Source organism: Brevibacillus reuszeri (genome assembly GCF_002897295.1).
Lineage (GTDB): Bacteria > Bacillota > Bacilli > Brevibacillales > Brevibacillaceae > Brevibacillus > Brevibacillus reuszeri_A.
Genome location: NZ_BEXF01000004.1, coordinates 346,030 through 401,522, shown reverse-complemented (window position 1 = coordinate 401,522; position 55,493 = coordinate 346,030). Strand labels below are relative to the sequence as shown.

Annotated in this window: 59 protein-coding genes and 1 riboswitch (1 of these 60 running past the window's edge); of the genes, 14 read left to right on the top strand and 45 right to left on the bottom strand. The window is 47.0% G+C overall.

The window, feature by feature from the left end; translation table 11 throughout:
* Window positions 1-164: 164 nt before the first annotated feature.
* The 4 genes from cysK to C3B52_RS09560 all read right to left on the bottom strand — a co-directional run bounded on the left by cysK (window position 165) and on the right by C3B52_RS09560 (window position 2,838).
* Window positions 165-1,082 carry a cysteine synthase A gene (cysK, locus tag C3B52_RS09570; protein WP_103105841.1) on the bottom strand — a complete coding sequence of 306 codons (918 nt, stop codon included), beginning with the start codon at window positions 1,080-1,082 and terminating at the stop codon, window positions 165-167.
* 171 nt (window positions 1,083-1,253) lie between these two features.
* Window positions 1,254-2,309, bottom strand: a complete 1,056-nt coding sequence (locus C3B52_RS09565; RefSeq protein ID WP_103105840.1) for a hypothetical protein — start codon at window positions 2,307-2,309, stop codon at window positions 1,254-1,256.
* 162 nt (window positions 2,310-2,471) lie between these two features.
* Window positions 2,472-2,633 (bottom strand): DUF4085 family protein, encoded by a 162-nt coding sequence (locus tag C3B52_RS38165; protein WP_164684733.1) that lies wholly within the window; start codon window positions 2,631-2,633, stop codon window positions 2,472-2,474.
* On the bottom strand, window positions 2,578-2,838 hold the full coding sequence (locus C3B52_RS09560; RefSeq protein WP_164684732.1) for a DUF4085 family protein: 261 nt from the start codon (window positions 2,836-2,838) through the stop codon (window positions 2,578-2,580). The genes C3B52_RS38165 and C3B52_RS09560 overlap by 56 nt, the downstream gene beginning before the upstream one ends.
* Before the next feature lie 174 nt (window positions 2,839-3,012).
* Between C3B52_RS09560 and C3B52_RS09555 the strand changes: the two genes are divergently transcribed.
* Entirely contained in the window at window positions 3,013-3,441 is a 429-nt protein-coding gene (locus C3B52_RS09555; protein ID WP_164684731.1) for a PH domain-containing protein, read from the top strand.
* A 67-nt stretch (window positions 3,442-3,508) separates the two neighbouring features.
* Here C3B52_RS09555 and C3B52_RS09550 read toward each other — a convergent pair whose 3' ends face one another.
* Window positions 3,509-3,943 carry an SRPBCC family protein gene (locus tag C3B52_RS09550; RefSeq protein WP_103105838.1) on the bottom strand — a complete coding sequence of 145 codons (435 nt, stop codon included), beginning with the start codon at window positions 3,941-3,943 and terminating at the stop codon, window positions 3,509-3,511.
* 129 nt (window positions 3,944-4,072) lie between these two features.
* Between C3B52_RS09550 and C3B52_RS09545 the strand changes: the two genes are divergently transcribed.
* Window positions 4,073-4,762 (top strand): S-layer homology domain-containing protein, encoded by a 690-nt coding sequence (locus C3B52_RS09545; protein WP_103105837.1) that lies wholly within the window; start codon window positions 4,073-4,075, stop codon window positions 4,760-4,762.
* On the opposite strand, the gene C3B52_RS36355 is transcribed toward C3B52_RS09545, so the two are convergent.
* Window positions 4,743-4,883, bottom strand: coding sequence for a hypothetical protein (locus C3B52_RS36355; RefSeq protein WP_164684730.1), 141 nt, complete (start codon window positions 4,881-4,883; stop codon window positions 4,743-4,745). The two genes, C3B52_RS09545 and C3B52_RS36355, sit on opposite strands and share 20 nt — an antisense overlap.
* A gap of 219 nt (window positions 4,884-5,102) precedes the next feature.
* Between C3B52_RS36355 and C3B52_RS36350 the strand changes: the two genes are divergently transcribed.
* On the top strand, window positions 5,103-5,261 hold the full coding sequence (locus tag C3B52_RS36350; protein WP_164684729.1) for a hypothetical protein: 159 nt from the start codon (window positions 5,103-5,105) through the stop codon (window positions 5,259-5,261).
* Window positions 5,262-5,362: 101 nt separating this feature from the next.
* On the opposite strand, the gene C3B52_RS09540 is transcribed toward C3B52_RS36350, so the two are convergent.
* The 11 genes from C3B52_RS09540 to C3B52_RS09490 form a co-directional block, all read right to left on the bottom strand.
* Window positions 5,363-6,349 carry a DMT family transporter gene (locus C3B52_RS09540; RefSeq protein ID WP_103105836.1) on the bottom strand — a complete coding sequence of 329 codons (987 nt, stop codon included), beginning with the start codon at window positions 6,347-6,349 and terminating at the stop codon, window positions 5,363-5,365.
* Between the two features lie 69 nt (window positions 6,350-6,418).
* Window positions 6,419-7,420 (bottom strand): MBL fold metallo-hydrolase, encoded by a 1,002-nt coding sequence (locus C3B52_RS09535; protein ID WP_103105835.1) that lies wholly within the window; start codon window positions 7,418-7,420, stop codon window positions 6,419-6,421.
* A gap of 37 nt (window positions 7,421-7,457) precedes the next feature.
* A complete protein-coding gene (locus C3B52_RS09530; protein ID WP_103105834.1) occupies window positions 7,458-8,585 on the bottom strand; it encodes an FAD-dependent oxidoreductase in 1,128 nt (375 codons plus the stop codon).
* 50 nt (window positions 8,586-8,635) lie between these two features.
* Complete coding sequence (locus tag C3B52_RS09525; RefSeq protein WP_103105833.1) at window positions 8,636-9,202, bottom strand: NADPH-dependent FMN reductase; 567 nt, start codon at window positions 9,200-9,202, stop codon at window positions 8,636-8,638.
* Between the two features lie 43 nt (window positions 9,203-9,245).
* Window positions 9,246-10,421: a hypothetical protein gene (locus tag C3B52_RS09520; RefSeq protein WP_103105832.1), complete on the bottom strand. Its 1,176-nt coding sequence runs from the start codon at window positions 10,419-10,421 to the stop codon at window positions 9,246-9,248.
* Window positions 10,422-10,582: 161 nt separating this feature from the next.
* Window positions 10,583-12,043 (bottom strand): amidohydrolase family protein, encoded by a 1,461-nt coding sequence (locus C3B52_RS09515; RefSeq protein ID WP_103105831.1) that lies wholly within the window; start codon window positions 12,041-12,043, stop codon window positions 10,583-10,585.
* Between the two features lie 57 nt (window positions 12,044-12,100).
* Window positions 12,101-12,925, bottom strand: coding sequence for an alpha/beta fold hydrolase (locus C3B52_RS09510; protein WP_201264863.1), 825 nt, complete (start codon window positions 12,923-12,925; stop codon window positions 12,101-12,103).
* A complete protein-coding gene (locus C3B52_RS09505; RefSeq protein WP_235615650.1) occupies window positions 12,882-13,769 on the bottom strand; it encodes an alpha/beta hydrolase family protein in 888 nt (295 codons plus the stop codon). Before C3B52_RS09505 ends, C3B52_RS09510 begins: the two co-directional genes overlap by 44 nt.
* A 182-nt stretch (window positions 13,770-13,951) precedes the next feature.
* On the bottom strand, window positions 13,952-14,491 hold the full coding sequence (locus tag C3B52_RS09500; protein WP_373419716.1) for a 3-hydroxyanthranilate 3,4-dioxygenase: 540 nt from the start codon (window positions 14,489-14,491) through the stop codon (window positions 13,952-13,954).
* 216 nt (window positions 14,492-14,707) lie between these two features.
* Complete coding sequence (locus C3B52_RS09495; protein ID WP_103105828.1) at window positions 14,708-15,058, bottom strand: DUF2294 domain-containing protein; 351 nt, start codon at window positions 15,056-15,058, stop codon at window positions 14,708-14,710.
* Between the two features lie 72 nt (window positions 15,059-15,130).
* Entirely contained in the window at window positions 15,131-15,676 is a 546-nt protein-coding gene (locus C3B52_RS09490; RefSeq protein ID WP_103105827.1) for a GNAT family N-acetyltransferase, read from the bottom strand.
* 489 nt (window positions 15,677-16,165) lie between these two features.
* Between C3B52_RS09490 and C3B52_RS09485 the strand changes: the two genes are divergently transcribed.
* The 8 genes from C3B52_RS09485 to C3B52_RS09450 all read left to right on the top strand — a co-directional run bounded on the left by C3B52_RS09485 (window position 16,166) and on the right by C3B52_RS09450 (window position 22,959).
* Window positions 16,166-17,488, top strand: coding sequence for a phenylacetate--CoA ligase family protein (locus C3B52_RS09485; protein ID WP_235615649.1), 1,323 nt, complete (start codon window positions 16,166-16,168; stop codon window positions 17,486-17,488).
* 3 nt (window positions 17,489-17,491) lie between these two features.
* Window positions 17,492-18,334, top strand: coding sequence for a lipid II flippase family protein (locus tag C3B52_RS09480; protein ID WP_164684728.1), 843 nt, complete (start codon window positions 17,492-17,494; stop codon window positions 18,332-18,334).
* 258 nt (window positions 18,335-18,592) lie between these two features.
* Window positions 18,593-18,883, top strand: coding sequence for a hemoblobin-interacting domain-containing protein (locus C3B52_RS09475; protein WP_103105825.1), 291 nt, complete (start codon window positions 18,593-18,595; stop codon window positions 18,881-18,883).
* 189 nt (window positions 18,884-19,072) lie between these two features.
* Complete coding sequence (locus tag C3B52_RS09470) at window positions 19,073-19,489, top strand: VOC family protein (RefSeq protein ID WP_103105824.1); 417 nt, start codon at window positions 19,073-19,075, stop codon at window positions 19,487-19,489.
* 92 nt (window positions 19,490-19,581) lie between these two features.
* Window positions 19,582-20,244 (top strand): MBL fold metallo-hydrolase, encoded by a 663-nt coding sequence (locus C3B52_RS09465; RefSeq protein WP_103105823.1) that lies wholly within the window; start codon window positions 19,582-19,584, stop codon window positions 20,242-20,244.
* Window positions 20,245-20,448: 204 nt separating this feature from the next.
* Window positions 20,449-21,882 carry an amidohydrolase gene (locus C3B52_RS09460; RefSeq protein ID WP_103105822.1) on the top strand — a complete coding sequence of 478 codons (1,434 nt, stop codon included), beginning with the start codon at window positions 20,449-20,451 and terminating at the stop codon, window positions 21,880-21,882.
* Between the two features lie 243 nt (window positions 21,883-22,125).
* Window positions 22,126-22,494 (top strand): glyoxalase superfamily protein, encoded by a 369-nt coding sequence (locus C3B52_RS09455; protein ID WP_103105821.1) that lies wholly within the window; start codon window positions 22,126-22,128, stop codon window positions 22,492-22,494.
* 174 nt (window positions 22,495-22,668) lie between these two features.
* A complete protein-coding gene (locus C3B52_RS09450) occupies window positions 22,669-22,959 on the top strand; it encodes an NIPSNAP family protein (protein ID WP_235615648.1) in 291 nt (96 codons plus the stop codon).
* 110 nt (window positions 22,960-23,069) lie between these two features.
* On the opposite strand, the gene C3B52_RS09445 is transcribed toward C3B52_RS09450, so the two are convergent.
* The 7 genes from C3B52_RS09445 to C3B52_RS09415 form a co-directional block, all read right to left on the bottom strand.
* Entirely contained in the window at window positions 23,070-23,291 is a 222-nt protein-coding gene (locus C3B52_RS09445; protein WP_003387736.1) for a helix-turn-helix domain-containing protein, read from the bottom strand.
* Window positions 23,292-23,743: 452 nt separating this feature from the next.
* On the bottom strand, window positions 23,744-24,667 hold the full coding sequence (locus C3B52_RS09440; RefSeq protein WP_103105819.1) for an ABC transporter permease: 924 nt from the start codon (window positions 24,665-24,667) through the stop codon (window positions 23,744-23,746).
* A 34-nt stretch (window positions 24,668-24,701) separates the two neighbouring features.
* A complete protein-coding gene (locus C3B52_RS09435) occupies window positions 24,702-25,565 on the bottom strand; it encodes an ABC transporter permease subunit (protein WP_306418811.1) in 864 nt (287 codons plus the stop codon).
* Between the two features lie 190 nt (window positions 25,566-25,755).
* A complete protein-coding gene (locus C3B52_RS09430) occupies window positions 25,756-27,042 on the bottom strand; it encodes a M24 family metallopeptidase (RefSeq protein WP_103105818.1) in 1,287 nt (428 codons plus the stop codon).
* Window positions 27,043-27,065: 23 nt separating this feature from the next.
* On the bottom strand, window positions 27,066-27,524 hold the full coding sequence (locus C3B52_RS09425; protein WP_103105817.1) for a chemotaxis protein CheX: 459 nt from the start codon (window positions 27,522-27,524) through the stop codon (window positions 27,066-27,068).
* 44 nt (window positions 27,525-27,568) lie between these two features.
* Window positions 27,569-27,997 (bottom strand): hypothetical protein, encoded by a 429-nt coding sequence (locus tag C3B52_RS09420; protein ID WP_235615647.1) that lies wholly within the window; start codon window positions 27,995-27,997, stop codon window positions 27,569-27,571.
* Between the two features lie 74 nt (window positions 27,998-28,071).
* Entirely contained in the window at window positions 28,072-31,833 is a 3,762-nt protein-coding gene (locus tag C3B52_RS09415) for a S8 family serine peptidase (RefSeq protein WP_103105816.1), read from the bottom strand.
* Window positions 31,834-32,027: 194 nt separating this feature from the next.
* Here C3B52_RS09415 and C3B52_RS09410 point away from each other — a divergent pair, with 194 nt between their 5' ends.
* A complete protein-coding gene (locus tag C3B52_RS09410) occupies window positions 32,028-32,474 on the top strand; it encodes a MarR family winged helix-turn-helix transcriptional regulator (RefSeq protein ID WP_103105815.1) in 447 nt (148 codons plus the stop codon).
* 53 nt (window positions 32,475-32,527) lie between these two features.
* On the opposite strand, the gene sdhB is transcribed toward C3B52_RS09410, so the two are convergent.
* Genes sdhB through C3B52_RS09395 form a run of 3 tightly spaced genes read right to left on the bottom strand, consistent with a single transcriptional unit; the run spans window position 32,528 to window position 35,683 of the window.
* The gene (sdhB, locus tag C3B52_RS09405) at window positions 32,528-33,277 is read right to left on the bottom strand and encodes a succinate dehydrogenase iron-sulfur subunit (RefSeq protein WP_012685406.1); all 750 of its coding nucleotides are present in this window, start codon (window positions 33,275-33,277) and stop codon (window positions 32,528-32,530) included.
* A gap of 18 nt (window positions 33,278-33,295) precedes the next feature.
* Window positions 33,296-35,053: a succinate dehydrogenase flavoprotein subunit gene (gene sdhA, locus C3B52_RS09400; protein ID WP_103105814.1), complete on the bottom strand. Its 1,758-nt coding sequence runs from the start codon at window positions 35,051-35,053 to the stop codon at window positions 33,296-33,298.
* A gap of 18 nt (window positions 35,054-35,071) precedes the next feature.
* A complete protein-coding gene (locus C3B52_RS09395; protein ID WP_103105813.1) occupies window positions 35,072-35,683 on the bottom strand; it encodes a succinate dehydrogenase cytochrome b558 subunit in 612 nt (203 codons plus the stop codon).
* 404 nt (window positions 35,684-36,087) lie between these two features.
* Between C3B52_RS09395 and C3B52_RS09390 the strand changes: the two genes are divergently transcribed.
* Entirely contained in the window at window positions 36,088-36,540 is a 453-nt protein-coding gene (locus C3B52_RS09390) for a DUF2507 domain-containing protein (protein WP_103105812.1), read from the top strand.
* Between the two features lie 68 nt (window positions 36,541-36,608).
* On the opposite strand, the gene C3B52_RS09385 is transcribed toward C3B52_RS09390, so the two are convergent.
* The 18 genes from C3B52_RS09385 to C3B52_RS09300 all read right to left on the bottom strand — a co-directional run bounded on the left by C3B52_RS09385 (window position 36,609) and on the right by C3B52_RS09300 (window position 55,067).
* Window positions 36,609-37,847 carry an aspartate kinase gene (locus tag C3B52_RS09385; RefSeq protein WP_103105811.1) on the bottom strand — a complete coding sequence of 413 codons (1,239 nt, stop codon included), beginning with the start codon at window positions 37,845-37,847 and terminating at the stop codon, window positions 36,609-36,611.
* A 262-nt stretch (window positions 37,848-38,109) separates the two neighbouring features.
* A riboswitch (Lysine riboswitch) is annotated at window positions 38,110-38,297 on the bottom strand.
* Between the two features lie 86 nt (window positions 38,298-38,383).
* Window positions 38,384-40,165, bottom strand: a complete 1,782-nt coding sequence (gene uvrC / locus C3B52_RS09380; protein ID WP_103105810.1) for an excinuclease ABC subunit UvrC — start codon at window positions 40,163-40,165, stop codon at window positions 38,384-38,386.
* A 29-nt stretch (window positions 40,166-40,194) separates the two neighbouring features.
* On the bottom strand, window positions 40,195-40,443 hold the full coding sequence (locus C3B52_RS09375) for a DUF2164 domain-containing protein (RefSeq protein ID WP_103105861.1): 249 nt from the start codon (window positions 40,441-40,443) through the stop codon (window positions 40,195-40,197).
* 141 nt (window positions 40,444-40,584) lie between these two features.
* Window positions 40,585-41,298, bottom strand: a complete 714-nt coding sequence (locus tag C3B52_RS09370; RefSeq protein WP_103105809.1) for an ABC transporter ATP-binding protein — start codon at window positions 41,296-41,298, stop codon at window positions 40,585-40,587.
* 1 nt (window position 41,299) lies between these two features.
* Window positions 41,300-42,061 (bottom strand): ABC transporter ATP-binding protein, encoded by a 762-nt coding sequence (locus tag C3B52_RS09365; protein ID WP_103105808.1) that lies wholly within the window; start codon window positions 42,059-42,061, stop codon window positions 41,300-41,302.
* Window position 42,062: 1 nt separating this feature from the next.
* Window positions 42,063-43,034: a branched-chain amino acid ABC transporter permease gene (locus tag C3B52_RS09360; RefSeq protein WP_103105807.1), complete on the bottom strand. Its 972-nt coding sequence runs from the start codon at window positions 43,032-43,034 to the stop codon at window positions 42,063-42,065.
* Between the two features lie 4 nt (window positions 43,035-43,038).
* The gene (locus C3B52_RS09355) at window positions 43,039-43,905 is read right to left on the bottom strand and encodes a branched-chain amino acid ABC transporter permease (RefSeq protein ID WP_103105806.1); all 867 of its coding nucleotides are present in this window, start codon (window positions 43,903-43,905) and stop codon (window positions 43,039-43,041) included.
* 184 nt (window positions 43,906-44,089) lie between these two features.
* Window positions 44,090-45,274: an ABC transporter substrate-binding protein gene (locus C3B52_RS09350; protein WP_103105805.1), complete on the bottom strand. Its 1,185-nt coding sequence runs from the start codon at window positions 45,272-45,274 to the stop codon at window positions 44,090-44,092.
* A 271-nt stretch (window positions 45,275-45,545) separates the two neighbouring features.
* A complete protein-coding gene (trxA, locus tag C3B52_RS09345) occupies window positions 45,546-45,863 on the bottom strand; it encodes a thioredoxin (RefSeq protein WP_103105804.1) in 318 nt (105 codons plus the stop codon).
* 287 nt (window positions 45,864-46,150) lie between these two features.
* Window positions 46,151-46,321 (bottom strand): hypothetical protein, encoded by a 171-nt coding sequence (locus tag C3B52_RS37275; protein WP_235615646.1) that lies wholly within the window; start codon window positions 46,319-46,321, stop codon window positions 46,151-46,153.
* A gap of 118 nt (window positions 46,322-46,439) precedes the next feature.
* Window positions 46,440-47,399: an electron transfer flavoprotein subunit alpha/FixB family protein gene (locus C3B52_RS09335; protein ID WP_103105803.1), complete on the bottom strand. Its 960-nt coding sequence runs from the start codon at window positions 47,397-47,399 to the stop codon at window positions 46,440-46,442.
* A 20-nt stretch (window positions 47,400-47,419) separates the two neighbouring features.
* Window positions 47,420-48,187, bottom strand: coding sequence for an electron transfer flavoprotein subunit beta/FixA family protein (locus C3B52_RS09330; protein WP_103105802.1), 768 nt, complete (start codon window positions 48,185-48,187; stop codon window positions 47,420-47,422).
* 51 nt (window positions 48,188-48,238) lie between these two features.
* The gene (locus C3B52_RS09325) at window positions 48,239-49,012 is read right to left on the bottom strand and encodes an enoyl-CoA hydratase (protein WP_103105801.1); all 774 of its coding nucleotides are present in this window, start codon (window positions 49,010-49,012) and stop codon (window positions 48,239-48,241) included.
* 110 nt (window positions 49,013-49,122) lie between these two features.
* Window positions 49,123-49,713 (bottom strand): TetR/AcrR family transcriptional regulator, encoded by a 591-nt coding sequence (locus C3B52_RS09320; protein ID WP_103105800.1) that lies wholly within the window; start codon window positions 49,711-49,713, stop codon window positions 49,123-49,125.
* A 146-nt stretch (window positions 49,714-49,859) separates the two neighbouring features.
* A complete protein-coding gene (locus C3B52_RS09315) occupies window positions 49,860-51,563 on the bottom strand; it encodes a long-chain-fatty-acid--CoA ligase (RefSeq protein WP_103105799.1) in 1,704 nt (567 codons plus the stop codon).
* A gap of 176 nt (window positions 51,564-51,739) precedes the next feature.
* A complete protein-coding gene (locus C3B52_RS09310; RefSeq protein ID WP_103105798.1) occupies window positions 51,740-52,732 on the bottom strand; it encodes an LCP family protein in 993 nt (330 codons plus the stop codon).
* Window positions 52,733-52,901: 169 nt separating this feature from the next.
* A complete protein-coding gene (locus C3B52_RS09305; protein WP_103105797.1) occupies window positions 52,902-54,077 on the bottom strand; it encodes a thiolase family protein in 1,176 nt (391 codons plus the stop codon).
* Window positions 54,078-54,143: 66 nt separating this feature from the next.
* On the bottom strand, window positions 54,144-55,067 hold the full coding sequence (locus C3B52_RS09300) for a 50S ribosomal protein L11 methyltransferase (protein WP_103105796.1): 924 nt from the start codon (window positions 55,065-55,067) through the stop codon (window positions 54,144-54,146).
* Window positions 55,068-55,442: 375 nt separating this feature from the next.
* On the opposite strand from C3B52_RS09300, the gene csaB reads away from it, so the two are divergent.
* A protein-coding gene (gene csaB / locus C3B52_RS09295) for a polysaccharide pyruvyl transferase CsaB (RefSeq protein WP_103105795.1) crosses the window boundary here: on the top strand, window positions 55,443-55,493 show its 5' portion. The gene runs 1,053 nt beyond the window's last position; the window shows 51 of its 1,104 coding nt (coding positions 1-51); the start codon lies at window positions 55,443-55,445; its stop codon lies beyond the right edge, outside the window.

Below are 55,493 nucleotides of genomic sequence, written 5' to 3'. Positions count from 1 at the left end.
GAGGTTTGCCGCCAACTTCCTTCAGATTCCACCTCACGGTGGACACCCTTGTCTTAGGCTAATGGTTACTACTGCCTTCACCATTCGGGACTTTAACCCTAGAGATAACGCCCATGCTGGGCGCACATGGAAGAAAGGCAAGGGACATCTCCCCTGCCTTTTTCTTATGAAAACAGATTCATGCTAAGGTATCTCTCACCCGTATCTGGCGCGATGCAGACGACACGCTTGCCAGCACCTAACCGCTTCGCAATCGTGATCGCCGCAAAGACGGAAGCCCCTGAGGACGGTCCGACCAGTATCCCTTCCAACGCTCCCAGCTGTCTCATCGTTTGCAGGGCATCCTCATCTGCAATTTGCATGATTTCATCGTAGATGCCAGTATTGAGGATTTTTGGAATAAATCCCGGGCTCGTTCCGACCAGCTTGTGCGGTCCTGGCTTCCCCCCTGACAAAACCGGTGAGCCTTTTGGTTCGACTACGGCAATGTAGAGCTCAGGCAGCTTTTCGCGCAATGCCTCTCCTGTTCCCGTGATCGTTCCGCCGGTTCCAGCAGTAGCTACGAATGCATCCAGACGCCCGTTTGTTTGTGTATAGATTTCTTTTGCCGTCGTCACGCGGTGAATGTCCGGGTTTGCCTTATTTTCGAATTGCTTGGGAATAAAGCTGCGTGGAATCTCCTTTTGCAGCTCCTCGGCTTTGGCGATGGCTCCTGGCATACGCAATTCACTCGGAGTCAATACAACCTCGGCTCCATATGCTTTCAAAATATTAATTCGCTCTTTGGACATATTGTCAGGCATAACCAGAATCGCCCGATAGCCTTTGGCCGCGGCATTCATCGCCAGGCCGATACCCGTATTGCCACTCGTTGGCTCAATAATCGTATCCCCTGGCTGGATCAAGCCAGCTTGTTCGGCAGTCAAAATCAAATTGTAGGCTGCGCGATCCTTTACACTGCCAGATGGATTGAATTTTTCCAACTTTACGTAGACCTGAGCCGCTCCTTCAGGAACCATGCGATTCAATCGAACCATCGGTGTATTCCCGATCAACTCTGTTATATTTTGATATACGCTCATCGTCACCCTCCTGTAAAACATGCTCTAATGTCTTTATAGCCAGCGATTCCATAGTAATACAATAAGAATAATACAATTAATCCTTTCTGAAAACCCGTATATAAGGAAAAAGCCCACCTCCTCCATGTGCTTTTGGAAAAAGGTGAGCGCTTCTATTATCTCCTGATCTCGTTAAAAAGCATACTTGGTCTTCGTCTGGCTGATGACATTGACAGCATCCTGATACAGCTTGTTTGCTGACTGCTTCAACCCTGCCTGTTCTTTCTCGATAGTGGCTAGCTGCTGTTTCGCCTTTTGTATGGCTTCGGTTCCTGTTTTGATCGCTTGATTCACTGTTTCTTCACGCTTTTGCGCATCAGGGACCGTTGCTTTGATTTCCTCCCATACACTCTTGATGTCTTTTATATCGGTTTCCAAAACTGCGATTAAGTCATTCATGCTCTTCTTCTTTTCCTGAATCGTCGCATCCATCGTATTCATGCCATCAACCAGCACCTTCATACTGCTTGCTGTTCCTTGCATGACTTCAAATTCTGTTTTATGGATACTTGGCTGCTTCGCATACTGGCCTAGCTCATCCAAAAGGCCTTGCAATTCTGTCACTTGCTCCTGATTGAAGCTGGTTTCTTCTGAAAATTGGATTTCCGTCAAATACTGTGCCGTTTCGAGAAGGTCGGCAGCAAGCTTGGTCGTCCGTTCCACTTTCTTCGCAAAATCGACTCGTTCCTGTTCTTTGGCCCTGCGCTCTGCTACTTCTTTTTTCTTTTGCTCTGCTTCCTGCGTCACCTGTTCGGTTAAATCTTGTAGCTTCTTTTCATAGGTTGCCGCCTGACTCGCGAGAAGCTTGGTTTCAGTTGATTGAATATCCGCAATCGCTCCTTGGAAAACCAGCTCCTCGGCACTCACAGTCGCATGTAATTCCGCTCCACTGTCTGGCTGCGGCTTTAGAATCAGCTTTCCTCCGTCTATCGTCCCTGTATATTCCTGCGTATCGCTTTTAAGAGTGGGAATATCGTCTGTGTCTTTTTCTACTTTTGCTGCTGAAATTTCTACCTTCACATTTTTCTCATCTGGCGTTACCTTTGCATAAAGAAGCTGCGAGCTATCTTCATACAAATACCCTTCTGCCAATGACAACGGACTCAAATATCGGTAACCCGCGAATCCTAGTGCCACTACGACGATCAGTGCAATAATGATGATGGTGGCTTTGTTTTTTCCCCGCATAATGCTACTCCTTTACCTGCTTTTTGTATGACGATCGGCCTGCTTAAATTGCCAAAATGCCCCATAGATTCATCATACATGAAGGCTTGCGCCAAACCCTATGAGTCAAAAGACCAATTCATATGAAAGAACTTCCTCGTAGGAAGAAGTTCTCTTTCGCATTTATTTTACTGTTTCGATCTGAACATTTTCTGCAACGATCTTCCACTCGGTTAAAGGGCAATCAAACAAGACATGCAGCTCAAATCCACGATCAGTGGCGTAAATCTCATTGTAGAGCCAGTAGTTCTGGCGTAGGATACTCTGCTCGTATGGAATAATCATGAATATAGGGATGAAAGGTAGTGGGCAGGAACCCTAGTAGATCCGCTTTGCGCTCTTCTATCTCACTTTGAAAGTTCGCCTTGTAATCGATCCCCTCTGACTTGTAATACGTACTCTTTTCTTCCCAGTCTTCCCGAGTTTCAGGAAAGGTTAAAAATCCGTATACCTGCATTTCCTTATACCAATCTATCGTAAAATAGTTCACGGACTCGCTCCTTTGTTATTGATGGATAAATTTTACATGATAAGAGTAGCACAAGCTTGACTTATTTCAAAACATAGTAATTTCATACATATTTCTGGATGCGGTCATATAAGCATGGTATAATTTGGAATAGATTGACAATAGTTTATTTATAGTTAAAGGATGAGGTGTGACATGAAATTTGTTACCAGACGGGATTTATGGTTATCGATCACCATTTGGGTCTGCATCCTGTTCAGTGTTTTTTCTGGACTTTCCCCTTTTTTTATTAGCGGCATAGATGCTGTCGGTGGGACAATCGTTTTCATTATCTGCTTTGCCGTTGCTGGTTTGTTAGCCTGGATCTGGCTGGGAACAGTCTATTATGTAACGGAATCAGCTCTGCTTGTTTACAGTGGGCCACTCAAAAAAACCATTCCTCTGCAAAGCATCACAAGTGTCAAGCCAGTCACCTCTATCGTTGCAAGTGCAGCGACCTCCAGCAAACGACTTGAAATACTCTACAACAAGTATGATTTAATCTACATCTCTCCCCTCGAAGAAGACGCCTTTTTGGCAGAAGTTCAAAGTCGCTGCCCTAGGGCTACCGTTCAATCTCGTTAATTGCTTTTAAAACAAACAGCCCTGCGACACATAAGGGTCTGTTGCAGGGCTCCATGATCGTTTTCGTTTATTTGACTAAGCCTGCTCGCAGCTCTTTCACGCCAAATTCCAGATACGCCTTTAGGCAGGTCAATACAAACACCCAGCCTTCTTTATTATCAACCAGCTTGCTTACGAACTCAGGATCATCTTGTGAAAAGCCTTCTTCATTCACTTCGATTACGGTACGAGCCTCAGCCACTTCTTGCAGAGCAATGGTAACAACATGCTCTTCCCCAGGTCCTTCCCAGACAAACACGATTTTTTGGTTGCGCTCGACTTCCTTCACTTTGATGACAACGGTTGCATTGTATTCCTCATACCTGAGCGTAATCGTTTTGCCTGCTTCCCATCTATCTGAGCTGGACGAAAACCAAAAATTCCCGATTTTTGCAGGGTCAACAAAGGCTTCGAACACTTCATGAGCAGGTCGCCCGATCGAAAATTTCGTTAGAATGTTCATATATTCATTCATCCCTCTTTCTATGTTGTTTCCTGTCCGCGAAAAAAATCTTCTTGCTCCTATTGAAACATTCCAAAACATACCTCGTCAAACGGAGTGTAACACTAACAACTAGACGAGGTGATCGCTATGAAAATCAATCGCACTCTGCTTACTCTTTCTACATTTGCTGTCATGGCTCTATCTATTGCCCAACCAAGCTTTGCACAAACAACTCCGTTTACAGACCTGGCGAATGTAGCTGCCAAAGATAAAATTCTTGCCCTGCAACAAATGGGTACAATTCAAGGTGTAGAGGATTCTCATTTTATGCCAGACGCTACAGTGACAGCTGCGCAAGGGATTCAATTGATTGTAAAAGCCTTGGACCTGAACCTGGATACGATCCGCTTTATTAAAGAACCAAAAGCAACCGACTACTTTTCAAAAGCGGACAACAATGGCTGGTATGCAAATGCGCTCATCGTCGCAGCGAACAACGGCTTTGACTTGCCAGCTGACCTGGACCCTAATCAGGTTTGGACCAAAGAAGAGTTCATTCATCAGCTAATGCTCGTGATGGAGCGTCACGGTAATTTGCCAATGATCAAGATCGTTCCCGTCGAGTTTGGGGATGCTGATCAATTGACTGTTCAATACCAAGGCACGATTCAGCGCTCACTTGTCCTCGGGATCACCGCGCTGGATGCAGATAAATTGCTTCATCCGAAAGATGCCATCACACGCAAAGAAGCTGCCGAGATCATCTACAATGCAGTTGAATATTTGAAAGCACACCCAGGACCAAAAGGTGAGGAGCCTAATACAAAAGGTCAATGACGGGTGATTGCCCATCATTCCATGCGATGTCAATCGTCCGCGGGTGATGGGCTTTGTGTATAGGCTCGCCTATTTGGTCTCCATACACTTGCCGATAGTCCACAAGCAGTTGCTCAGGCAAACCCCATTACTTACATAACCGATAAGACGCCGCCTTTTTTCCTTTTTTCCAAAAACAGCTGTTGAAAACCAAGGATTCTCCAGAGAAAATTGCTCAAAGTCAAAATGAAGAAAAGAACCTGATTCAATACTACGTTACCCAGTCGACCGCCTCCAGCAAGTAAGAAGCATAAGGACGTCCATTCCTTCACACGCTACTAGTAAAAGGTGGTGGATATTTATGGACAAGAAGCAAACAGCTCCGAATGACGAGCCAACGGTTGCCCCTAGTATGTACGGTCATGACCCGCTTGAAGAAAAAGCGAGCGAACAGGAGATAGAAAAAGGTGATTACACCTCTGTTACAAGACTTTTTGTTGACCGGACTCCAGAGGATTGAGGAAAACTAGTACACAGCAATGCCCCCGCTTCACTCCTTAAGTGGCACGGGGGCAACGTTCTTCCGATTTCAAATTGCAGTTTCTCTCTTTGGAACTATCTCTATGACTTCGTGACAATTGGTGGATTTGAGGCTGGCAAATCTACTGCACTCTCTTCAGCTGCACCTGCCGCTGGCTCTGGTGAACGTTGCAAAATATATGCCGCACATAGAATGAGGACACCACCAACGATTTGAATGAAATACAGCTGCTGTGCCAAAAAAATTGCGGCAAGAACCGAACCGACAACTGGCTCAAAGATTTGCAGCATGGATGACCTCGTAGCCCCGATCATTCGAATCCCGGTCAAGAGCATCATGGTAGGGATCGCAGCCGCAATGACACCTGCAAACATCAGCAGCGGCCAATGAGAAGCATCCTGAAATGGCAGCAAGATAGCATCTTTGTCTCCGAACGAAAAGCCAATGATAGCAAAAGCGAGCGCACCTGCGATCAGAAAGATCGTAGTCGCATAAGATGCCGGCACACTGGAGTAACCGCTTCGCCCAACTAAAATATACACAGACATGCCTACTGCTGCCACCAGTGCCAGAACAATTCCGATCCAGTCAAACCGAACTGCCTCACCAGTCATTTGCCCCAAAATAGCCATCGTGCTGCCCCCTAAGGCAAGTAGCAGCGCGATGAATTTCGCTTTGGTCAATTTTTCACGACCGGTGATTGAACTGATCAAGGTGACGATTGCCGGATTGATGTAGAAGAGCAAATAGGCGAGTGCCACCGTCAAGTGAACGAATGCGTAAAAGATGGCGAGACTATACCTCATAAATGCCAGTGCGCCAATGCACAGGTTACGCAGCTGTGTTTTCGGAATCTGCGAAAACGGAACTCGGTCCTGAAGTGCAGGCCGCCCAACACCAAAGAGTAGAAGAATGATCATGGCTAATGCTCCAAAGGTTTCACGCCACGCAGCAAATGCGACAGGGCTCATACCAGATTCAAACGCTACATTGGTTAAAACACCAAGCGTAGAAAATAGTGCCGCCGCAGCCAGAACGATGATGATCCCTTTTAATTGATCGTTCATGAATAACCGCCCACCTTCACTGGATTTAAGCAGTTCACATTCTTATATTGCTTCAAAGCATTCTCCTCGCTACGGAATCCATGTATACTTCAGCTGCTTCGCTGTTACATTTTTGCCAATTTCAAATGTCATGAGGTCATTGCCAACGATCACATTTCCATCATAGACTGACTGCGTTCTGTAAAGGAGATTGGCCTCGGGCTCACTCAAGTCCCCAAGCAAAACGATATGAGTGTAAACGGCGAGCTTTGGCCTTGTCAGTTGAAATACTTTTCCCGCTTGCTCAGGTGTCGTATGAATCGATACAATTTTGTTGAAAGCTTTTATTTTTTTCAAATCCTCTGGCCTTGCAGCTATGACCTCGTGGATCAATAGGTCTACTCCTTTCCCATACTTGATGATATTTTCGTTGTACGACGTATCACCAGAGATAACGACCGAGCGTCCCTTGTAATTAATCCGGTACCCATATGCCGGGTCAATATCGTGATCCACGAGAAAAGCGATCACCTGGACTCCATTCTTTTCATAAACAACCCCGGGCTCAATATCATGACCAATCGTTTCAGCACCTGTCGGGACGATATAACCATTTTCGATCCGGGTATCAATATCGGGTTTGAAAGCCTTTTTCAAATCCTCCATCATCTGCTTCGTGCCAGTAGGTCCCCAAACTTCGAATTCTGTTGACCGATGACCTGTAGTCGTTAACGTGCCGGTGAGCCAAATATCCGGTATCCCGATCAAATGATCGGAGTGGAGATGCGTGATGAACAGCTTATTGATCTCCCCTGGCAAAACGTTGATCTGATTTAAACGCAGGGCTGCACCTCTTCCCGCGTCAAACAGCAGTTTTTCACTTCCTGCCTCAATCAAGGTAGACGTACCGAAACGCTCCATACTCAATAGCGGTGAACCCGTGCCAAGCAGGGTTACTTTCATATCCGCTTCCTTGTTTCCCTCTATTGCGGGATTATCATTGGCGTACATGATAGATGGTGACAAAGCTCCGGTCAGTGTCATGGCAAATGACAAGATAGCAGAATACACACCTAGCCTGACTTTTTTCATCTGCGATTCCCCTCCTGATCATGGTTGGCATGGATCATTACGCGTAGACGGCACCTGTAATATGCCTAGCTGCTGTACTCATCATCAAATCAACTTGCTCGGAGCCCAGTGTTTTGCGAATAACCTCGGAGCGTACGCCCAGTAATTCCTTTGGCCATTGTGCTGCGGCTGCGCCATATATTCTAGACCAAAGCTGAGTTTTTTCGACAGTCGGTCTCATGACAGTCTCCCAGCCTTTGAGTGCTGTAGCGATGTCGAACTTGTCCAGCTGCTTCGCTAATTCCAGCGCACTCGTAATACTTACCCCTGCCCCTTGCCCCAGATTAGGCTCCATTCCATGTGCAGCATCGCCAAGCAGCGCCACTCTACCTTTTGACCATGACTTCAGATAAATATAATAGAAATGACGGTCTAATCTTGTCTGTGTGATTCGGTTAATGACTGATTCCAAATGAGGAAATGAAGCAAGCCATGCGTCTTTATTCATCGGATCGGAAAGCCCCTCCTCGTCATCGGAGGAAGCCGTTAAATACACATACATATACTCCGCTGTAGAAGGGGAAATCCCTATCCGGCGATAGCCTGACCAATGCTCCATCGCCAGTCCTTTTCTGTCAGCTTCGATTCTTGGGATCATGGCTCTCAGCGCGCCGTTGTTCATCTTTTCAACGGTGTGCTCGATGTTTAGTGCATTTCGTACATTCGAGTAAACGCCGTCTGCTCCAATGACGAGATCGGCCTTTATCGTTTTTCCATTTTCCAAGCTGATGCTTCCGGATGGGTCCACACATACGGCCCGCGCACTCGTTTCAAGCTGTACCCCTGCCTTCTGTGCTGCTCGAACCAAAGCGCTGTGGACATCCTTGCGAGGAATAATGCAGAATCGATTCGCATTCGAAAACGGAGTAGAATGAATGAGCTCTTGGTTTTCATCGATCATATCTAACTGGGTAATGAATTCGACCTGCTTGCAAGCTTCTTCATATACACCGATTGCTTCTAGCACCCGCAGCCCATTTTCCCACGTATAAAGACCTGCCCCGATTTCTCTGAGCTCTGCGGATCTTTCTAAAATTTGTACGTCCCAGCCCCTCAGTGCCAGAGCTGTTCCCAGTGTTAATCCCGATAATCCTGCACCAGCGATGACAACCGTTTTCTTACTCACGCTGCTTACCCCCTGTCATTTTCTGCCGTTTGGTTATCTGCATACTTTTCCTATGAACGAACTATATCAGACGCGTTCTTTGCAGTTTTGAGCGCGAATTGCATCTGCACGACCTCTTTAGCCAAGCTCGTAATTCTTGTTAACACTTCTTGATCCTGGATTTCATTTTGCTGATTGAAATGGTCAGTATGGGCATAGACGTATCCAGGAGCCACATATGCCCGGAAATAACCCGCAATTGGCTTCAACTGATTTTCAACCACCAGAAAATGCTGATAGGTTCCCCCATTAGCAACAAACCCTATTACCTTATTGCGCAATGCCTGGGGATGGATGTGATCAAGCAAGTTTTTAAGCGCTCCCGTCATAGAGCCCTGGAAAATAGGAGTTCCAATCACATAAAAGTCTGCCGAAGATACGATGTCGATCACCTTTTTCGTATCATCCGGATAAATCGATGGATCTCTTCCGTCACACATGGAAATTTGGTAGTTACGCAAATCGAGCAATTCAACTTCAATTTCAGGCGCAGCCTGCTTCGCCTCTTCCAAAACTTTATTTACGATAATGCTAGTCTTTGCACCAATGATGGTACCGGATATGCCGAGCAGCTTCACTTTTTCATTCCCTCCTCGTAGAAACTAAGCCTGAAGAGCAGGCTTACTCTTTGATGCCGAGCTCATACGAACCAAACACTTCAATCGCGGAATCAAAGTTCAAATATCCATGCATGGACATGACCTTGACGTCTCTCCAATACACTTGCATCGGGTTCCAATCATAAATCGCAGCCGAACCGCTAAACTGAAACATTTCTTCCACTAGACGACTACAGGTCCGGGCAATGTAGGAATAGTTCCGATGCAGCCTGTCACGCTGCCCCTGATCGAATTGGCCACCGGGGCGAATAACGTCAAGCGCCTTTCTGAGCAGTCCTTCGACAGCATCGAGCTGTGCTGAGATTTCTGTGACTCTTTGCATGAGATGGGTTAGCTTCACAGTGTCATTTTTTGAATTTTTAGACATTCTTTCCCGGATGGATTTTGTATAGGTCTCGTAAGCACCAATCGTAGCCCCAACAATGGTTGAAGTCAGACATGTCGGCAACGCACAAAAAAGTGGAACATGATACTGTACACCAGTATGAACGGACATGCCAGGGCTCACTCCATCCTCCGCCCACTTGCTCAAGCTAATGATTCGATGATCAGGGATAAAGACATCCGTCATTTCAAATCCGTTACTCCCGCTAGCTTTTAATCCAGCAACCTCCCAATTGTCGACGATTTGATAGTCGCTTCTTGGGACGAGGAACATGTATCTCTCAGGCCCTTTCGCTTCCTCAAAAATTTGCTGCGTGCTAGATGCCATTACCCATTCCGAATGATCAATTCCCGATGAAAAAGACCACTCGCCGCTTAGCTGGTACCCGCCTTCAACACGAACGACTTTTTCATTTCTCGGTGGAGCGAATGCAGTAGCGATGTTTGCGTTTGGATTGTCTGCCCAAACCTCCTGTTGCGCTTGTTCCGGCCATGCCGCCAGCATCCACTGATGAACCAGGATAAACGTATAGCACCAGCCTGCCGCAGGGTTTACCTTTGCGACTTCTATCGTCGTATCAACTAGTGCGTCCAAATTCAATTCATGACCACCGAAGCGCGCTGGCTTTAAAATTGTGGCAAGGCCGGAATCGATCACATCTTGAATCGTTTCATCCGGCTGGCGGCGGAGTACTTCTCCCATTCTATTTCGTCCACTAATTTTGGTGGCCAATGCCTTCACTCTATCCATCGCTTCACTATGCGTCATTCGTTTTGCTGCTTGTGCTTCCATCTTTCATGCTCCCCCTTTTTCTTCTAAAAAGCACATTCGATACCCTGGATTGAACGTCTTTCTCTTCTATTGCGTGTGGGTGTTCACCCGATAGCCAAAGACCACGGGTGAACATCTCAAAGAAACAATGTTTTTCAAATCGACACGACTACTGTGCGTTCTTACTTCCCGACTGGCACTCCAGAGGCGTAAGCGCCAGCAAAGTTTACGCCCGCCATACGTTCACCCGTGTAAAACCAATGCCCAACCTCTTCCGGACTTTTTCGTTGCAGAGAAGCTGCAGCTGTTTGGATGCGTTCTAGTGCTGCCAAAGCACGAGCACGCACAGTGAGCAAATCGTAACCAACCAGCTTTCCATTGCGTTTCCGTATGATTCCATCTACGATCACCGTATCCACGTCCGCTGCCGTAGTCTGCAGGACGACTGAACCAGCTGGATAGCTGGACGGAACAAATGCCCGCTTCTGAGAAACGACAATAATATCTGCCTTTTTGCCAGGTGTCAACGAGCCGATTTCTGAACCAAGTCCAAGCGCTTCGGCCCCACCATGCGTTGCCCATTTCAGTGCGTCTCGTACACCCAGGTCAATCCGGGTTGGCATGTGTCCTTTTTTATGAACACAGTCATTATCGATGCAGCGCTGGAACTGCAATCCAAGACGCATTTGAGAAAAGAGATCGCCGGAGCCGACACAGACGATGTCCGTGCTAAACGACGGAGTGATCCCGTACTCAAGACATGCCCGGAATGGTGGAAAGCCCATCCCCATCTGCATTTCGGTCTCAGGTGAGATGGACACCTTCGCCCCGCTGGCTGCAAGAAGCTGCCACTCCGGGTACGTCAACCCATTGCAATGGATATGTAGATGACCTGGTCTGAGCAGACTGTGGTCATTAAGCTCCCGCAATCCCTTCAGCAGAATGGACGTAGAGGCTGCCCCTGTATGTGATGCCACGAGCACATCCAAATCACCGCAAAGCCGTATTTCAGCAGCGGTTTCGGAAAAAGGAATCGTTCCGAAATCACTCAACAGCATCCCCATCCGCAGCCGTGAATCGTTACTGGAGAAAGCTTCCTTCCGCAGTCTCTCGGCATCCCTGAGCCGCTGCGCATGTGCTGTAAATGCAGGCGGCTGAAAATCATAGGCTTGCATCCCATAGGCATAAACCCCGCGAATTCCAGATGCCTGCAGAGAAGCAACAGCAGCAGTGGCATGATCTGGACTGTTCACGCAGTCACAGCAATCCATGATCGTAGTTACGCCAGAATCGATTGCCTCCAGTGCGCCTACCATGGTTGCAGCACCGATATCCTCTGCCCTGACCAGCGCCCCCAGCCCGTAGAAGGTGTTCACCAGAAATTCGGGCAAGGATTCATCCGCAGAGATTGAACGCAAAAGCGACATCCATGTGTGACGATGACTATCCACCATCCCCGGAAGCACGATTCCCCCATCAGCGTCAATCACTTGAGCATCAACACCAGCGAATTCCTCAGCATTGGCCGCTACAGCAACAATGCGATTATTTTCCATCAATACTGCTCCACTCGGCAAATCTCCGAGCTGGTCATCCATCGTGATGACATACCCTCCGGTGACAACGGTGCGATTGATGCTCATCGTTTGATCTCCCCTTACTTGTTTTTAAACATTCACTACCACAGTCAAGCATCACACCTAAACAGCAGACACAAACTCACTAATTTCCTTTACTACTGCGTCAGGAGATTCCAGCGTAGGGAAATGCGTTTCCCCTTGGATGAATCGATAACCAAACCAAGGATTTTCCACGATAAAGCTATCTTGCATGTTTTCATAGCCAGCGACAGGAGCTTGTGAATAAATGTGAATAATCGGACGTTTTTGTTCAAGTGCAGACATACGCTGAAGTGGAGATCCCCACTTTTTGTATGCGCTTTCAATCACACGGCATGAACGAGCCCACATATCAAAACCAAAGCTAGCCATTTCTTTGTCCAAATGATCGATGACCGCACGGTTTGTGCTTATTCCGAGCCAATGATCAAACAAGCTCTGGCGTCCTGCCATCCACCGCTCTGGGTCCTGAATTTCCTGAAGGTCTTTGATGAATGCTTCCCCCGCTTCGATCATGATCCAGTCGATTACAATGGTGCGTGGAACCCTTGCAATACCCAGCCGCTCAGTCAACTCGATGTTTGCCCAGCCGCCATGTGAGGTGGAAACGGGAACAATCTGATCAATGCCAAGCGCATCCAGCACCGCAATAACGTCATCTGCCTGTTCACTCGGACCAAAATCAGCTACAGGACGCTCGGGATGGCTATGTCCGCGCCAGTTTATGCGAATGACCTTATGCTTTTTAGCCAATGGCTCGACAATGTAGTTAAACAGCCGATAATCCTGGCACCAGCCGCTTACCAATAACACTGCCGGTCCTTCTGCGTCGCCATGAATATCGTACGTAATTTCATGATTGTTAACGGTGATCGTTTGCAATTGGTTCAATTCTTTCGTACCCATTTTGATCAGCTCCATTTTCATTTAGTAGACGTTGAATCGATGCTTTAACCACTGACCACTCATCTGCCATTGGATCAATGAGTTTAAAGTGTTCTGCTTTGGCAAGCGGCAAAAAAATAACCTGGTCGCCTGCGGCAATCGCAGCTTTTTCGAATTGTTCACTTACCCCAATCGGTACATTGATATCTAGCGCGCCATGAATAAGTACAAGCGGGATTCCAAATGGCAATAAGGCGATTGGTGAGCCTTGTTCATAGCGACTCTGAAGCTCCTTTGGCATTCCCCCTATCAAATCAAATGTAGGATTCTCACTGATGGCCATGATCTTTTCCCTCAATTTATGAATGTCGTGCATCAGTTCCAGATCGCAAACACCTGCAAGACTTATCGCTCCTTTTAGACGCAAGTGTTTGTCCGAATTTTTCAACACACTATCTTGCGGCAGCTTGTGTCGCCCGGCAAGCCACAACGCGAGATGACCACCAGCAGAATGTCCAATTGCGAAAATTCGGTCTTCATCCAGCGGATACGTCTGTGCGAGGGTTCGAACAAAATCTGCAGCGAGCGCACTATCCAGAAATGTTCCTGGCCATCCCCCGCCCGTTTGACCGACCCGGCGGTATTCAATATTCCAGGTTGCTATCCCTAAATCGGTAATAGCTTCAACAAGCTTATTCATGTGGTCCAAATTAACCTTGGCTCTCCAGAAGCCTCCATGAATTACGATAGCAACAGGATGTGGACCTTCCCCGTCCGGGAGCCTCAAGTCCCCAAACTGGTCTGCGTGTTCACCATAAGCAATTCGCCGCACTCGTTTTGATCGTTTTTCTATGGACGTATTCAATCTTCTCACCTCCCTCGCCATATGTTCATCTTCATTGAAAAGGATAACTGTAGCAAGAAAAAATTACCGAAGTAGAGAGGTTTGACTTGCATCTGTACATTCGATGAAGGGTCGGCCACGCTTACCCTGATACTATTCAGCGAAGTTGGAGAGATCCTCCGGAATGATGTGAGTATGAAAATCTACTCGCAGCTCCATTCACTCGCTTCCGGAGGCATCTCGTTTCCGCAATTTTTGCAAGTGCGAAGCTCGACACTGCCATTAAATCCATGAATGGCTTCCTTCACCTGAATTTCAATATTGGTCAATTGAACAGTGACACGGTGCATCTCCTGATCGCATTGGTCGCAAAACCAGACGAAATCCTCCAGCTCTCCCTCTGCCCTGTTTCGTTCGATAACGATGCCAAGCGTGTCCGCTACTCGGTGCGGCGAATGCGGAACATCTGGCGGAAGCAAGAACATCTCGCCTTCCTTGACGGTGATGACTTCACGCTTCCCCTCACGATTGATAATTTCTACGTAGCAATCTCCCTGTAACTGGTAAAAAATTTCTTCTGACGGGTCCACATGAAAATCTCGCCGTTTATTCGGTCCACCGATGACCTGCACCATCAGCTCTGCGTCTTTCCAGATCACTTTATTGTTCACAGGCGGCTTGAGCAGCTCTTTATTCTCTTCAATAAAACGTGTTAAATTGATTGGCAGTAATGTGTTCATGATTTACTCACCTTCCTTTTAAGAAATAATCAAAAAGGGCAGACCCCGACTATTAAAACTAAAAAAGATTAGTTTTAATGAGCCATGGTCTGCCCTTGTTTTTAATCAAGAACCGCCCAATGCTTTGAAAGTAGGTAACAAAGATTCATCATCTTTGCTATTCAGCATTTTTCAGTTGTAGGTTCACTATAAACCAAATTTTCTGATAATGCAACCTATTTATTTTTCGTAAACGACAACCCCAACTGCCGAGTCCTTATCTATATCCCAACCAATATAATGATCGATTACCTTGGCATCTAATATTTTTTCAAAGGCGGCGACACGCTCTTCTTTTATATTTTCCACGTACAGACGTCTTGCCTCAAATATCGTACTTTTCCCTTGAGGTGATTTTAAAATATTTTTCTCCATAGGGGACAGGATGCCTTCAATAAAATAGAGCATTAGGTTGTCGACCATCTTCACTTTTACATCTCGTGGTCCCCTGCCGTTGGTCTTTTTGATAAAAGCACTGACAAACGTGGTTATTTCTTGTTCGATGGAACCTTGATCAGCTGTTTTCTTCATGATTTACCCCCTGTCTCTCTCGCTTTCCTTGTAAAATTGACTATATTTTCAGTATATCATTTCTTTATTGTGTCATGCTTCTGATTCGGACAGTTCATAGTCATTTCTCTCTATCACCATTCGGAGTCGATCCACGTAAACACCATTTCTCCATCTATCCTGATACATAATCGCTTCTTCTTGAAATCCATTTAATCGATACGATCTGATTGCCTTTTCATTATCTACATCAACTCGAAGCCAAATTTTGTTTAACTCCCATTCACAAAATCCTACAGATAGCATCGCTCGTAATGCTGAAGAGCCATACCCTTTCCCCCAGAACCGCTTATCGCCAATCGCAATGCCTATTTCTGCACTCTTGTCTGCCTCATCAATGTTTTTTAGATCAACCCAACCGATGTGGTTGCCGTCTTCGGTAGTAATCGCTTTTTGTATGTATCCGTTACTTCTGTTTATACATGCCTCGATCCATAGCTTTGTTTCTTCTTTTGTGAACGGAGGAAACTTATCCGGAACATTCAAATAGGCGGTGACTTCGCGATCCAGCGACCAGAGAAAACGGTCTTCCACATCCCCTAGGGTTAATTCACGTAAACCTACTTTTGGAAGCTGCATGTCGCTCACTCCATATCCTTCATTTTTCAATTATCTAGCCTGTTACTACCCAAATTTCTTTTCAATAGTTGCCGTTTTGCAGCGACTCCAAAAGGGAATTTACCTATTTGGATGATGCTTTGTTTTTTATGATGAGTCTTTCGCGGCTTTGCGCGCAAGTTCCTCTAGGTGTGAACATTTGGTACGATTCAGCTCTTTAAAGAAGAGAAAGAGTGATTTCCATATGGAAGCCTATCCGCTTTTTCACAAAGTAAACTTGTGGTATAGTATAATTCGTTTTGAAGGAAGTAGATACTGAGGTATCTTGGTGTACGTCTCAAACGTATAAACAAACGAGCCTTCATTCGTACGACGAGCCCTTAACCTTTGTTACAAGCAAAAAAAGGAGTGTACATTGTGTCATCTCTTATTGGTTGGTCGATTAGAAACATTTTGTGGCCCTATATGGAAAAAAAGAAAGGGAACAAAATCAGAGCCTATATGTCTGAAATGAAAAAATTTCAGAGTCTTTCGAAGCAGGAGATTTCTCGGTATCAGTCTGAACGTCTAAAAGAACTGCTCGCTCATGCTATAAAAAACGTTCCAGCCTATAAAGATCTCGATCACGAGCTGATCAGATCTGCTTCTAACCCCGCTGATTCGATTCAGCATTTTCCGATTCTTACCAAAAAATATTTCAATGAAAATAGCGAGAGTTATATTTCAAACACCGCTGACCGCTCCCAGCTAATCGCCAATCGCACTGGCGGTTCGACCGGAGAACCTACACGATTTTATCTAGATCGTGTAACTGTCGAGCATTTCGAAGCTGCACGGTGGTTGGGATTGTCTTGGAGTGGAATTCAAATTGGCGACCCATCTGTGATGGTTTGGGGCTCCTCTATTGAACTTTCGAAAAATCAAAGCCAAATTCACCAGTTGAAAGAAGTTTTCTTAAAAAACCGAACGATCATTTCTGCCTATGATTTGAAGGAAGAGAGCATTCGAAAATATCTCGATCAGATTCACTCCTTCAAACCAAACTACCTGTATGGGTATCCGTCTGCTTTGGCATTATTGGCTGAGCTGATGATTCGAAACAATCTGAGACTACGGATTAAGCTGAATGCAGTCGTCACTACTGCCGAGACACTTCAGCCTCAGCAGAGAGAAGTGATTGAAACAGCCTTTGACTGTAAGGTCATTAATGAATATGGCGCTCGAGATGGCGGCATTATTGCCTATGAATGCCCAGAAGGAAACATGCATATTTCCGCTAAAAACTGCTATCTGGAAGTCGTCGATATTCATACCAAGCAGCCCCTTGGATATAATGAAAAGGGCTTGTTACTCGTTACCGATTTAAACAACTATTCCATGCCGCGAATCCGCTATCAGCTAGGCGATGTCGTTTCACTTTCGGATAAGCCATGTGGCTGCGGGAACCACCTTCCTATCCTCGGCAGTTTGGAAGGGCGAGAAGACGACGTATTTGTTTCGCGTGACGGTTCATATGTCCACGGAAACTACTTTAACCAAGTCATGTGGAATTTGGAGAGCTTTTCCGGTTATCAGCTAATCCAACATACGCATGAGGATGTTTCGTTAAAATTAGTCAAAAACGTTGGCAGTCATGACTTTGAACGGGATGAACAGGTCTTCCGCGATGAGATTATGAAAAAATTAGGGAATATCCATCTATCAATCTCGTTCGTCAATGAAATTCCTCGCAGCAGTTCGGGTAAAATTAGATATGCAGTCAGAGAATTTCCGCTGGTGACGACGCCAACGAGCGTAGAGAAGGAAAAGGAATTTACAACATTAAACCTCTAGGATGTGAACTACTTGGATATAACCGAATCTAGCTTCTTGGGTGAGGTGAGCATTGAACGGCTCCTTTTCATTTTTCTAATGATAGCCTTGACCAATTTTATTGAAACGACCTCCTACTGGTCACGATTAGCTGGGGTACGTGGTCAAAAGATAGCGATCTCTAATTCACTGTACGCCATGATTTCCTTCGGTTCCCGAACCGCAACCCTGTTTTTTATCGCTCCGATCGGAGGAATCATTGACCGTGCCGTAAAAGGAAACTTTGATCCCCTACATATGCTGCAGTTTACCCTTGTTGGGGGAGTGCTCGGAACTGCACTGGCGATCATTTTTATGCCGACCATCGTTAAATTTTACGATATTGGCGTAGAGCGTTTAGAAAAAGACGGCAGCATTATACGGGTTTTCAAGTTTCTCATTCTCTCAAAAGAGGGTTTATCTGCACTGAGAAGTTGCTGGACTCCTCCTCGCTTCGAAATGGTAAAGAAACTGAAGCTAGATGGCGTTCCCAAAAGCATGGTGATCTTGAATATTGTGCTGTACACTTTTTTCAGTATGGGAGCGATTGCTGCTTACTATGCCGCTTGGTTGAACCCTGAGTACATGGCGCGTGCCAGCAGCCTTTCCCCTGCTATTAACGCTGTCGGTGCATTCCTGCTCCTCTTCTTCGTAGACGCGCAAAGCGCCATCATCGTTGACAGAGGGCTTAATCGAAAAATCCCAATGGAAGTCGTTCGATCTGCCATGGTCTATTTGGGGATCAGTCGCTTTCTAGGGAACATTCTGGCGATCTTCACCCTTTATCCAGCAGCTCTAGGAATTTCCTTCTTAACGAAATTCTTCTGATGCATTTTGCCGGGAGATCATATTCGCAACAAAGAACAGGAGCCGAGGAATATATCCTCTGCTCTTTTTTGGATTCAACAAAAAGTCCTAACTTTAGTTAGGAGAAAGTACCCATTAAATCGAGTATTGTTAGAGTTGCCCATTGTATTGAATCCTTCCCGTTGATGGAACGCCGTGTGCGATGAAAGTCGCTCGCACGGTGTAGTCTCGTTATAAAGCCATACGGTATAAGACGAGAATAGCGAAGACAGGACCCTTGTGTACGATAGGTTATTTGATACGCGCATTGGTTTCGCTGATACTGACTATTACGGGAGTATTACAAGCGTAAAATTGTATTCTGTCGAAGGAGAGGTGATTAACGAAATGAAAACATTAAGTGAGGAATGGCCCGGCGGATACGACTACTTCGATCCTGGTGTCGGAAAGAGGAAATCAATTGATTTCTCTCCGTATTTATTCCCACAATCCAAAACATATCAGATCGTAATCAAGGCAAATGGATACAAGGATTTGGTTCTCACAATAGTAGGACCAGTAGGGGCATAATCATGATGCCAGTTATTTATCAAGCTTAGAATTGAACAAGGGGCTGCCGCAAAAGGCGGTCTCTTTTTTTTGTTCAAAGAACTCGCTCGAAAACCGGATGTAAACTCCACTGACCGTAGTTGTCAGTGTTGGACTGCTATGATGTTACTAATAACCCACTCGATTACTAAAATCATGGAGGAACCCATTATGAACAATCCAATCACATTGCGCGGACTTAGCACCATCAGTTTCTGGGCTGCTGATCTGGAAGCTGCGAAAAAATGGTACACAGAGCTGTTTGGCTTCAAGCCATACTTTGAACGACCAGGATATTTTGAGTTTCGCCTTGGTGACACTCAAGCAGAATTGGGTGTGATTGATAGCCGCTACTCCCCCACTAGATCGGCAGCAAGCCCAGCTGGCACCATTGTATACTGGCATGTCGATGATGTGAAAGCGACTTTTGAAAAGCTGCTTACCATGGGAGCGACGACATACGAGGAACCTGTAGAACGCGGTCCAGGATTTGTCACTGCCACTGTAGTTGATCCTTTTGGAAATATCCTTGGCATTATGTACAATGCCCACTATTTGGAAGTCCTAGAATCACTCAAAAAGTCCTGACCTGAAACAATAAGGGAGGATATTGACAACAACCGACTCCACGTAATATTATAACTTTACGTAAAAATTAAATTTTACGAAGGTGTGATATTATGGAGATTTCAAAGGGAGTAGAAATGCTTCACCTCGATTTTCATGGGAACATTATTCACCCCATTCTTTTGTGGGATAGAGAAACGGCTGTTTTAATCGACACAGGATTCCCAGGGCAAATAGAAGATTTACGGGTTGCCATGGAAAAAGCAGGAGTGTCGCTCGACAGCCTGAAAGCTGTGATTTTGACTCATCAGGATATGGATCATATAGGCTGTCTTCCTGAGATTTTGCAGGAGTGTGGGAATCAAGTTAAGGTTTATGCACACGAGCTGGATAAGCTTTATATTCAGGGGGAGCTCCCACTTTTAAAAGACGGGCACCTGGAAAATCCTCCGAAAGGCCGAGTAGACTATACTTTGATTGACGGTCAGGAACTGCCGTTTTGCGGCGGAATTCGCGTCATCCATACTCCTGGGCATACCCCCGGTCATATCAGCCTTTATTTAAAACAAAGTAAGACACTTGTTGCCGGGGATTCGATGTACAGTGTAAAAGGAATACTTGGAGGAATTCATGCCCCAACCACACCAGATATGACTGCAGCTCGTCTCTCGTTAAAAAAGTATGTAAATCTCGATATTGCATCCGTGGTTTGTTATCACGGGGGATTGAGTAATAAAAATGTACATGATCAATTAGTAGAGCTTATCCAAGGATGAAAATGATAAGTTTCCCCCATCAGTTCCCCTTGTTCCGCACATTCGTTTCCAAAAAACGGATAAAATGAGTTGCTCTCGATTATTAAATAGGAAGCCCTATCCCTGATCTACCTGTTCATCATTGAATAAGGTAGATTTTTCATGTTTGGTAAGATCAAACATGCTACAATGAAGTCTACTCAATTTTTAGGCTGGAGGAACCTCATGAAAAAGAAATGGGCTTTATTATCTGTATTGGCCGTGGCGCTTGCCTCGACAACATTTTCACCGACTCATGCTGTCGAAAAGAAAAGTGCTGATCTCATCATCAAAAATGGACAAGTCCTGACCATGAACAGCAAGAAGGATCGCTTTACCAACGGGACCATTGTTGTCAAGAGCAACAAGATCGTGGCCGTCGGCGATGCAAAACTAGCGGATGAATACAGCGCACCGAAGGTTATAGATGCCGGCGGAGATATCGTGATGCCCGGCATGGTCAACTCCCACAACCACGTGCCGATGGTCGCTTTCCGCAGCATCGGGGAGGAAGGAGTTGGAAACAGACTGTTCGAGGTCTTTTTCCCGCTGGAGGGCAAGCTCCTCTCCCGTGACCTGATCTATAAAGCATCCATCCACGGTGCCATCGAAATGGCCATGGGGGGAGTGACCACCTACTCTGATATGTACTATCACGAGGACGAAATCGCAAAGGCAACGGAAACCATCGGAATCAGAGGCGTGCTGGGAGAGACCGTCATCAGCTCTCCGGTCGTAGACGCTCCAACGCCGTACGGTGGACTCCAATATGCTGAGGAGTTCATCAAGCAGTATAAAAACAGTGATTTGATCGTACCTGCAGTGGCGCCGCATGCTACATACACAGTGAGCCCCGAGATGCTCAAAGCGTCGAAGGCTCTAGCTGACAAATACAAGGTACCCTTTATCATTCACGCAGCTGAGTTTGCCGACGAGCCGCAGCGGATCGAGAAAAAGTTTGGCGTGAAAGCCGATTCGGTCATCAAATCTTTTGACTCCATTGGCATTTTGGACAAGAACACCATTTTGGCCCACGCCATCCACATCTCGGATGAGGATATCCAATTGATCAAACAAAGAGGGGCGACCATTGCCCACAATCCTATCGCCAATACAAAGGGCGCGACAGGTGTAGCTCCTGCCATCAAGATCGATCAGGCAGGCGTCGCAATGGGACTGGGAACGGATGGACCGATGAGCTCCAACACGATGGATGTATTTGGAACGATGGGATACGCGGCTCGCGTCCATAAACTGGTAAACAAAGACCAAAGTCTGATGCCGCCAAGCAAGGTCGTAGAGCTGGCGACCATCGGAGGAGCCAAGGCACTCGGCCTCGGAGACAAAATCGGTTCCTTGGAAGCAGGTAAGCTCGCAGACATCATCATCGTCGATGTCCATGCTCCGAACACATTCCCAACCTATGATCCGTACGCAACGATTGCATATGCAGCCGGCCCGCAAAACGTCACCGATGTGATCGTCAATGGGAAAATCATCGTGGAAAACAAAACGCTCAAGACTTATGACTATCAAAAAGATTTGAAAGATATGACCGACGTGTACAACAAAGTAAAAGAAGTGGAACAAACATTGGAATTCCACAAACCGAAAAACTAAAGTGATAAAAAGCCTTTCTGCCGGGACAACCGGATGGAAAGGCTTTTTTGACTCCCTGTATGAGTAAAAAGGAATTCCCAAAAGAGCATATTAAGTTATCATCCTGTAGTGCTAGACCGTGAAAATATTTTTTAGACTGAGCAAATAGAGTAGTAGACTGACGATACGTCATTACGTTAACAGGCAGGATAATATAACTTGAAAACTGAAAATAATAACAAAATAAATATGTGGAGGTTCAAAATGCAAAGAGTGATTCCCGCATTCCGGACAACTGACTATACAAGAAGTAAAGCGTTCTACGTGGAAGGATTGGGTTTTAAAATCGATTGGGAACATCAATTTGAGCCGCATTTTCCTGTTTTTGCCCAGATCACTAAGGATGAAATGACTATATATTTGACAGAACACACTGGTGACTGTCAGGTTGGTGGATTAATTCATTTTTTTGTTCCAAATGTTGATAGCTGGTACAGCGAATTAAAGCTCAATAAAGAAACCAGTATTATCGAACCTCCAAATGAGGATCTTGAAGGACTTCGCATGATGAAAGTCGTAGATCCTGATGGTAATCAATTGCGCATATGTACTCGTTTAATAAATTCAGATTGAACGAATGGCGTTCGATAGTTCAATATAGCAGTGGAGTCTAGGAATTATTATTAGGTCCATGGCTACCACTATTTTGATTGGTAGGGTCAGTCTATCCCCCTCTTGTTTCCCATACTAACGTACAGTAAGATTTAGGAAAAACGATGAGGGAGTGGACTTATGGTCACTTGTTACTTGAAATACGTTATTGATCCATACCAGGTTGATGTTTTTGAAGAGTATGCGAAAATGTGGATTCCCCTCGTCAATAAGTTCGGTGGACATCATCATGGTTACTTTCTACCTCATGAAGGCGCCAACAATATCGCCTACGCCCTCTTCAGCTTCCCCAGCTTGGCTGAATACGAAGAATACCGTAAGAAAATCCCGACAGATGAAGAGTGCCAAAAAGCCCTCGCTCTCGCAGATAAGACCAAATGCATTATTAGCTACGAAAGAAGCTTCCTACGCCCTGTACTAGAATAAGCAGCTGTCCGATCTCGCCCATCTTTTAAAAGATGGGCTTTTCAACGCCAGAAAATAAAAAACCCTCCCTTCCGACCAGGGGAAGAAAAGGGAGGCTGGGTGGACTGGGCTCAAATCTCTAGTTCACCAAGTCGAACGAGTTCGACTACTGCCTGAGATCGACCTTTGACACCTAATTTTTGCATAACATTACTAATGTGATTGCGCACAGTCTTTTCGCTGATGAAGAGTTGTCCGGCAATCTCTTTGGTTGTCTTATCTTGGACCAAGAGTTCAAACACTTCTCTTTCGCGATTCGTTAACAACGGCTTGGTTTGGTCGCTACCCTTCAATCGTGCCACCCCTCCTTGTGGGCTCTACAGGAACAAGGTTGAGGGATTACAGAGTCACCTTATCCTATGATGGGGGGTGGGTGATGGTGCCGGAATTTCAAGGATTTTAGGCTTTTGCCATACATCCTATTCAGAAAAAGGGCAATGGGTTCCGAACACCGCAAACAAAGATCCTCGATAAACACCGCGAACACACTACTTTTAGGACGACGATGGCCGCCTTTTGTCTGTTGCTCCCGGTCTTACGCTCGAATAACTCTGAAGGAAGCAGGCGCCGGAACCCAAGGCCAACACCGCCCCCGACACTCCAGTCTATTCAACGGACACACGTACTGCTCCCGTCTTTTCGCCCTCATTTTATTTTGGTTTACCATCTTTGTTCCCAGCAACCGACAAAAAGACTCCCTTCATCTTAGCCGATAAAGGGAGCTGTACGCTTCATTTTTCAATCCTTAAATAAAAGGCGTGCGATGATACGTCTGCTCAAACTTTTCGCGCAGCCCTTTGGCAAGCAAGGTAAACGAACCAACAGCCACGATAAAAGCGAGTAAAGGCGTGAGGAAAATCCAGGTGAAGTTGCTGTAGACAAAGCCGCGGTATGATCCCAAAAGCCCTGCCCACTCATGCGTAATGGAGTGATAGATAACAGGGTCTGTCGTCATTTTTGTCCCGCCGACGAATAAATCGAACATCCCCAAAAGGCCCATCAACGTCATAATCGCAACCATCTCGGTTACCAAAATTATAATCAGCTGCTCTTTTAAATGGGGCAGGATGTGGCGGAAAATAATTTGTTCCCGGCCAGCCCCAAGTGAGGTAGCAGCAAGCACATACTGCGTATCTTTGATTTGCTCGGTCTTCTGCCGGATGGACGAGGCAACACTAGGAGCTCCCAAAATTGCAACAATTCCAATGAACAGCATGATTAGCGTCGAAGTAGGCATCAACGGATTGATACTTACCCCTTTTAGCAAAAAGTACACGGGAATAAAAATCGGCATATACCCCCACGCATTTTCAATGGCCAACCACCACTGCTGAGGCTTGTCCTGGATGCCAATGTATAACCCGATAACAGAGCCTAAAAACACCCTGCCAGCTGCTATCGCCAGTGTCACAAACAACGTATAAGGAGCCCCGTGCAGGAGCAGTGTAAGCAGATCATAGCCCCATTTGTCGGTGCCGAATAGATGATCACTCGACGGTGGTAATGGCGGCGAAATAATGACTGTTTTGCCGTTTACGACCTCATTGCGTGTCTTTTCCTGATGATCGATTGGATACGGTGCCATATAGGGGCCGAGCAGTCCAATCATTAGCAGAAGCAGTACCAGAATAGAGCCTGTCCATAAAGACCAATTGAATCGTTTCTGCATAGAAAAACCTCACTCATACCGAAAAATGTAGCGACTACTTGTAGACGACCGCCCGTTCAAATAAGTACAGAACCAAACGAATCAGGAAATAGACCAAGATAGACAAGAGAATGATGCCCAAAAGTCCCATGACTGCGGAATTGAACTGATACGGAGCGTTTTTACTAAAAATAAAGCGAGTCAAACCGACCACATTAAGCAAATATTCCACAATGAACAGATTCGCTACAGTAATGGCGATTGTCTTTTTCAAATCAGCCAACAAAAACGGCTTAATGTTTTTGTATACGTGTTGAACGAGAACCTGCCATATCCCCATCCCTTTTGCCAGTGCAGTCTTGATGTAGTCCTCTCCGCCAATTTGGACGTATTTCAGGCTAACCACCTTCATCAGGAAGATGGTAGGTCCTATGGACAAAAGAGTAATGGGAAACCAGTTGTTTGCGGAATCACTCGTTGGTGACAATGTAATGATTCGGATGTTGGTCAGCTTATAGAAACTGATAGCAGCCAAAATCGACAAAAAAATCAGAATAAAATCTGGAATCGTCGATATGAGGTTGAGCAGCTTTTGCAGCTGGCGCACCATGCCAAATCGTTGCAGAAACAAGCCAAAAACTAGACTCGCTACAACGGCAATACAAACACTTGAAAATAGCAGCTCAAATGTGCTGAAAGCAAAAGGAAGAATATCCTCCGCAATACTTCTCTCATTGTCGCCCAAATAATAGGTTCCCAGTGACCCTGTGGCGATCTGCTGTATCAGGTAAACCGTTCGTACCACTACTTCTTCTGGTGCAAACACAATCTCTTCTTTGACCGTATACAGCATGAACGGCCCGCCACAAACGGCGATCACCAAAAAGAACATTCCAACCAGTTGTTTCACATATGACAAGCCTTCATACCCCCTTACTATTTCCAACAATACACCATCTAAAAAAATTCATCCAGACAATCAAAAATATTTTATGTTTTTTTATATTTCAGATAATGAATAGTGGTAAAAAAGCAATTCTTGAGGCTACTTACGCGGAAGCGAAGGAAAATCGAAAGAGGGGCGATCCTAGTGCTCCCCCTCTTTTCTCTTAACGAATGAGGTAGAAATCTGTTTGCCTTTTGGCCAAAAAGTGCACTTTGCCATCTTCAAAAGCGATGGGTTCTTCCAAATAGATAGGGATTTCCTCACTCCATTCAGGTATGTATTGCCGAATATTAAATTCCATGGCGTAGCACGTATTGTTTTGTATGGTCAGCTCTCCTTTGACCGGGATTGCTTCTTGCTTATCGTACAAGCCGATGAGTGGCCCTGCCGCATGACAATGAGTGCCGATGGGATGCGAATAAATCATCGCCTTTATCCCTTCTGCTTCAGCCTGCTTGATACATGCTGTGAAAATCTCATTGCCAGTTTTTCCTTCTTGGAAGTTCTCACACATGATGTCTTCCAATCGATTCGCAGTCTGCATGGCGTTCTGTAATCCTACCGGAGCATCGTGCTCATTCATTTTTAATACGTACGCAAGCTGTTGCGTATCTGTCGCCAGCCCTAAATAATGAATCCCGAAGTCCAGATGGATCACATCCCCAGGGACAATAATCACATCTTCAAGCTTGCCACAGCCTTTGCGAATAACATCTACAGTCGGGTAAAAGGATGTCCGTATCCCGAGGTCATTTACTCGTTGCCTGATCCAGCGAACGACATCAGTCGTCCTCGTAATTCCAGGATGGATTACTTGATTGGAGAGCGCCTCTTGTGCAAAATTTCTGGTAATTTCCGCGATTGTCGGATACGCTATCAGCTCCTCGTTTGTGCGTAGCTGAAGCCAATCAAGCGCGACCCGTTCTGCACTCATGACAGCAGGAGCCTGACCTACCTCGAGTACCTCCAGCAATTTCGTAAAATACGAGTGCGTTAGACCATCGCAAAAGCTGTAGTGGTCTGAGACATTGACGCCGATGTGCTTCGGTTTTTTCTCAGAAACGATGCGGGCCAAGCATCCCCATTGATCTTCTTTTGCCGGCTCCCAGACCGAGCGATAAAAAGGCTCAAAATCGGGGTTCGTATGAATGACCAAACGATCTACTGTCTGGTCTTCATTTAAAGCAAACACGATGATCGTTAATCTTCTGGAGCTGTCAATCGCCGCCGGAAACAGTGTCTCCATGATCGGGTCCTCCTGATACTCCCGGCCGATTATCACCCACATGTCCATTTGATGCTTCGCCATAATCGCGGGCAATATCGTAGCTAAACGTCTTTGCAGCCATTGATCCTGCATTTGATCGCGCACTTGCAGCGGCAGGATGTTATTTCGCACGTTCATCTCGTTCAAAGCACTTTCACCCGCCCTGATTTGAAATATTTTCATAGAAAAAAGACGGCTGCTGCCGCCTATCTGATGATCACAATCTGAATTTCCATCGTACCCATATCATGCAAATCGAGCGGTGCAGTCAGTGCAGTACCCGTCATTTCTTGCATATCCCGATTCAGCAAAAACAACGGTGGCGTAATATCTACCACCACGCCTCGATTAGACAAAATTGTACTCGCATTCCCCGAAATCATATTTCCTAGCTCTGAAATCGCACTTTTACCAATTTCATCCATTTCATTGACTGGGAAACCACCCATCATAGCGGAAATGATTCGCAGAGCCAAGTCCTCCTGGATGCCAAAAAAAACATCTCCTTGCAATTGACCGGTCATCCCAATACGAATCCAGGTATGGCCTTCACGATGTATCCATTCTTTTTCGGCCAATTCTCCTCGTGAGATATCGACATTGCACACTTGCGAAATCACCGATGAGGCAGATTCTAAGAACGGATCTAAGTATTGGACTAGCATCTTCACTCTCTTCCTTTCCCGGGCAATTATCTGTCGTATCCATATCATAATGTCGATTTTTGGCAGTTGCAAGAGTCATTACCATAAAATGTAGGGAAAAAGTCTCTTATATACGGAATTCCCGGAAAAAAAGACTCTACTTTAGACTCATAACGAATGGTATAAATAGTCTTACAGGAGCGTAGATCGAGAACTTCTACTCCTACTTCATGGTGACTTAACTGCCATACCGGAAGCTCCAAACGTTCAAAAGCAAAAACGGTATCTCCAAACTCGAAGCATTCCATGATGCAACGCTCATGGGGGTAGCTTTCATCAGCCTCAAGTAAATGAACCGGCTCCAAGCCAAATTGTTGAAGCAAATGCTTACGATCGAGGGCTTGGTCTCTCCGATGCTTGCTAACAGTACGTCGTGGTGAAAGCAACGGATACTCCTTCATTACATATTCCCACTTGATCCCGTGATAAAACATCAAATTTTCCCTCCCCAGACACAAATACCCGGCAGCAGCCTGATCATGCGCTTCGCCGGGTATGCTTTATTACTCTACCTCTTCTTTCCTATCACATTCATTTCAGCTCGTGCTTCGCGTCCCAATGAATCTGTCGCTACCACAGTCAGCTTTTGCTTTCCTTCCTCAATATGATCGAGAACAAGTCGAAATCCCCCTTGATCATTCACATCAGCCTGTAGCTCCTGATCCCCATATTGGATTTGAAGACTGACAGCACCAGTCCCTGTCACCTTCCCTTCGATGGGTACAGACTCCCCGCCTTTTGCTTCTAGCTGGTTTTGCTTTAATGTAACTGTTGGCGCAGGAACTGCTCTTGCTTTGTAGTTCAATCGCAGCTCGCCTTGATGCAAGACAATTGATCCGGCACTAGCATCGACATAACCGTAGATCAACAGGGAGCTTTGATTGCCTGCCCCGTCCTTGCCCTCGATCAAAATACGATTCTCCCCATGCTTCAACGGCAGTGTCTGAGTCACATATTTTTGAACAGGGACTTCGAGCTGATCTTCTTCAAAGCTGGTGACAATTTGTCCATTTACGCTAATCTGTCCCTTGTATGTCTGATCTCGATACATAAACCGGATCGGAACCAGCATTTGCTTCGTTGCTGGGTCAAATTGCACGTCCTCTGCGCCATCATTTTGGAACTGCAAAATAGGAGGGGTCGTATCCACAATGACTCGCTGTGTAAATTGCCGCGTGTTTCCATACATGTCTCGAGCACTGTAAACGACATAGTTGAGCCCTTCAGGCAGCCTTAAGATCGTCTCGAAAGAACCATCTGACTCGACCTTTATCGGAGCTTTGTTGATCGACAACCGAACTCTGTCCAGCATATCCTCTCCAGTCACTTTTCCACGCAAGGCGACATCCGGCTGCTTGGAAATTTTCAGGTAGGAGAATAGATCATCCGGAAACTCGATGAATGGCGGGGTCGTATCGCTCTTCCCATTCAAATGAACCACACTGATATTGCCCGCAAAGTCGTAAGCAACCACACTCATTTTTTTGTCGGGCTGATTTACGACTGTACTCGTTACCTTGGCTGAGTAAGGCCCTCCTACTTTTTTCCCGTTCACATATAGTAAGTACCCTTGAATATCTTTGTCCCGACTGCTCCATTGCACGCGATTTCCCGACACCGATGCAGAAATGACTGGTGGCTTCGTATCCACTCGGATCGGCAAGGTCAAGGTCTGCCAGTTGGCATTTCGTCCATCGATTTTGGCCTTGATGCTAAAGTGATATTGGCCATCTGCTACCTGTTCATAGGTTCCTTTTTCGGGAACATACGCTTTGCCATCCCAGCTCCACGCTTCTCTCTCCGTGTAGTAATAGGGCGTACCCAGCTTGGACTGATCGTATTTGGACACCTTTTCATCGCGCACCAGCGTCCGGATCGGCTTGCCAGATTGATCGGTTACCTCCACGATCACTTGACGGGCATTGCGCAAAAACGTAATGGATGGAGCAGCCGTATCGTAATGACCGTCACCATTTGGCGAAAAAGCGATGTGAGTCGGATCGATTTTCGCTGCTCCTTCCTCGCCAACACCTGTTACCCCCAAGTAGTCACGGTACTTCCATTTGTCATTGCGCTTGTCATGGTACCACGTTGTTTTGACCCCTGTGCGCTTTTCCTGGCTTCCTTTCTCCCACATTGGCTCGTCCATGATTCGCGGCTCGTTCCAATTCCCGTAGAAGCCAAAGTAAGGAACACGCAAGGTTGGAAGCTCCTTGTCATCAGGCTGAAACGCAATAAAGCCCTCTGCAAACAGATTTCGTGCTGTCTCTTGGGGAACCTGGAGCGTCACTTTCACCTCACTACGTTTTCCCGGAGCAACGGTGACTTGCGTATTAGAAAACTGCAGCTTTGCCCCGGCGAGTGGACCCTCTGTCAACAGATTCAAGCCATCCTTGCGCAAATCAGTCAGCACCCCAAATTCGTCCTGCAACTGATACGTTATTGGCTTTTTGCCAAATTTGTTATCGAGGAATAAGGAAAAGGTCGTCGTAGGGCCAATTTCCCCCAAAGAAACCCCAGCCTTACCTTTCGCATCAACAATGATTACAGGCGTTTGGATCGCCTTATTGATTTGCATGAGTCCTGCCCCCTGCACACGAGGGCTGTAGGGCATTTTTTGCGCACGCGCTTTTTCAAAGGCAGCTACACTTTGCCGCGGGTCCATAATCGGCTGTGCCGTATTCATGGCTGCTGCTTTGAGCGTCTCTACAAGCGACCTGCCCTGCAGACTTCTTCCTTGCTTTTGGTAGGCCTGCTTCAGCAGGGCCATCCCTCCCGCTACATGTGGTGTTGCCATAGATGTCCCGCTTTTCACCGCATAATCGGAGTCTTTTACCGTCGACAAAATTCCACCGCCTGGCGCGGATATTTCTGGCTTGAACTGCAAGTCAGGCGTAGGGCCCCAGGATGAAAAAGCAGAGATAGTCCCGCCATCAGGATATGGCATCGGATTTTGCGCATACTCGCCATCAAAGGTGATGCTTACCTTCTTTCCCTTTTTTATCGCCTGCGCCAGCTTCTCACCCATTTGCTTCAAGACCGATACAGCCGGGATTTGCTTCAAATGCTCCGCGCTGATCATCACCGGCCCTGTCTCATTATTGTAGATAACCGCTCCTACAGCTCCTGCCTCCTTGGCAAGGCGAAGCTTTTCATCGAACGATATGTCTCCTCGCTCCAAAAGCACGACTTTGTCTTTGACCGAGACGTTGTAGTCTTCTTTTTTCCCTTTTCCCATATAGACGAGCGGATAAGGCTTGAGCAGCGTCGTCACCGGGTTAATCGCGTTTCCCGTCGCGACATGTCCATGCAAGTAAACGACTCGTTCCAGTCCAGGTACACCTTGTACACCGAAGCTGTAGCCTGCCAGTGAAGTTGCGTTGACAGAAGCGACCGCAAATGCGTCAGGTGCGAGGCCTGGTGAACCGATCATAGCTACGTCAGGGTTTTGCGCACGCACCTTGTCGCTGCCAAAGTAAGCATCGTTGCCCGCAGCAGCAACCACGATCACTCCGTTGTCTACAGCTCGCTTGACAGCCATTTGCTCGGTGTTTACCTCGTCCACATAGCCTGCCGAGGAGCCCAGACTTAGGTTGATTACATCCGCTTTTTTCGTGACCGAATCGTTAATGGCAAATAAGATGGATTCGCTTAATCCAGGCACTTCTCCTTGATAATTGGAAAAGACCTTTTGACTCATAATTTGTGCTTCAGGAGCGACACCCTTCATTTTTCCGTTTGCCGCAATGATCCCCGATACATGCACACCATGCTGCGATTCTCCGACATCCTCTGTTGTTTGATTGCGGTCAGCCCAGTTGTATCCGGGAATGACTTTCTTCGTAGAGCCTGATTTTTGCTGCGCCAATCGCTTGTCACGTGGAGCAGGCATATCCGGATGCTTCGGATTAACCCCGGTATCAACTACAGATACAAGCATTCCTTCTCCTCTTACCCCTGCATCCTGCCAAGCCTCGGTAGCTTCAATCATATCCAAGGTTGAGGTCTGCGCAATCGAGACCTGCTCGCCCAAAAAGGAATGCTCGGCACGCTGCCATTCATCCGCTACAGAAAAGCGTGAATGGCTTTCTTCCTTCGATGTCACCCTCTTGGCTTGTTCTGGAATCGCAGCGTCCTGCAAATCCTGCATGATTTGTGTTTGAAAGCTTGTGGTGTCTATTCCCGCAAGCGCATGGACTCTGCCTGTATTCACTGTCGTTATGGGAAGCAAAACCAACGCCAACCCTAAGCTGAGTACCTGTTTTTTCATCGTTTGCCCCCTTTATGGTAAAGCATCCATTGTTTTAAGTTTTCACTGGGAAGCTCTTGGGTATTCCCTTTCTTAACAAATGGAAGCTTTCTGCCGAGGGAAAAATGGAATGTACGCAAAGGCGTCAAATTACAGTCCGCTTATTTTTGGTATAATAAGGTGTGTTGCCTATTGGTACAAGGAGCTGAAACAGCATGTCATACAATGTGCAAGATGCGATCGAGCGTCTCCAGGAGGCGTTTCGTTCTGCCATGCGCGTAATCGGACCACAATTGTCTGAGCCTGTCCCGGGTTTAACAGGTCCACAGTTTTATATTCTTTATCAGCTTGAGCAAAAGGGAAAATGCACTGTCGGTGAATTGGCAGATTCCATGGTCGTCAAACCAAGCGCGATAACAGCTATGATCGATCGCTTAGATAAGCATGAATACGTGATACGGGATCGTGACGAAGAAGATCGACGCGTGGTACATATTCGACTGACAGACGCCGGAAAATCGATCCTGCTTCAAGCAAAGCAAAAAAGGCTGGAAATGCTGCAGCAATACTTCTCTTGCCTGACGCCAGAAGAATTAGAAAGCTTAGTTTCTACCTTTGAAAAATTAGCGCGTTCGGCAACAGCATCGGCTCAAAAAGAATAGAAAAAAGGCGTGCAAACCGGATATCCGGCGCACGCCTTTTTTCGTCATACTTATTACGAGAAGAAGAATTTCTTCACCGCATGTTTGGTTGTTTCTTTGTTCATATGAGCAATCGAAGTAGTGAGTGGAATTCCTTTTGGACATGCTTGTACGCAGTTTTGCGAGTTACCGCAATCACCGATACCGCCATCTTCCATCAATGCTTCCAGACGCTCATGCTTGTTCATCATACCAGTTGGATGCTGGTTGAACAAACGAACTTGGGAAATCGCGAACGGACCAATGAAATCGGACTTCGCATTTACGTTCGGGCATGCCTCCAGGCAAACACCACAAGTCATGCATTTGGAAAGCTCATACGCCCATTGACGCTCTACTTCTGGCATACGAGGACCAGGTCCAAGATCATGTGTACCATCGATTGGAACCCATGCTTTTACGCGTTTCAATGCATCGAACATGCGACTGCGGTCAATCGACAGGTCGCGTTGTACCGGGAAGGTACTCATTGGTTCGAGACGAATTGGCTGTTCCAGCTTATCAACCAGGGCAGAGCACGCTTGGCGTGGTCTACCGTTAATTACCATCGAGCACGCACCACAAACTTCTTCCAGGCAGTTCGATTCCCAGTTAACTGGAGACGTTTTTTGTCCTTGTGCGTTGAGCGGGTTGCGTTGAATCTCCATCAGCGCACTAATTACGTTCATACCAGGACGGTATGGAATCTTGAACTCTTCCTTGTACGGAGTGCTGTCAGGGCTATCTTGGCGAGTGATAATTAGATGAATCAATTTTTCTGCCATGATCAGTTTCCTCCTCTCTTAGTGCTTCTTGTCAGACGTATAGTCACGTTTACGCGGTGCAATCAACGAAACGTCAATGTCTTCGTAGTAGATTTCTGGCGCAGTGGTTTCAGCATTGTACTTCGCCATTGTAGTCTTCATGAAGTTCTCGTCATCGCGCTCAGGGAACTCAGGCTTGTAGTGAGCACCGCGGCTCTCGTTACGATTGAGCGCACCGATTGTGATCGCACGGGACAATACGAGCATGTTCCACAGATGGCGTGTAAAGGAAGCCCCAGCGTTGCTCCATTTGTTTGTATCGTTGATATTGATTTTTTTGTAGCGCTCCATCAATTCAACGATCTTGTCATCTGTTTTTTGCAGACGGTCATTGTAACGAACTACCGTTACGTTGTCAGTCATCCACTCACCCAGTTCTTTGTGAATCAGGTAAGCATTTTCTGTTCCATCCATTTTCAGGATGTTGTCGTACTTCGCTTGCTCTTTGCTAGTGAAGCTGTCAAAGAGTGTGGAAGACAGATCATCAGAGGACTGGTTCAAGCCGTTAATATATTCGATTGCTTTTGGACCTGCAACCATACCACCGTAGATCGCGGACAACAGGGAGTTTGCACCCAGACGGTTTGCACCGTGTTGAGAGTAATCGCATTCACCCGCTGCGAACAGACCAGGGATGTTGGTCATTTGGTTGTAGTCTACCCACATACCGCCCATGGAGTAGTGAACCGCAGGGAAAATCTTCATTGGAACTTTACGTGGGTCGTCCCCAACGAATTTTTCGTAAATCTCGATGATACCGCCCAGCTTAACATCCAATTCTTTTGGATCTTTGTGGGACAGATCGAGGTATACCATGTTTTCGCCGTTGATACCCAGTTTCATATCTACGCAGACGGAGAAGATTTCGCGTGTCGCGATGTCACGCGGTACCAGGTTACCGTACGCTGGATATTTTTCCTCCAGGAAGTACCATGGCTTACCGTCTTTATAAGTCCAAACGCGTCCACCTTCACCGCGAGCGGATTCGGACATCAGTCGCAGCTTGTCGTCGCCAGGGATTGCAGTCGGGTGAATCTGGATCATTTCACCGTTAGAGTAGATAACGCCCTGTTGGTATGCAGCAGAAGCCGCTGTACCTGTATTGATAATCGAGTTAGTCGATTTACCAAAGATGATACCAGGACCGCCTGTTGCCAAAATAACGGCATCTGCACGGAAGGATTGAATTTCACCGGAACGCATGTTTTGTGCAGTAATCCCGCGACAGGTTCCTGTATCGTCCAAAACGGCTCCGAGGAAATCCCAATATTCGTACTTAGTAACCAGACCTTCTGCTTCATAACGGCGAACTTGCTCATCCAGTGCATAAAGCAGCTGTTGTCCAGTCGTTGCACCCGCAAATGCAGTGCGGTGATGCTTGGTTCCACCGAAACGACGGAAGTCCAAAAGTCCTTCTGGTGTACGGTTGAACATAACACCCATACGGTCCAGCATGTAAATGATACCAGGTGCCGCATCGGTCATTGCTTTAACTGGCGGTTGGTTAGCCAAGAAGTCGCCGCCATATACTGTATCGTCGAAGTGCTCCCAAGTGGAGTCGCCTTCCCCTTTTGTGTTTACCGCGCCGTTAATACCGCCCTGTGCACAAACAGAGTGGGAACGTTTAACGGGAACCAGGGAGAAAAGCTCAACGGGAACGCCTTTTTCTGCTGCTTTGATGGTAGCCATCAAGCCGGCCAAACCACCACCGACAATGATTAGTTTACCTTTTGCCATTGTTTAGTCCCCCTATCCCTACAGAATGAAAGCCGACATCGCGCGCAAGCCGATGAAAGTTACGACTACGAATACGACCATTGTCAGGTATGTTGCAACTCGTTGGGAACGCGGTCCAACCGTAATTCCCCAGTGAACCAGGAACGACCAGAGTCCGTTGGAGAAGTGGAAAACCGTGCTGATGATCCCGATAGTGTAGAATACGATCATTGCAGGACTGCTGAAAATGTTAGCCATCATGTCGAAGTCTACGTGTGCACCCATTGCTTTTGCGATGCGGGTTTCCCATACGTGCCAAACAATGAAAATGAGGGTAATGATACCTGTAACCCGTTGCCACAGAAACATTTGGTTTCTGAAGTAACCGAAGTTCCCTACGTTTTGCTTCGCTTGGAACGCAATGTAGAGACCGTAAACAGCGTGAAACAGGATTGGGATGTAGATGAAGACAAATTCAACTACCAATAGAAGTGGAACATTTTCAATCAGTCCAACCGTCTGGTTGAAAGCTTCGGCTCCGCGGGTCGCTTGATAGTTAGCTGTCAAGTGAAACAGCAAGAAGAGCCCAATCGGAAACAAACCGAGAAGTGAGTGTAGCTTGTGGCTGAGAAAGCTATGGCCTTTCGCCATACCATGGTCCCCCTTTCAATGTATGTAACGCTCGTAGTTTGTGAAAAACGCCTCGACGTTTTTCAAAAAATCTGATCTGCCCGCAAACGGTCTACAAAATGGTTGCGACCTTTTTGTATCGACCTTTCTCCAATATCCTAACCCATTGCGATTCCCGTTAGACATGACGAAAAAACCGTCTTTCGTCTCGTCCCACCTTGTCGGAATGTGTCAAAATACGAAAAAAAGTTGGGCAAAACTTTGACCAAATCCAATTGTACTCTTGTCGACTGAGAGCGTCAAGACAATCAATAGACTAAATACATTGATAGAATAACTTTGTTCAATTACGCTATTTTTCTCTCTAGGATTGGTCATGAAAATAGAGACTCTCTCATAGTCTAGTACAGACAGGAGGGAGCAAAATGAAAGAGACGGATCAACTGGCAGCCCTGTTGCCTGCCCAAACGATTCTTTATGCCGAGCGAATGAGCATGCCCTATTTAGGCTACCACCTACTACGTGAAACGCTGACCAACGCCTTGCTAGGCGAGAGTGAGAGCCCTATTCTGTACTGGCTAGGCAAAGAAATGGGCCGAAAAATTCGGATCACAGCTGAAACTGGTATCATTCACCCGTTCATGCGACTGGGACTGGGTCAATTAGACCTCGTAGAGTCATCAGAGCAAGGCATTACCTACAAGCTCTCCCATTCCATTTACCAGTATCAATCCCCTGAACGCCTAAGCCGCACGCTATCCTTGGAAGCAGGAATCATTGCCGGAGCGCTAGAGTCGTGGAAGCAAACAGAAGTCGTAGCCCAGTTAGAAATAGATGGAAGTAGTATGATTCGAATTATTGCACGCAGCAAAAAGTGAGCATCTGCTCACATAAGTAGCCCCCTCTACCTGTAGAGGAGAGGGGGGAGTCTTGATAATGATAGCGGCTAGCCGTGAACAACAGCCGTTTCAGCTACATCGAGACCATAAGCCGAATGGAGACTGCAAACGGCAAGTTCAGTCAAGCTGGCTGGTATGACGCATGATACTTTGATATCAGAAGTAGATACCATTTTAATAGAAATTTCCTTCTCAGCCAAAACGCGGAACATTTCCGCTGCAACTCCAGGATTGTTGATCATACCGGAGCCTACAATGGATACTTTGGTCAGATTTTCTTCAAAATCGACTTTTTCAAAGCCAAGCTCTGACTGATTGGCATTCAACGTATTTATGGCTTTGGTCAGATCGTCACCTGTTACCGTAAACGAAATGTTTGTCACTGCCGCATCGTAAGAGCTTTGGATAATAATGTCCACGTTTACCTGATTGTCCGCCAGGGTATTAAATAGGCGAGAGAGTGTACCTACCTTAGCAGGCATCCCGACAACCGTAATTTTAGCGACATCTTCGTCATGAGCGACTCCACTCACTACTCTTCCTGTTTCCATATTGGCAACCTCCTCAACGTACGTACCATCTTCAGCAGTAAAGCTGGAGCGGACCACCAACCTTACTTTATATTTCTTAGCAGCCTCTACCGAACGCGGATGTAGTACACCTGCCCCCAGATTTGCCAATTCCAGCATCTCATCATAGGAGATAGTGTCCAGCTTGCTTGCTGCCGGGACCATCCGTGGATCAGCCGTGTACACACCTGACACGTCGGTAAAAATCTCGCATTTGTCTGCACCCAGGCTTGCTGCTAATGTAACCGCGGATGTATCCGATCCACCGCGGCCGAGCGTAGTGATTTCACCCTCATCACTGATTCCTTGGAAGCCGGCCACAATCACGACACGTCCACGGTCCAGCTCGGCTTGAATCCGCTCTGAATCAATTTGCTTGATTCTCGCTCTGCCGTGAATCGCTTCAGTCGTAATGCCTGCTTGCCATCCAGTCAAGGAAATGGCATCGTAGCCTTTCGTATGCAAGGCCATAGCCAAAAGCGAGATGGAAACCTGCTCCCCCGTGGTCAGCAGCATATCCATTTCACGCTCCGATGGGAAAGGTGTAATCTGCTTAGCCATGTCTACCAAGACATCGGTAGATTTGCCCATTGCAGAGACTACCACGACCACATCATGCCCTTCCTCTTTGTATGTGATGATTCGGTCCGCTACTCGTAAAATTCGCTCAATGGTACCTACAGAGGTGCCTCCGTATTTCTGCACGATCAACCCCATGCGGCTTCTCTCCCTTTTCTCATATCCAATGATGTTCGTTATATGTTTTTCTTTTTTGTATTTGTATAATCTCTTTTTTTGTTTTTTTGTATGGTTTCTCTATTTCTCTTTTTAAGCGATTATGTCATTTTATTAAAAAAAGGCATCGACTAGGAATAAGACCTGCCGCTGCCTATTGTTTCGACATACCGGTTCCTCCCTTCCAATACACGCGGTCCATGCAGCATGACAGAACCAACCATCATGATTACGCACGGACTCACCGTGAGATAGCACTCCATCTGGCAACTGGTGATTGCCGAGATGACAGTCCTGCATTTATTCAATGCAGACCCAGCGTGGAGAAAAGCGGGTTTTCCTCCATACTTCGGCGAATTCCCCTTTCCCATACCCTTCACAGATACCCGATCTCAGGGTGGTACTCTTGGTTTTCGCGCCTCTACCTCACTCCATATATGGAAGTGAGGCTAACTATTCTGTTTGAATCGCATTATATCATGGGACGAAAAATCGTTCAATCGTTTTTCGGATTATTTCTACGACTCCAGCTTTCGCAAATGGGCGATGATTTCTCTCGCCAGCTTGTCGCCGATTCCTAGCTGACGGAAATCTTCTACCGTAGCCTCGCGCATTTTTTTCATCGAGCCAAAATGCGTAAAGAGAAGCTTGCGGCGCTTTTCCCCGATGCCCGGAATCTCATCCAGCTGAGAGGAGAGCATCGTTTTCGTACGAGACTGTCGGTGGAAGGTGATGACAAAACGGTGCACCTCGTCCTGAATGCGCTGCAGCAAATAAAACTCGTAGCTGTCACGCTTCAGATTGACCGGCTCTGGCGGGTCTCCAAAAAGAAGCTGCGCGGTGCGGTGCTTCTCGTCCTTTGCCAAGCCACAGACAGGGATATAAAGCCCAAGCTCATTTTCCAATACATCCATGGCAGCAGTGATTTGCCCTTTGCCACCGTCCATGACGATGAGATCAGGCATCTGCTGGTTCTCTTTGAGCAAACGCGAGTAACGCCGACGAATAACCTCTCGCATGGAGCCGTAATCATCTGGACCTTCGACAGTTTTGATTTTGAATTTGCGGTATTCCTTTTTGTCCGGACGACCATCCGTAAACACGATCATCGCGGATACCGGCTCCGTTCCCTGGATGTTGGAGTTGTCAAACGCCTCAATACGATGCGGGACACCTATGCCGAGAATATGCCCCAGATTGTGTACAGCCTGAACGGTACGCGCGTCATCCTTTGACATGAGGGCAAACTTCTCTTGCAGGGCGATCCTGGCGTTCTCAGATGCCATTTGTACCAGCTCTCGCTTTTTGCTACGTTTAGGAGCATGGACTTTGATTCCGAGCCAGTCACTCAAAAGCTCGGTATCGCTTTGTTCAGGAAGCAGAATTTCTTTCGGCAGGGCGTTTTGCTTATCGTAGTAAAACTGGCTGACGTAGGACATGAAATCCTCGTTTTCCTCACCGTAATAAGGAAAAGAGGTCGTTTGACGCTCGATCATTTTGCCCTGGCGCATGTAAAAAATCTGGATGCACATCCAGCCTTTTTCGACAGCAAATCCGATAATATCCCGATCGACGGTATCGGTAAAGGTAATCTTCTGCTTTTCCATGACCGCTTCGATACTCTTGATCTGGTCGCGGTATTCCTTTGCCCGTTCGAACTCCATGCTTTCAGCGGCTTGCATCATTTTCTCGGTCAGCTGCTGCTTCATCTCTTCGTGACCGCCATCGAGGAATCGGCTGATCTCTTCGACCAGACGCCGATTTTCCTCATCCGTCACTTCGTACACACAGGGAGCGAGGCATTGTCCCAAATGGTAATAGAGACACACCTGCTTGGGCATGTTGCGGCATTTGCGCAGTGGATAGAGCCTATCAAGCAGCTTTTTCACCTCGGAGGCATCGCCGGCATTTGGATACGGCCCAAAATATTTTGCCTTGTCTTTTAGAACCTTGCGCGTAATTTCCAGTCGTGGCTGTGCCTCATTCGTAATCTTGATGTACGGGTACGTCTTGTCATCTCGGAGCATGACATTATAGCGAGGATCATGCTTTTTGATCAGATTGCACTCCAAAATGAGCGCCTCGATCGCTGACGATACAACGATATACTCAAAGTCCACAATTTCACTGACCAGAAGCTGCGTTTTTCCATTATGACTGCCTGTAAAATACGAGCGAACGCGATTTTTTAGCACTTTGGCCTTACCGACGTAAATGATTTCCCCGCTCGCATTTTTCATCAGGTAGCAGCCTGGCTTCTCTGGCAGGACGGCCAGTTTGTCTTTTAAGGAGCTATTCATGGCTGCTCCCTCCTCGATCTATATTTCTCTTACTTCATTTTAATCGGTTTTTCCAGCACGTACAGTTCATCCTCAAGCGAGCTCATGCGTTCAGTCAACAGCTTACGGCTATCCTGAACCCCTTGGTTGTAAAAGAAGGGGCCAAGCTCCTTGGCAAAAAAGGCAATGAGATCTTCTGTTTCCAGATTCCCCAATTGTTCAGATCGTTCTTCATGAAAATATCGCTGCACTTGATGAACCAGATATTCGGTTTGTTCTCTGGACAGTTTTGCTGCCATGACGATCAAGCACCCTTCCTCAAAAACATCGTGATAGGAATATACGTTCCACTGTTCATAGTACCATGGATGACAAATGAAAAAAACTGCCGCCTCGTGTTTCCAGCGACAGTTTTTTCCTTTAAATGTGTGTTCAAATGACTAGTGCTTTCGTCCTCCCAGGTACGCTTCCTTTACACGCTCGTCGTTTAACAGCGACTCAGCCGTGCCTTCGAGTACAATTTGTCCAGCCTCAAGAACATAACCGAGGTCGGCGATTTTGAGTGCCTGCTTGACGTTTTGCTCGACGATCAGCACCGTCGTTCCCTCTGCATTGATCTGTTTGATTACCTTGAAAATATCGGACACGACAATCGGCGCCAGCCCCATCGACGGCTCATCTAAGAGCAGCAGCTTCGGTCTGGACATCAACGCTCTGGCAATCGCCAGCATTTGCTGCTGTCCTCCCGACATCGTTCCACCCAATTGTGTCAGGCGCTCCTTTAATATAGGAAACCACGCCATCATTTTTTCCATGTCATCCTTAATACCTTGGGCGTCGTTGCGCTGAAACGCACCCATTTCGAGGTTTTCCAGCACAGTCATTTTGCCCAAGATGGCACGGCCTTCCGGTACGAGTGCCAGTCCCGTTTTTACGATCTGGTGTGGCTTCGCGCCTTCGATGCGCTGTCCACGAAACGTAATGGTCCCTGCCTCTGGCCTCAGCTGACCTGCAATCGTGCGCATCGTGGTCGTTTTCCCAGCGCCGTTTGCGCCAATGAGCGAAACGATCTTGCCCTCTGGCACCTCCAGAGAAATACCCCGAATCGCTTTGATTTGACCGTAGGAGGTCGTCAGATTTTGTATGCTAAGCATGCTATTCGTCCTCCTTGCCGAGGTAAGCCTCAATTACGTCTGGATTATTTTGTACCTCTTCTGGCGTTCCATCAGCGATCTTGACGCCAAAGTTAATGCACACGACTTTTTCACACAAATTCATCACGAGTCCCATATCGTGCTCAACCAGCAAAACAGTCGTCCCGTCATCGCGGATTTTGCGCACGAGCTCCATGAGCGCCTTTGTCTCCGTCTCAATCATTCCTGCAGCAGGCTCATCCAGAAGTAAGAGCTTTGGCTCAGTAGCAAGCGCCCGGGCAATCTCCAATCGACGCTGCTGTCCGTAAGCAAGCGTATCAGAACGCACGTCAGCTACATCAGACAAGCCTACAAACTCCAGCAGCTCTTCTGCTTTTTTCGTTACAGCTTTCTCTTCTGCCTGCTGTCCCGGCGTTTTGAGCAAGGAAGCCCAGAAGCCAGCCTTCATGCGTGAATGGCAGCCAACCTTTACATTGTCCAGTGCATTCATATGACCAAACAGGCGAATATTTTGAAACGTACGAGCAATGCCCATTTCCGTAATTTTGTTTGGCTGCATACCGTTGAGCTTCTGACCAGCAAACGAAAAAGTACCTGTCGTCGGTTCAAAAATACCCGTAGCCATGTTAAAAATCGTCGTTTTGCCCGCACCATTGGGGCCAATCAGCCCAACGATTTCACCCTCCCCCACCGAAAATGAAACATCGCGCAGGGCGGTGATGCCGCCAAAGCTTTTCCCTACATTTGTCAGTTCCAGCAACATGTCACACTCCCCCCTTCGCTTCATTGCCGGACGGTTTGCCCTTGCGGCGACGGAACAGCTTTTGGAATGTGTCGGTACCAATCAAGCCATGTGGACGGAAAGCCATCACTGTGACCATGATCAAGCCGTACATAAGCATTTTGTACTCTGCCAAACCGCGCAGAACTTCTGGCAGCGCAGTCAAGACAAGAGCACCGAACAATGGTCCCCATACCACCTCACTGCCGCCGATTACCGCGTAGGAGAGAATCTCTACGACCTTGTGGTAGTTGAAATCGTCTGGAGTAATCGTAGTGGTGATGTGAGCAAATAGCCCCCCGCACATTCCTGCCAGTACGGAGCCGATAATAAAAGCGAGCATTTTGTAATAAGCCACCTGCAAGCCCATCGCACGTGCTGCTGTCTCATCCGCTTTAATCGCTTCAAAGGCGCGGCCAAGTCTGGAACGGTTCAAACGTAGCGTCAAAAAGAGAATGAGGGCAAACAAAAGCAGCATGAAAACAAATGTGGACAACGCCTTCATTTGCATGACAGAAATCCCTATCGTCTGCGCTTTTAAGCCGATCGCTTTTTCAAAATCGTACAAGTAGTTTCCAATGGACTGCAGACCTGTAAGTCCAAGCGCTCCATTGGTAATCTCAAGATTGAGCAGAATAACCCGAATAACCTCCCCAAAGCCCAAGGTCGCAATCGCCAGGTACAAGCCATGGAGCTTCAAAGTAGGAGCACCGATCAATAAAGCGACGATCCCCGCTGCGAGTCCACCGATAATGATAGCAATAAACAGCGGCATATCCGCCTGCTTGGTCAAAATGCTTGCGGTAAAGGCGCCAATGCTCATAAAGCCGGCATGCCCCAAGGAAAGCTGCCCAGTAGAGAGCGTAATATAAATACTGATAGCAAGAATGCTGTTTAATAAAATAAAGGTAAATACCTGTAAATTATACGGATTGAGAATATCCAATGTTTGCACCTCCTTACGCTTTGCGTCCGAATAGTCCTTCTGGCTTTAGCAGCAAAATAATGATGATGAGGCCGAATGCAACGGCATCACGATACGACGAATCTCCATATGCGACCGTAAAGACCTCAATAATTCCGAGCAGTACGCCACACACCATTGCTCCCGGGATGCTTCCAACCCCGCCCAAGATCAGTACAGCCAGACCTTTAAATCCAAGAGTCATCCCCATGGTAGGAATGAGAGCGGAATATGCCATACCGATCAGAATACCCGCGACTCCACCAAGCGCTGACGCCAGCATCACTGTTACAACGATGACCATGTTGGTATTGATCCCCAAAATGTTTGCCGTATCCGTATTTTCAGCCGTAGCACGAATCGCTTTGCCCATTTTGGTTTTCTGAATCCAAAAATGCAGAACGAACATCAAAACGAGTGAAATCCCTAAAATAACGAGATCGACACTGCGAATTTGAATAATGCCCAAATCAAAGGGAGTATCTCCAAACGATTGCGGGAAAGCGCGAGAATCCGCTCCAAATAATTTGTGCATCGCTTCCTCGACCAAAATGGCAAACCCGATTGTACTGATCAGTGACGCCAAATGAGGTACGTTTTTCTTGCGAAGCGGACGAAGTGCTGTATACTCCAAAACCAATCCTAATACCGCCGAAACCACTACGGCTGCTACTAACGCCACCCCGAGTGGCAAATTCAAGCTGGTCATCAGGACTAGTCCAACTAACGATCCGAAAATAAAAATTTGACCATGGGCCATGTTAATGATGCCTAAAACTCCAAAAATGAGAGTATAGCCCAATGCGATTAAGGAATAGGTACTACCTACCGTTAAACCATTGACTAATTGCTGCCAAAACAAACTGCCTCACCTCACTGAAAGTCGTTTAAATAGTTTGAATGCTTGAAGTTGTTCTCGCTGGATCAGGAAGCGATGGTAGAGAACTCGTCCTTTCTGATCCAGCGAGAAAACTTTACTCCGCCAAAAAATGGCGGAGCATCGCCTTCCATTGCAAAGAAGAGCCCGGGAAGCCCGGGCAGTTCTCTTATTCAAATGGTACGAACTTTCCTTCTTTTGCTACAACAACAACCGCATCACCGATTGGGTTACGTTTTTCGTCAAAGGAGAGGTTTCCTGAAACGCCTGTAAAGTCTTTCAGCTGTGCCAGTTGTCCGCGCAATTCTTCACGATCAGCCTTGCCCGCAGCGAGCAGGGATTGAGACATAATGTACAGGGAATCGTAAGCTTGTGCAGCAAATTGGTCTGGCTTTTTGTTGTATTTTGCTTCAAACGCTTTTACAAAGGCTTGTACTTTGTCATCTTGTTTTTCTGGGCTAAAAGGAGTAGCCACAATCAAGCCTTCTGCCGCTGGACCTGCAATTTCAAATACTTTTGGGTTGTTGAAGCCATTACCGCCAAGGATCGTGCCTGTAATACCCAGCTCACGCGCTTTTTTCACTACCATGGAACCCTCTTTGTAAAGAGCAGAAACCAAGAGTGCATCCGGGTTGGTTTGCTTCAGCTTGGTCAACTGTGCAGAGAAGTCAACATCACCATTGGAGAAGGTTGCTTCGCCAGTAATTTCCAGACCCATTTTTTCTGCAGTTGCTTTCATCACCTTGTATCCGTTCACGGAAAAGTCATCGTTGGATGCATAGATGAGCGCTACTTTTTTCAAGCTGTTTTTCTCAACTGCCGCTTTCATCGCTGTAGGAATCGCGATGGATTCTGGCAAGGAGTTGCGGAACACGTACTCACCGATATCGTTGATTCCTTCAGATGTATTAGAAATCCCGAAGATTGGCGTCTCCGCTTCGTTTGCTACAGGTCCTGCAGCAAACATTTCACCGGAAAGGGTAGGACCGATGATTGCGACAACATTATCCTGATTAATCAGTTTATTTACCGCATTAATCGCTCCCTCTTTATCTCCGCCAGAATCTTCAAACTTTAATTCCATCTTGAGTTTGCCTTTGTTGGCTTCGTTCAGCTCACCCAAAGCCAGCTCCAAGCCTGCTTTTTGTGCTTCGCCATATGCGGCACCTGATCCGGAAAGGAATCCGACTACGCCGATTTTCGCTGTGAACTCTTGTCCATCTGCACTCGCTTCTTGCTTGGCTCCACCCTCATTTGCTGCTGGTGCGCTGGTGTTGCCGCTGGAACATCCAACCATCAAAACTGCACCCAAGGAGATGGTTGCCAGAGATTTTAATAAATGAAACCCCTTCATTGAAAAGCCTCCCTTAATTTTTCTAAATAATTATTATGGATTATCTGAAGTTTAATAAAACTATTATAAAAACGCAAATAATTTTCTCTAAGTAAACTTAATTTTTTGACAAACGACCGCTCAGAATTATTGCATAGATGCCGTTCATGATTGGAATGAAATCATTTTCGTACCCGATAAATTTCTAACTATTCTGTCCAACCTACGCATGAAAAAAGCGGCATCTGCACCGAGGCGCAAATACCGCTTCTCTGCCAATAATCCCTTATCCTTACAGGTGTTTGCCTACAGTTGCCATCAAAGCTTCTTTTGGTTGGAAACCAATTACTTTGTCAACTGGTTGACCATCTTTGAATACGATCAAGGTAGGGATGGACATGACACCAAAACGGCCAGCAGAATCTGGGTTTTCGTCAACGTTTACTTTGACGATTTTGAGCTTGGAGCCCACTTCGCCGTCGATTTGCTCAAGTACAGGAGCGATCATTTTGCAAGGGCCGCACCATGGAGCCCAGAAGTCAACCAGGACTGTACCGCCTTGCTCTACTTCCTGGGAAAAGTTTTGGTCAGTTCCATTTACAATTGCCATGGAAAGTTACCTCCTCAAAATTCAATTACTAAAAAAAGGTTTTATACGCTAATCAGTATATCATTCAAAATCTGAAATGACTACGGCACGCAACACTTTATCCGCACTTCTCCATGTTAGTGTATCCAATCCGCATTTCCCTTATCGTTTCCAACGACATCCAGAACATCTTACTGTCCGGCATGCTTTATCCGGTGGATTTCTCGCTCATTGTCGTTTACTTTTCGATGTAGCAAGTCAAGGTCTGCTTCCATTAGTTTGTCATGCCGATTGATCGCGGTACTTTTTCATTTCATTTCATTTCGGAAAATATACATCTCATCACGAAACGCATACATCTCTTCACGAAATGCGTACATTTCTGTCTTAAATTCTCGGAGTTCTTCCTTCATCTCTTTCAAGAGGCGATTATTCTCGCCAACCATGTGAATCAGCTGATGCAACAGTTCTTCACTCATGCCGCTCACCTCTCCTTAGCGCCTATTATAGCAATCTTTCTAAGCGTAGAGGTAGTGACTGGGGCAAAAAAAGCACCCTTTCTGAAAAGGGCGCTTGCTCAGTAATAATATCGTTATATTAAACCAGTACTTTTTTAAATTCAGCTGTCAGAAGCGGCAATACTTCAAACAAGTCGCCTACGATACCGTAGTCAGCCACCTGGAAAATCGGAGCTTCCGGGTCCTTGTTGATCGCTACAATGACTTTGGAGCTGGACATGCCAGCCAAGTGCTGAATCGCTCCGGAAATTCCGCACGCGATGTACAGATCAGGAGTAACCACTTTACCTGTTTGACCGATTTGCATGGAGTAATCGCAGTAGTCAGCATCGCACGCACCGCGAGAAGCCCCTACTGCGGCACCCAAAACCTCTGCCAAATCATACAAAGGTTGGAAGCCTTCAGCGCTCTTAACGCCACGTCCACCGGAAATGACTACCTTTGCTTCAGACAAATCTACTTTTCCGCTCGTTTTGCTCACGACTTCTTTTACAATGGTGCGCAGGTCTTTGATTTCCAAATCTACTGGAACGACCACAGCCGTTTTCGCAGCATCAGCGGCACTGATCGCAATGTTGTTTGGACGAATCGTAATAAAAGTTTTTCCATCAATAAATTTACGTTGCTGGAAAGCTTTTCCTGCATATATAGGTCGAACAAATACTGGTCCTGCTTCAATACCTGTCACATCCGACACCAGACCGTAGCCTAGTCTTGCTGCTACACGAGGTGCTACATCGCGCCCGATTGCAGTATGACCAAGTACGACAGCGTCTGGAGCAGCCAGCTCGATCAGCTGTGTCAAAGCCTGAGTATAAGCGTCTGGCGTATATTGAACCAAAGCCTGATGATCCGCTGTATAAACGGTAGTTGCGCCATGCTGACCCAAAGTAGCTGCGTGAGCGCCGGCATCCGCACCAAATACTGCTGCTACGATTTCGCCGCCTTCACCCAGTGTTTGTGCAGCTGCCAATGCTTCCAGTGACACGTTGCGAAGCTGTCCGTCACGTACTTCTGTGAGTACAAGTACTTTTTTCATGGATATCCTCTCCCTCTCGCTTAGATCACTTTTGCTTCATTGCGCAATAGTTGCACCAATTCCGACGCTTGAGCTGCCAGTTCGCCAGTGAGAATACGTCCAGCTTGCTTTTGTGCCGGCAAGGATTGACCTACAATCTCCGTTTTTGCCGCTACATCTGCTGGGGACAGATCCAAATCATCTGCGGACAAGCGATCCAAAGGCTTCTTTTTCGCTTTCATAATCCCAGGGAGGGAAGGATAGCGCGGTTCATTCAAACCTTGTTGTGCAGTGATCAAAACAGGCAGGCTGGTTTCTACAACTTCCAGATCGCCTTCGATATCACGCTCTACACGTACGTTTGTACCATCTATTTCAAGCTTAACTGCGGTGGATACATGATTGATTCCAAGCTCTTCAGCCAGACGAGGTCCGCCTTGACCTGCACCGGAGTCAACAGCCATTTGACCGCCAATAATAATATCGAAGCCGATTTTTTTCGCAACTGCAGCTAGTACCTTTGCAGTTGAAAATTCGTCCCCGAACAAATCCTCATCGTCAACCAATACCGCTTTATCTGCACCCATCGCCAGAGCTGTACGCAGAGAGCTTTCGGCACGATCTGGACCGACGCTGACTACAGTCACCTCACCACCATGCTCTTCTTTTAGCTTGATCGCTTCTTCTACTGCGTACTCATCGTATGGATTAATGATGAATTCAACGCCATCCTCAGAAATTTGTCCATTTTGGATGACAATTTTTTCTTCTGTGTCAAAGGTTTGTTTCAACACAACCACGATATTCATCAGGATGCCTCCTCCTAAGTGGTACTTCATACTGGTGACGCTATATGGTTTCTACCGATCTGCAAATTGCGGCTTGCGCTTTTCCAGAAAGGCAGCTACGCCCTCTTTTACATCCTCGGCGGCAAATGCTTCTCCAAACAGCTTTGCTTCATAGTCCAAGCCTTCTGACAAGGAGAGCTCTTCGCGAGCATGGATGGCCTTCAGTGCTAGCTTGATCGTGACAGCACTCTTCTGTGCGATGGCTTCCGCCAACTTTTTGGCCTCATCAACAAGCTCTTCCACAGGATAAATCACATCTACAAGTCCGATGCGGTGGGCTTCTTCTCCACTGATCATTTCTGAGGTGAGGATCAACTGAGTTGCTTTTCCGCGGCCCACCAAGCGAGGCAGGCGCTGGGTTCCTCCGTAGCCTGGAATCAGTCCCAGGTTTAGCTCTGGAAGTCCCAATCTGGCATCTGCAGCTGCTAGTCGGATGTGGCACGCCATTGCGAGCTCCAGTCCTCCACCGAGGCATGCGCCGTTAATGGCTGCGATGATCGGCTTCGGAAATTTTTCCACACGGTCAAACACCTGTTGGCCTTGCTTGGACATTGCTGCCGCATCTTCACTTTGCAATTGGGTGAATTCTTTAATGTCCGCGCCCGCGATGAAAAAACGTCCTTCACCGGTCAAAACAATCGCCTTGATTTGCTCATCGTTTTCCCATTGATCCAAAAGTTCATTCAATTGCGCAATCACGGATTTACTGAGCGCATTTGCCGGTGGATTGTTGATTGTCACCAGCGCTACACGATCAACTACTTGCACATTCCATTGCAAATCCATTCCTCTCCCCCCAGACTCTATCAAATAAAGGAGCAGCCTCTTACCGAGCGACCGCTCAGTATCACTTTACTTATTGTAACAAACGTTGGGAAGCAAAAAAAGCTTTTCTTTCATTCTTTTCCCTTCATTCCTAGCAGGAAGAGATTATAAATGGAATCAACATGGGAGACCAGGTCGTATTTACACTGCTTCATAACCCATGATGTCGTCACTCCATCCAATGTTCCAAAGATCATTTTTCTGGCGATCCGCACCTCAATGTCAGGACGGAAAATGCCTTGCTCCATCCCTGCTCTAACCACCTCTTCAATCAGATTGAAGTATTGCTTCATCACGGTACCGATTCCTTCATTGATCTCCTGATTGGATTGGCGTAGCTCGATTTGCGTCACTTTTGCCAAGTCATGATCCTCTGATAGCTGACTGAGATGCGTATGGACGAGTTCGTACAGTTTTTGCTCGACCGTTTTCGCTTCCGAGACGCGCCTACGGTTTGTCTCCACAAACTGCCCCATCTTTTCATTGAAAAGCGAAATCAAAATATCGTCCTTGTTTTCAAAATAGAGGTATATGGTGCCGTCTGCTACCTTCGCCTCTTTTGCAATCTTTGATACCTGGGCGCTGTAATAGCCCTGCCGTGCGATGACACGAACAGCAGCATCAATAATGGCTTGATACTTTTCCCCCGTTTTCTTTGCCATATATACCTCCACCTTTACTAGCACTGACAATATACTGAATGATCGCTCATTCATATGTAGTGTAATACAGCCATACCAACGTGTCAAACACCGTTCAAGGGCGCCTTCCTGGCGGGAAAGCGACCCTTTGGTGTCACATCTTCCCTTCAGCTGGTTTTGATTCCATCAGTGGCTTCTTCTCTTCGTTTTTTGTCCTCATCCTGAAGCTGCCTCCTGAGGACTTTTCCGACGATCGTTTTAGGGAGAGTAGCGCGTATTTCATATTGTCTCGGTATTTTATAAGCTGCTAACCGTTGACGACAATGCGCTTCCAGCTCTTCCTCGGCTGCTGTCTGGCCATCCTTGAACACGATAAACGCTTTGACCGTTTCTCCCCGATATGCATCAGGGACACCAATAACAGCTGCCTCTTGAATCGCGGGATGCTCGAACAGCGCTTCCTCCACTTCACGCGGATAAATATTGAAGCCCCCCGCAATAATCATGTCCTTTTTTCGGTCCACAATATAAAAGTAGCCGTTTTCGTCCATGTAGCCCATATCTCCGGTCAATAACCAGCCATCCTTTAGCACAGCAGCCGTTTCCTCAGGACGATTCCAATATCCTCTCATGACCTGCGGGCCGGACACCGCCAGCTCCCCAATTTCACCCTGAGCAAGCTCCTCGCCCGTAGCGGTGTCCACGATGCGGCAATCCGTATCTGGCCATGGCAATCCCACGCTACCTGTAATGCTTTTGCCCCAAATCGGATTCGAGTGTGTCACCGGAGAAGCCTCTGTCAGGCCATAGCCTTCGACAAGCTTGCCGCGGGTCAGCTCTTCGAATTTGTTTTTGACTTCGACTGGCAGAGGAGCAGAGCCACTCACACACGCCTCGATCGAGGATAAATCATGCTTTTGCAAATCGGGGTGATTGATCAGGGCGATATACATCGTGGGTGCACCGGGAAACAAAGTAGGCTTTCTCTTATCAATCATATGAAATATTTCTTTGACCTCGTATTTCGGTACGAGAATGATTTCGGCAGCAATCGATATTCCTTTGTTCATGACAGTCGTCATGCCATACACGTGAAACAGGGGAAGAACTCCGAGTATGCGCTCTTTTCCCTTCACGAGCTTGTAGAGCACAGCCTGGCATTGTATGGCGTTCGCGATGAGGTTGGCATGGGTCAGCATGACGCCTTTGGCCACACCCGTGGTACCCCCGGTATACTGGAGGAGTGCGATATCCTCCTCCGGGTTCGCCTTCGAATAGACAACGGTGGGATCGTTCTCCTCAATAAGCGAAAGAAACGCCTCCACGTCTTTGCCATACGGAACTTGCGGATTTTGACCTTGCTTTTTTTGAACCATTGGATACAGTAGTTTTTTTACAAAGGGTAGGTAATCGGCGATGCTTGTGACAATCAGCCGTTTTAATGGAGTAGACGAACGGACGGAAGATACACGACTGTACAACAAATCCAGTGTGATGATCGTTTCTGCTCCCGAATCGGTAAGCTGGTGAATCAGTTCACGTTCCGTATAGAGGGGGTTTGTCATGACGACAGTGGCACCGGCAAACAAGGCGCCGTAATAGCTAATAACAGTCTGTGGGGTATTAGGCAGCATGATCGCCACTCGGTCCCCTTTTTTCACACCTCGCTTGATCAATGCATTGGCAAAGCTGTACGACAAAAGCAAAAGCTCGCGATACGTAATGCGCTTTCCCATGAAGTAAATCGCATTGCTGTCTGGATAGGCGGCTGCGGACTCTTCTAGGAAATAGGTCAGTGGAACACGGGGGTATTCCAGTGACGGTGCAGTTTCGGGTGGGTAATTGGCTATCCAAGGCTTGGCAATTGACATGGTCATTCCCTCCATCCCTTAAATGGCCTTGCCTCCCCCTATGATTGACATTTATAAACTCTCCCTTCATCTATTCTATTCGAAAAATAATTAATTTTCCAACTAATTAAACGAAAGTACGAAATCCAAAAAGCGCTGTTTGTTTATAACCAGCGCTTTCGTATGTAGTCATCGAGCTATGGCGTAAGTGATTTGACGATTTTCTTTTGGACTCGTTCCCGTTCGCTACTTGGAACCAGATGGTACCAGCCAAGTATTCCATTATGCCAAATTCTCTCATCTTGCCCCACCAGCGTATCAGTCTTGATGGCATTCGGTGTCGGATCACCATAAGAGAGCAGCAGTGAAGCTATTTCGAGGTCTGTCAAATCGGTTTTCACATGCTGGCCCATAATCTCCATCAGGGAAAATACTTTGGAATACGTCTGCGCGGAAGCTCCCTTGTTTGCCAAAGCCTTGAGAATTTCTTGCTGACGAGAAATTCGTTGATAGTCGCTGTCCTCTTTCCCCAGGTCACTTTTGCGATAACGGGCATAATCCAGCGCTTGCTCGCCTGAGAGAGTTTGCAGTCCAGGCTGTATGTCGATGTAGGTTCCATCGCTTGGATCACTGTATTTCATGCGCTTTTTCACATCGATCTGGACACCGCCCAGCTCATCTACAATTTGCCGGAACCCGTCAAAATCAACCGAGACATAGCGATCAATTTTGATATCCAGAAATTGCTCCAGCGACTCTTTTACAAGCTTGGGTCCGCCAAATGCCATTGCGTGATTGACTTTGTCAAAGCCTTTTCCCGGCAGCTCCATATAGCTGTCTCTCGGAATAGAAATGAGGTAGGCCGATTGCTTGGCAGGATGAATCGCAGCCAGCATCATCGTATCCGATCTCGCCCTCTCTCCGTCCCGGCTGTCAACACCAAGCATGAGCACCACAAATGGCTTCAACGGCTCTGTGCCAGTCAAAAGATCGCGAGGCGGCAAAGAAGCGCCAGCCTCTTTGGCTGTCTCTTTGGCAGATCCCTCGATCGGCATATACCAGTTGCTCGTCATCTGCTTGTATTGATACGCACTGTAGCCTACTACCAGCAAAGCTCCGATAAGGAGGCAGGAAAACGTATGGAAGAATATCTGTTTTTTATAACGCTTTAAAAATGATAGAAAGAACACAAAAAACCCTCCCCCTTATCTTGCGAGTTCAAAAGTCGGCTTTTCTACACGAGAAAATGACTGGAACCCGCTTACAGAAACAAAAACCTATCCCGCCTTGCTCGTTCAGCAGGACAGGGGCTTGCTTCCATTTTTAACAGGGGAGGGCTTATTTAAACGTATTGCATCGTTAGAATCGCTCCACGACCATTGCCATACCCATACCGCCACCTACGCACATGGTAGCCAGACCGCGCTTGAGCTGGCGACGCTTCATCTCATGCAAAAGGGTAACGACGATTCGGCAGCCTGTGGACCCGACCGGATGTCCGAGTGAAATGCCGCTTCCGTTTACGTTGGTAATTTCTCTTGGGAGCTCCAGCAGCTTTTCGACAGCCAAGTACTGGGCGGCAAATGCTTCATTGACCTCGATCAGCTCGATATCAGACAAGGTCATTCCCGCTTTGGCAAGCGCCTTTTTGACAGCAGGGACTGGACCGTAGCCCATTAGGTCAGGCTCAACTCCCGCAGCCGCCCAGGAAACGATTTTTCCAAGCGGAGTGATTCCCAGCTCTCTCGCCTTGCTCTCCTTCATCAAAATCGTAGCTGATGCCCCATCATTTAATCCAGAGGCGTTCCCTGCTGTTACCGAGCCGTTGTCGCGAAAGCCTGGCTTCAGCTTGCTGAGTGTTTCCATCGTTACCCCGCGGCGCGGAAACTCGTCTTGGGTAATCAGCGTTTCCTCGCTCCGCTTTTTGAGAGGAACTCCGATGATTTCTTCCGCGAAATACCCGTTGTCAATCGCTTGAATCGCATTATGCTGACTTCGCACAGCAATCTCGTCCTGCTCCTCGCGAGTGATGCCATAGCGATCCGCCAGTCGCTCCGCCGTCTCACCCATCAAGATTTTATGGTGGGGGTCGGTGAGCAAATCCCACATGGCGTCTGTCATTTCACCGTGCATGAGCCTTTTGCCCCAGCGCGCATTTTTTAGCACATAAGGCGCATTACTCATGCTCTCTACTCCCCCAGCGATGACAATTTCACTGTCACCCAAGAGAATTTGCGATGCTCCGCTGACCATCGCTTGCATGCCAGACGCGCATTGCCGCTGAATCGTGTAACCTGTTACTTCCTTGCCAAGACCTGCGTCAAGGGCCACTACACGAGCGATATTCGCTTCATCCGACCGCTGGATACAATTTCCGAGGACAACCTCGTCAATCTGAGTTGCCTCTACACCCGACTTCGCCAATACTCCGCGAATGACCGTTTCAGCCAGCTTGCGAGCGCTTACATCTTTCAGGACCCCACCAAACGTGCCAATTGGCGTCCGTCCGGCAGCAGCAATGACTACATGCTCCATCTCGTTTCCCCCTCCATTATGATTGCGTATTTTCTCTATTGTCTCATAGGTGAGTTACAAATGGCTCTACCCTTTTCGCTTCATTAAAATGGTGACCCACTCGTCTGAGTGACGTTCTCCTGCCGCTGTAAAGCCGGCTTCATCGTACGCTGCAAGAACAGCTTCACGATTCCAGTCAACGATTCCGGACATAATCACAAGTCCTTCTGGAGAAATTCGTTCAGAGATCACAGGGAGCATCGCGATATTTTCATCCCCTCCGATATTGACCAAAATCAAATCAGCTTGCTTGGGAAGCTGGTCCGCGACAGCCGGTTGCTGTGCATCCCCGATTACAACCTGAACGGCTTCCTGCTGCAAATGATTGTTAGACGCATTGACCCGTACCTGGTATTCGCTTTGGGAATTGATATCGACTGCCCAGACTGGCTGCTTCGCCCCGTTCAAGGCGCAGTACAAGGTAAGAATGCCAGAGCCTGCACCAATATCGATCACCGTTTTGTCTGTCAGCTCCAGCTCTTGCAAAAAGAGCAGCATATCCTGCGTCGTCCCATGATAGCCCGTACCGAATGCCGCACCCGGGTCAATCCACAGCACATGCTCCGCTTTTTCCAATAGGGCTGGATCTGTCCAGGTCGGCGCTACCCACCAATTGCCGATTTGCACTTCCCGAAATTCCTCCTTCCACGAGTCGTTCTCCTCTGGAACCAGCTCCACCTCTTTTACGGTTACCTTGGATCCCCAACGTGTTAGGTAGTCTTTGAGTCTTGCTATATGCTCTTCCTCGCTATCATGCTCGGGCTCAAACAAGTATCCGACGACAGGGCCATCGGTATTTTCGGCATAATCATATCCATTTTCTGTCGTGAGCACCTCAATTTGCGGCTCAATCCAGCCTAACGTATACGGACTGGTCAAAACCTCTGCCACAAACAAGTCTTCGATATCCGGCTCCACTAGTAGGGTGTATTTTAGCCACATGCTTTCCATGCTTTCTTCGCGCTCCTTTTCATGTATTCTACTTTCAACTGTCACAAGCCTATTGCAGCGAGAAGCGTACTTTCTTATGTAGAGATTCTCTTACTTTCATCTGCGGATGGCAAGGATGATAGGATACATGGTATGATAGTAGAATGGACTATTTTACCGCAGGGAGGTTAACCATGTTCGACGAATTTTTTTACCGACGCCGTAAAAACAAAGGACTTTACTTTGTCATGATTGCCCTGATTATTCTCGGCATCGGCATGTTCGCAATGGGCTTCCTCTATTTGTTTTAGGGTTGCTTTACTTCCCCTTGTTTACTCGATTATACTTGAGAATGTATTTTTCCTGTACGTTTGATATAGAAAGAAGGTTCACTCCATGTCGCGAATTCTCATCTCCGGGTACTACGGCTTTAATAATGCCGGAGAC

Bases quoted from the DNA above. Each gene is read 5' to 3' on its own strand.
- C3B52_RS09555 (WP_164684731.1), top strand. From the start codon at position 3,013: ATGAAATTTGTTACCAGACGGGATTTATGGTTATCGATCACCATTTGG.
- C3B52_RS09535 (WP_103105835.1), bottom strand. From the start codon at position 7,420: ATGAAAAAAGTCAGGCTAGGTGTGTATTCTGCTATCTTGTCATTTGCC.
- C3B52_RS09470 (WP_103105824.1), top strand. From the start codon at position 19,073: ATGAACAATCCAATCACATTGCGCGGACTTAGCACCATCAGTTTCTGG.
- C3B52_RS09315 (WP_103105799.1), bottom strand. From the start codon at position 51,563: ATGTCAATTGCCAAGCCTTGGATAGCCAATTACCCACCCGAAACTGCA.
- C3B52_RS09565 (WP_103105840.1), bottom strand. From the start codon at position 2,309: ATGCGGGGAAAAAACAAAGCCACCATCATCATTATTGCACTGATCGTC.
- C3B52_RS09350 (WP_103105805.1), bottom strand. From the start codon at position 45,274: ATGAAGGGGTTTCATTTATTAAAATCTCTGGCAACCATCTCCTTGGGT.
- C3B52_RS09415 (WP_103105816.1), bottom strand. From the start codon at position 31,833: ATGAAAAAACAGGTACTCAGCTTAGGGTTGGCGTTGGTTTTGCTTCCC.
- uvrC (WP_103105810.1), bottom strand. From the start codon at position 40,165: ATGAATAGCTCCTTAAAAGACAAACTGGCCGTCCTGCCAGAGAAGCCA.
- C3B52_RS09510 (WP_201264863.1), bottom strand. From the start codon at position 12,925: ATGGGTACGAAAGAATTGAACCAATTGCAAACGATCACCGTTAACAAT.
- C3B52_RS09300 (WP_103105796.1), bottom strand. From the start codon at position 55,067: ATGGAAAGCATGTGGCTAAAATACACCCTACTAGTGGAGCCGGATATC.
- C3B52_RS09490 (WP_103105827.1), bottom strand. From the start codon at position 15,676: ATGCAGCTTCCAAAAGTAGGTTTACGTGAATTAACCCTAGGGGATGTG.
- C3B52_RS09495 (WP_103105828.1), bottom strand. From the start codon at position 15,058: ATGAAGAAAACAGCTGATCAAGGTTCCATCGAACAAGAAATAACCACG.
- C3B52_RS09325 (WP_103105801.1), bottom strand. From the start codon at position 49,012: ATGGATTTGCAATGGAATGTGCAAGTAGTTGATCGTGTAGCGCTGGTG.
- C3B52_RS09485 (WP_235615649.1), top strand. From the start codon at position 16,166: ATGAAAAAATTTCAGAGTCTTTCGAAGCAGGAGATTTCTCGGTATCAG.
- C3B52_RS09335 (WP_103105803.1), bottom strand. From the start codon at position 47,399: ATGAAAAAAGTACTTGTACTCACAGAAGTACGTGACGGACAGCTTCGC.
- C3B52_RS09545 (WP_103105837.1), top strand. From the start codon at position 4,073: ATGAAAATCAATCGCACTCTGCTTACTCTTTCTACATTTGCTGTCATG.
- sdhA (WP_103105814.1), bottom strand. From the start codon at position 35,053: ATGGCAAAAGGTAAACTAATCATTGTCGGTGGTGGTTTGGCCGGCTTG.
- C3B52_RS36350 (WP_164684729.1), top strand. From the start codon at position 5,103: ATGGACAAGAAGCAAACAGCTCCGAATGACGAGCCAACGGTTGCCCCT.
- C3B52_RS09370 (WP_103105809.1), bottom strand. From the start codon at position 41,298: ATGCTTAGCATACAAAATCTGACGACCTCCTACGGTCAAATCAAAGCG.
- C3B52_RS09440 (WP_103105819.1), bottom strand. From the start codon at position 24,667: ATGCAGAAACGATTCAATTGGTCTTTATGGACAGGCTCTATTCTGGTA.
- C3B52_RS09520 (WP_103105832.1), bottom strand. From the start codon at position 10,421: ATGGAAGCACAAGCAGCAAAACGAATGACGCATAGTGAAGCGATGGAT.
- C3B52_RS09430 (WP_103105818.1), bottom strand. From the start codon at position 27,042: ATGAAAATATTTCAAATCAGGGCGGGTGAAAGTGCTTTGAACGAGATG.
- C3B52_RS09305 (WP_103105797.1), bottom strand. From the start codon at position 54,077: ATGGAGCATGTAGTCATTGCTGCTGCCGGACGGACGCCAATTGGCACG.
- cysK (WP_103105841.1), bottom strand. From the start codon at position 1,082: ATGAGCGTATATCAAAATATAACAGAGTTGATCGGGAATACACCGATG.
- C3B52_RS09515 (WP_103105831.1), bottom strand. From the start codon at position 12,043: ATGAGCATCAATCGCACCGTTGTCACCGGAGGGTATGTCATCACGATG.
- C3B52_RS09455 (WP_103105821.1), top strand. From the start codon at position 22,126: ATGCAAAGAGTGATTCCCGCATTCCGGACAACTGACTATACAAGAAGT.
- C3B52_RS09390 (WP_103105812.1), top strand. From the start codon at position 36,088: ATGAAAGAGACGGATCAACTGGCAGCCCTGTTGCCTGCCCAAACGATT.
- C3B52_RS09420 (WP_235615647.1), bottom strand. From the start codon at position 27,997: ATGTTTTATCACGGGATCAAGTGGGAATATGTAATGAAGGAGTATCCG.
- C3B52_RS09365 (WP_103105808.1), bottom strand. From the start codon at position 42,061: ATGTTGCTGGAACTGACAAATGTAGGGAAAAGCTTTGGCGGCATCACC.
- C3B52_RS37275 (WP_235615646.1), bottom strand. From the start codon at position 46,321: ATGAGTGAAGAACTGTTGCATCAGCTGATTCACATGGTTGGCGAGAAT.
- C3B52_RS09320 (WP_103105800.1), bottom strand. From the start codon at position 49,713: ATGGCAAAGAAAACGGGGGAAAAGTATCAAGCCATTATTGATGCTGCT.
- C3B52_RS09465 (WP_103105823.1), top strand. From the start codon at position 19,582: ATGGAGATTTCAAAGGGAGTAGAAATGCTTCACCTCGATTTTCATGGG.
- C3B52_RS09460 (WP_103105822.1), top strand. From the start codon at position 20,449: ATGAAAAAGAAATGGGCTTTATTATCTGTATTGGCCGTGGCGCTTGCC.
- sdhB (WP_012685406.1), bottom strand. From the start codon at position 33,277: ATGGCAGAAAAATTGATTCATCTAATTATCACTCGCCAAGATAGCCCT.
- C3B52_RS09540 (WP_103105836.1), bottom strand. From the start codon at position 6,349: ATGAACGATCAATTAAAAGGGATCATCATCGTTCTGGCTGCGGCGGCA.
- C3B52_RS09395 (WP_103105813.1), bottom strand. From the start codon at position 35,683: ATGGCGAAAGGCCATAGCTTTCTCAGCCACAAGCTACACTCACTTCTC.
- trxA (WP_103105804.1), bottom strand. From the start codon at position 45,863: ATGGCAATTGTAAATGGAACTGACCAAAACTTTTCCCAGGAAGTAGAG.
- C3B52_RS09385 (WP_103105811.1), bottom strand. From the start codon at position 37,847: ATGGGGTTGATCGTGCAGAAATACGGAGGCACCTCTGTAGGTACCATT.
- C3B52_RS09375 (WP_103105861.1), bottom strand. From the start codon at position 40,443: ATGGCAGCAAAACTGTCCAGAGAACAAACCGAATATCTGGTTCATCAA.
- C3B52_RS09425 (WP_103105817.1), bottom strand. From the start codon at position 27,524: ATGCTAGTCCAATACTTAGATCCGTTCTTAGAATCTGCCTCATCGGTG.
- C3B52_RS38165 (WP_164684733.1), bottom strand. From the start codon at position 2,633: ATGATTATTCCATACGAGCAGAGTATCCTACGCCAGAACTACTGGCTC.
- C3B52_RS09410 (WP_103105815.1), top strand. From the start codon at position 32,028: ATGTCATACAATGTGCAAGATGCGATCGAGCGTCTCCAGGAGGCGTTT.
- C3B52_RS09330 (WP_103105802.1), bottom strand. From the start codon at position 48,187: ATGAATATCGTGGTTGTGTTGAAACAAACCTTTGACACAGAAGAAAAA.
- C3B52_RS09550 (WP_103105838.1), bottom strand. From the start codon at position 3,943: ATGAACATTCTAACGAAATTTTCGATCGGGCGACCTGCTCATGAAGTG.